Source organism: Streptomyces sp. NPDC002845 (genome assembly GCF_053591955.1).
Window position 1 is genome coordinate 1 of sequence record NZ_JBSFUU010000063.1, and the last position, 57,671, is coordinate 57,671.

Below are 57,671 nucleotides of genomic sequence, written 5' to 3' on the forward strand. Positions count from 1 at the left end.
GACGACCTCGCGCACCGCCCCCGCGGAGGTGCTCGTCAGGTCGGAGCGACCGATGGTCGCGGTGGTCTTCAGCTGCGGCTTGCCCGCGGGCACCGCGAGGCTTGCGGCCGGGTCGTCGGCGAAGCAGCTGGCCGCGGTGAGCAGCCACTCGGCGTCGACCAGGACACCGGAGCAGCCGCGGTCGTGGCCGCCGACGATGAGCTGCGCGGTGTAGGCGTAGGTGGTGTCGGCGTCGGCGACCGGGGTGCCGGTGACACCGAAAGCGGGGGCGGCACCCAGGGCGAACGAGCTCGCTGCCAGGGACGCGGCCAGCGCAGCACGGCTGATGGCCCAGGCCGACCCGGCGGTGGCGGGGCGCGCCGCGGCCGCGGTCTGACCACGCTTGTCGGATATACGCACGGAAGGTCCTTTACTTGCTGGAGCGGATCTCGACCAGCAGGTGGTCGCGCTTTTCGGGGTCGGCGGTCTCACCGACAGAGGTCCAAGAGTTCTTGGTGATGTCGAACGACTTCTTCTCGCTGTCGACCGTCATGTCGACCTCGGTGTCGTAGTCGTTGCCGCGGATGCCGTAGACCGCCTTCATCTCCAGCGTGAGGAAGCCGCCCTTGCCGGTGACGAGGAAGCACGTCGGGTCCGCGTTGGACCGCGACAGCACCTGCAGTTCACCCGCGGCCCCGGTGCAGTCCGCGAGTGTGATATGCCCGTCGCCGCGCTTGAGGAGGATCCCCGTCTCCTCGAAGATCTTGTCGGCCTGCGGGTAGGCGAAGTCCTCCACGGCGTAGCCGGGGGTCCCCTCCGCGGCCGGCGTGAGCTCGTCCGCCCCGCTCGCCCCCGAGCTCGACCAGATTGCTGCCGTTGCTGCGAAGGCGGCGGCACAGGTCGTCGCTATGGCGCGCCTGCTTATCTTCATGCCATTGCTCCGTCTCATAGATGAACTGCCACCGGTCTGAAACGGCGTGCGCCGCAGAATGCAATCAACAGAAGCGCTCGCCCGACGTGAATTAACACGGCCCGACGTGAGTGAACACGGGAATAGGGAATCGAGTGCCCGGGGACTCCCCTGATCCCTCCACAGACTCCCGGTGGTAAGCACATTAGAAGGCGCCTGGCGCACAGTTGTCCAACGTAAAAGTCCGGCATAACGTCACACAAGACCCCTCCTGTCTGTGATGCACGTCACTTCGCGGAATGGTTGTACGCGGCCGGATAACGGGTCGATAAGCGATCGGGAATTATATCGACCTGAAACCCTCGCGGGCGGTGCGTTCGACCGAAAACGAATAATTCGGACAGGCCGCCTCTGCCGCTGGATTAGTTTCTTATGCCTGTGCGAAACTCCTGTGCGACGCAGCGCGCGGAAAATGTCATAACAACTCCAGGGAGCGGGCTAAAGACCATGCAGGTGAAAAAACAATGGGACCGCAGGACCTTTCTTCGCGTGCTCGCCGGGGGGAGTGTCGCCGCGGCCGCAGGATCCCTGATAACCGCCCCGTCCGCGCACGCCGCAGGGACGGCGGACGGGGTGCCCACCACCGACCGCGGCAAGGTGCTTGAAGCCCTGCGGACCGGCGGGCGCGGCACCCGGGAAGCCGCCGCCCGCGCACTGGTCGGCACCGACGCCGACGTGGCCGACTTCCTGGCCAACCAGCTCGACCAACTGCTGGTGGAGGACGCGCGGGTCGCGGTCCTCACGATGCTCCCGTTCGCGGGCAAGGGCGTCTACAACGCCGCACAGACCGCGTTGTCCGGCACGGGAGCGGAGGTCCGTACGTTCCTGGCCTCCGGTTACCAGACGTCGCTGGCGGAGGACCGCCGGGTCGCTGTGCTGACCTTGATGAACAACGGCGGGCGGGCCATGAAGACCGCCGGCCAGAAGGCCCTGGACGACGGCAGCGCCAAGGCCCTTGACGACTTCCTGACCACCGGTCAGCACACCGCCCGGGCCGAGGACAACCGGGTGGACACCCTGACGATCATGTTCGCGGGCGGGCCCGAGGTCCAGAAGCAGGCGAACCGCGCACTGGACGCCGGCGCCGCGAACGTCGCCTGGTTCCTCGAGACCGGCCAGCACATCGCGCGCGCCCGCGACGAGGAGATGCTCTCCATCGCCGAGCTGGTGTGGCTGGTGGAGAAGGAGAGCAAGCGGGCCAAGGCCGAGACCGACGCCGCGAAGGAGGCCTCCGCGCAGGCCAAGGAGGCCGCGCGGCTGGCCAAGGAGGCCGCGCTCAAAGCACAGCAGGAGACCGAGGCCGCCCAGGGCGATGCGGCCAAGGCCAGCGCTGCCGCAGGCCGTGCGGCCTCCGCCGCGACCGGTGCCGCGCAGGCCGCACGGACCGCCATCGGCGCCTCCGTCACCGCGGTGTCCGCCTCCCGGCGGGCCGCGTCCGCCGCGAGCGCCGCCGCGTCGGCCGCCGCCGCTGCGGGGCGCGCCGCCGCCCGCGCCAACGGTGCCGCGACCGCCGCTTCGAAGGACGCCGGCCAGGCGCAGGCCGCGCGCGACGCCGCCGAGGCCGCTCTCGCCGCGGCGAACAACGCCCGTACGGCCGCCGCCGCCGCCGACCACGCGGCGACCGCCTCCGACGAGGCCGGCAACTCCGCCATCGCGGCCGCCTCCGCCGGGCAGAACGCCGCTGCGGCCGCCGCGGCCGCCGCCGCGGCGGCCGAGTACTCGGGTGTTTCCGCCGCCAAGGCGCAGGAAGCCCGTCAGGCCGCCGCCGTGGCGCAGCGGGCCGCGGACACCGCGACCGCGGCGGCCGGCCGGGCCACCACCCTCGCCGGCCGGGCGGCAACGGCCGCCCGCGCTGCCCGGGATGCCGCCAACAGAGCTGCGGTCCACGCCGAGAAGGCCGCCAGCTACGCCAACGCCGCAGCCGACCACGCCGGCGAGGCGCTCGACTACGCGAACCAGTCGACGACGCACGCCAACGCCGCCACCGAAGCGGCCGACAACGCCACCGACGCCGTACTGCAGGCGCAGTCGATCGAGCAGCTCACCCGGGACGCCGAAGCGGAGCAGCTGGCGGCCGAGGCCGAGCGCGCGGTGCTGGAGGCCCGGGAGCTCAAGGCGGCCGATGACGCCGCCCGGGCACGGGCCGAGAAAGTGCAGACCGAGCAGGCGGCGCTGGCGAAGGAGGCCACCGACCTCCTCGCGCAGGCGGACGCGGAGACCGACCAGGCCAAGAAGGTCACCCTCGGCCGGCAGGCCGCGGTGGCGATCCAGCGGCAGGACACCGGCGTGTGGACCGGGGAGGCCGCGGCACAGGCCCTCTCCGGCGCCGACGCCGACATGCTCGAGTGGCTGGAGACCGCACGGGTCAAGGCCGCGCAGATGGACGACCGGGACAAGGTCGTCGCTCTGGCCGAGTCCGGCAACGTCCACCTGGCCACGGCATCGCAGAACGTCCTGGCGGCGAACGACGCCGCTCAGGTCGAGCAGTTCCTGACGACCGGCGCTTACGAGGCGCAGGCCGAGGACTACCGCGTGCAGATCCTCGGTCTGATGAACGGGGCCAGCAAGGCCGTGACCGCGGCCGGCAACGCGGCCCTGGACGACGGCAGCCCGAAAGCCCTGCACGACTTCCTCATCAGCGGCTACGCCGCCGCGCAGGCGGAGGACGACCGCGTCACCATCCTCGCCACACTGGACCAGGGCGGCGACTGGTACAAGGCCACCGCCCAGGCCGCCCTCGAAGGCCCCGCGTGGATGGTCCGCTCGTTCGTGGAACGCGTCGGCATCCGGGCCACGCTGCTCGACCAGGACACGGCAACGCATGTCAATGCCGTACGGACGCTGATCGCGCAGGCCTCCCAGGTCGCCCAGGAGGCACAGCAGAACGCCGCCGAAGCGCAGAAGGCCGCCGCCGAAGCCCGCGATGCGGCCGCTGACGCCCAGGCCTGGGCCGACAAGGCCAATGCGTATGCGCTCAAGGCCTCGGACTATGCCAAGGACGCGCTGGCCTCGGCGAACCAGGCTCAGCAGTCCGCGGACGCGGCCTTCAACTCCGCCAAGAAGGCCAACGACGCGGCTGCCACCGCCCGCCAGGCCGGACGCCGCGCCAACTACTACGCGAACCAGGCGCTCGCCTCCGCCACCCGCGCCGCCGAAGCCGCCGCCAGCGCCCAGGCCGCCGCGGACCAGGCCTACGCCGACAAGATCGCTGCCGGAGAGTCCGCCGACGCTGCCAGGGCGGCCTCGGACGAGGCGAAGCGGGTCGCGGAGGACAAGTACCGCCAGGAACAGGCGCAGAAGGCGGCCGAGGCCAAGGCGAAGGCCGAAGCGGACGCCGAGAACGGCACGGACCCGTCCGCCAGCTCGACCCAGTGGCGCGATGTCCAGCCCTCCTTGGCCCAGGCCGAGAGCACGGACGACGCGATCAAGTACCTCAACATCGCCAGTGGTGTGTTCGGCATTGCCGCGGGCGTGGCCGCCTTCATCCCGGGCGGTCAAGTGGCGGTTCCGGTTCTCACCGCGCTCTCCTGGGGCTCCGGAATCCTGGCCGCTGGGCTGACCGGCGCCAAGTACGGCTGGACCAGCGACAAGTTCATCTCCGCCGTCGGCGGGCTCGCGGTCGCCGGTATCCTCGCCGGCCAGGGCTCCGTGGCGAAGTGGGGCCTGAGCTATGTCGACGACGGGATCTCCGCCGCGGCCCAGTCGGTCGGCAATGTGACCAAGCAGGTCACCGACTCGCTCGGTGGCGTAGCCGCAGGCGCCGCGTCGATCGTCGGCAGCCTGTTCGGATAGGTTCGCCCTACGGTGGCGGGGTGAGCCGTCGTCTCACCCCGCCACCGCATCAGATCTCTCGCATGGAGCACAGCGTGTCGAGCATTCCCTACGCCCCGGATCTCCCCCTGGCGCTCTGGTGGGTAATCGCCATCGCCGTATCAGTAGGATTCACCACCCTGTACTGGTCGGTTGCTGCAAACCGTGCGCAGCGCATCATGGCCATTACCGGCCTTCTGGTCGGGGTCTTTGGCACAGTCCTTTTCGGTGCCGCCAACGAATTCCATATCGGCCAGCTTCTGCCGATGTACAGCGGCATCATTACTGGACTCTGGCTCGGCGGGATCGGGCACCCGAGTGAACTCCGCGAGCTGAACCGCATCACTGCCGAGAAGGGGCCCGAGCATGCGCGCTGGTCTGGGCCGCTGGCTGCTCAGATGATAGCTAGCTTGACGATTTTCTTGGGGCTGGGAATCTGGTTCGCCGCCAGCGCCTGATCCAGCGGCCGTCAGGCATCACGGCCCAGCGCGGCCTCGAGCGCCGCGACCACCCAGGCGAACTCCTCGTGGTACTGCCGAGTGCGGCTACGTCCAGAGGTGGCGGGCGAGCGGGGTCGCTCTTGATCTCCGGCGGCAGTTCCTTGGGCGTTGCCTCGGCGGAGAACCCGGCCTGGATCTTGGGCACGCCGTAGACGTGGTGGGTGAGCCCGTCCAGGGACCAGTGCGCGTCGAGCCCGTCGAGCAGCAGCCGCAGGGACCCCTGCCCCTGCTCGTCGAGGGACTTCAGCAGCTCGACGTCGGGCTCGTCGCGCACGATGGTGCGCTGGTCGGCGGGCACGTGGGTGTTGATCCAGGCCTCGGCCTTGTCGAGCCGCGGCCGCACCTCGTCGAGGGAGGTCAGCGGCTTGTCGGGGTCGAGCTCGCTGAGGATGCGCAGCGCCTGGTCCTGGTGGCCGGCGGTGATGTCAGCGACGGACGCGAGGGTCCGGTACGGCAGCGGCCGCGGGGTGCGCGGCAACTCACGGGTGGCGGTCCGCACGGCACGCGAGTGCGCGGCGACATCGGCGGGCAGGGCGACTCCCTCGGCGACCTTGGCGTCGAGCTTGTCCCACTCGTCGTACAGGCGCTGGATCTCCTGGTCGAAGGCGATCTTGAAGGACTGGTTGGGCCGCCGGCGGGCGTAGAGCCAGCGCAGCAGCTGCGGCTCCATGATCTTCCGCGCGTCGGCCGGGGTCGGTACCCCGCCCCGCGACGAGGACATCTTCGCCATACCGCTGATGCCGACGAACGCGTACATCGGCCCGATGGGCTGCTTCCCGCCGAAGATCCCGACGATCTGCCCGGCGGTTAATTGTACGAGGGCTGCGCACCATGGCCCGCCGGACGCTCAGCATGGCGGAGCCATACGGGCAGTGCCGAATGGTGGCCGACGACCGCGGCGCGGTCACCACCGGCGAGCGGGCGTCCTTCAGCATGGACTGGACGGTGTTCCGGGAGTATCTGGAGACGCCTGGACTCTTCGTGCTCCTTGGCGGTGACCGTGCGGCCGCAGTCGTGCTACTGCCCAAGCGGGGTGCTCAGGACCCTGCGGACGTTGACCGGATCCGGGCGATCCTGGACCGGAACCTGAAGCGGCTCCAGAGGATCGGGTAGCCCAGCTCACGGGGCGCCTTCGCGGGCCGACGTCGACCGTTCGCCACGACCTCTCGCTGCGCCGGGCGCGGAGCGTCGTCCGGGTACTCGATGGCCCGCCCTTCGACGCGGCTATGATCAGGCGCATCAGATCACAGCAACACGGTTCCGATTCTCGACAAATACCACTACACGCACATTTCCCACACTTTCGGTCGGATTTTGTGTGACCTGGGCAAATGCTTCACGATCACTTCCGGAGCGCTCCCGGTTCAGAGCGGCTCCTCCCTCGCTCCGCACGTTCATTTTCCCGCGGTGATTCCGGCGGTGAAAAGATCCATGGGAGTCGCGGCTGCACCAGAGGCCGGGTAATTTTACGCACCGGGCGCGACGCCATCAGCGCGGCAGACAGCACCGCACCCACAAAGACGGTCATTGCGTCGAACATTCCCCCCAGCCCCTCATAGAAGTCAAACCAGTAGAGCTGCCGCAGTACCAAGGGGTGAATCAGGTACATATACAGTCCGCCGGCGCCCAGATAGGTGATGACCGGGATTTTTTTGGGCGGGATGATCCGGATCAGACTCACGGCGCCGATAACACCCCACGCGAGGGCCATGAACCGGAACGGTACGGCCCACATGAGATCCAGGTTTTTCTCGCTATAGTAAGGGCGGCTCATCGAAAGCCACGACCTCTCAATGTGTTCCTTGAGATACCACATTCCAACAAACGGAGCCACGGTCAAGGACACGCAAAGAGACTTCGGCGCAGATTCGATAAAATATTTCAGCCAGCCGCCCTGGGATATCTTCCAGCCGACAAGGAAGAAGGGGAAGAACGTCACGGTCTGCGACGCCGAATAGCTGAAGTCGATTCCCTCGACAAAGCCGACCAGCAGGGCGGCCAGGGCGGAGATGGTGAACGGGAAGCGCAGCTGTACTACATAGGGAAGCGCAGCCCGCCAGAATATCAGGGAAAGCAGGAACCACAGTGTGGGTACCGGGTCCACTATAAAGAAATGCCACCCACCTCGGAGGACCCTCACCTGCAAGGTGTGCAGCAGGGAAAAAATAATGTAGGGCACGAGGACCGACTCGACGAGTCGGCGAGCCTGTCTGGCGCTCAACGGGGTCGCAGGACTGAAGTAGCCGGCGATCATTGCGAAGGCAGGCAAACGCATGGCCCAGGTGGCAATGTAGATCCAGAGAATGCCGTCCAGGTTCATGAAGGGGGTGACCGCATGTCCCACGACCACAAGGGTGCCGGCCAGGTATCTCACGTTGTCCCAACGTGGTTCCCTCGCCCCGCTGCCCTGCGAGTTCGCTGGTGACACCTCACGACGCACGCGGAACACTTATTTTCCATCCTGCCGGTGATGGGCCCTGCCGGGCCCAAACCGTTGCGCCCGCAGCACGGGCGCAGAGCGACAGTCGGAGGGTCGGACGGCCAAGTCGATCACTATCCCAATCGAACACTATCCCACAGGGTCATGGTTCCCAGAACCCTGCCCCCAGGTGAATGAGCGGCGAACCTCAATCCTTCAGGCGTGATCGCTGCCAGTCGAGATGATCGGTTCATCCCGTTTGTCCCGGCTGGTGCCGGGTGGGATCGTTCGTGTGTCGCTGCGGCTGCGCCGGGCTTCCACGGTTCCCGGGAGTCTGTTCCTTCCTGGTCTTCATCGCGAGCCGTCGGCCCGCCCGTGTGATCACTATCCGTTCGCCGCGCTCCGCGGCGTCCAGTACAGCCGCGAAGTTCCGCGAAGCTTCGGTGGCGGTCATCAGTTTCATGGAGTATCTGATTTCGCCAGGCGGGGGCCTTTGCTTCGGGTGGGTGTTCCGGTGGTGCAGTCCCGGCAGGCGTACTCCGTCCATCCCGGACCGGTGGCCCCGTGCACGACACGCAGCGGTACGGGCTTGGTGACGGGCAGTTGGCAGCGGACGCAGATGCGGGTCCGGCGCAGGCACTCGGCGCACATTCGCCCGGTCCGTTCCACCGTGCCGTAACGCAGGAACGGTGCCCGACCGGTGCCGCAGATATCGCAGATGTCGCATGGGGCCTCGCCTGTCGCGTTCGCCTCCGCCATGGCTCACGCCACCTCGATTCCGTGGATGACGTACGGGCCGGGCCCGTCCTGCCCGAGCGCCGCGAGTACCAACTCGCGGCGCCGCATGTGCTGTTCGTGCGCGATGAGATAGGGGCGCACGAGCGGACTTGGGCTGTCGACGAGGGGCGGGTCGTACGGTCTCGGCCCGTGTGTGGGGTGCGAGGAGGGCCGGGGGTGCGGCGGTGGGGGCGCCGTGTTGCCCGGAGATGCCGTGTTCCGCCGGGCCGCTCGGCGGAGGCGCTGGGAGAGGCGGCGGAGCAAGCTCTTCACGACTCCCGCCCACGGGTGACGAGTTCGGTCTCGCCGACGAGCGACTGCCGCTCGGTGTGGTCGGCCAACCGCGTCCAGAGGAACGCGTGCTGGGCGTCGACCTTCGGGTAGCCGGTGCCGACCTGGACGACGACACCCTCGAAGGGCTCGGGGCGCTCACGGTGACGGAGGTCCGGTGGGACGTAGGTGGTGCCTCGGACGCGGTCGCCGACAAAGAAGGGGGCGGCGGTGTGGGGGCGGGGGTTGGAGTTGCGTTGAGTGGTCATGCAATTACGGTCCAGCTCGATCCATAGGCGTGGCAATCGAACGTAGAAATTCTGCGAGAACTGGCAAATGCCGGAAGGTCGGCATTGTCCTGTGCGAGGAGGGCACGAGGTGTCACACTCTGGGCACGGGCCGTCACTTGCCGGGCACGAGGAGTCAAGTGACGGGTACCTACGTACGATTGGCGGGCATGACCGCAGAAAGGGCGGGCACAGTGGCGACGAAGACGGGGCCGACGATCCGGCGTATGCAGCTCGGTCAGGAGCTGAGGCGCCTGCGCCAGAACGCACCGCGTGACGACGGCGATGGCAACGGTCTGACGCTGGCGCAGGCGGTGAAGGGGCTGGGCTTCACGGAGTCGAAGCTGTACCGCGTCGAGAACGGGCTGAGCGGCCTGCCCAAGGTTCAGGATCTGAAGGACTTGCTCGACCGGTACGGGGTCGCGGACCCGGATGACGTGGACTTCCTGTTGGAGGTCCACAAGAACTCGTTGCAGCGGGGTTGGTGGTCGCCGTACCGGAGCATGATGCCGTCCGGGTTCGGCATGAGCGTGGGGCTGGAGGGAGACGCCAAGATCCTCCGCGTCTACCAACCGGACGTGATGTGGGGCCTGTTCCAGACGGAGGCGTACACCCGCGCGCAGTTCGAGATGGCCAAGCCGATCGACGAGCGCACCACTGAGTTCGTGGAACGCAACATCGAGATCCGCATGCGGCGCAAGGAAACGATCACTCGGGGTGAACGCCCGGTCGAGGTCCACGCCATCCTCGAAGAGGCCGTTCTCCGAAGGGTTTTCGGCAGCCCGGCGGTGATGTGCGAGCAGTACGCTCACTTGGCCGAACTCGCCGCCTTGGAGCATGTGACCGTACAGGTCCTGCCGATGGCCGTGCCGGTCTACCGTGCCCGGGACAACTTCGTCCTCATGGAGTTCGAGCCGCCCCTGCCGCGAGTGGTCAGCGTGGACATCCAGGACACGGTGAGCCTGACGGACAAGGACACGGACATCTGGCGGTACACCCGTCGTTTCGACGCCATGCGGGCAGGTGCCCCCGCGCCTCGGGAAACGCCTGGGGTCCTTGAACGAATCGCACGAGAGATGGAACAACTATGAGCACCCACCGCGATGCCCATGAACGGATGCCAGAAACGGCCTGGTTCAAGTCCTCCTACAGCAGTGAGGCGGGCGGCAACTGCGTCGAGGTAGCCAACCTCATCCCCACCCACACCCGCGTCGCCGTCCGCGACTCCAAGATCCCGAACGGCCCCGCCCTCCTCCTCCCCCCGGAGGCGTTCTCCTCCTTCGTCGCCCACGTGCACCGCGATTGACCGGGTCGGTCACCTCGACGGAGTTTCATCGGCACCACGGTCACCTGAAAACGCCGGGTGGGCGGGGCGACGTGAATGAGACGTTCGGTGCTTGCGGCGGCGCGTTCCGTGGCCCGGCGGCAGGCTTACGACAGGGCGGTCCCGCCCGGCCCCGTTGCCGAACCCGCGGCAACCGTGACGCACCGCCGCTCCAGCCTGTCCCGTGCGGCGATTCCCGAGGGATATGCCGGGGTCGTGATCCGGGAGGAAAGCCATCGATCGGGATGAGTCGGGCCTCTGTCGCATCTCCGCCTCCCGCGACGGCGTGATCGATTCCGCGCACGGCTGGTCTGACGGGTGGCCTGAGCCCGCCGGTCGTGGAACTCGACATGACGGTCTCGGGAACGGCGGAGGCGATCGCGCCCTCTTCCAGGCGAAGGCCAGTGATGTCCCGGTCCGGCGGAGAACGCCAAGTGCTCTGCATCACAAAATTACTACGACCCAACATCTCCAAGAAATTCATCTGATTATCATGATGCTGGAGGGGTAAGGTCGGCCTTCTGTGCTCAAAATGCCCCTGCCCTCACTTATCTGGACAAGGACTGCTAAGTCTATGCGCGTCGCTGTATTCGTCGAGAACCGCAACGGAGTCGGTCTCGCGTCGAGGATCATGAGCGCTCCCGGAGCGGACGCGCACTCTTTCCACCTGGTCACCGCAGACCGGGACGGCGACGTCGCCCGGTGGATCGAGGAGGAGGCGGCGGCCCGCCTCGGCGGTCTCGAAGTGCTCAACCTCTTCACCGTGGACGAGGCGCTGGCCCACCACGAGTTCCTGGAGGAGCTGGGGAAGCGGATCTCGGCGTTCGCGGAGCGCGAGGGCATCGACCGGCTGGTTTTCTTCAACGACCGGTCGCAGCGCGGACGCCGGGTGGCGGAGGCACTGGGGCACCGGCTGCCCCTGGTGCTCGTGCAGGACGGGCATCTCGACTTCCACTACAAGAGGACCAAGGCAGGACCTCAGCGGGACCAGAACTGGTACTACGGCTCGTCGTCCTCCGCCGCCGTCTGCGTCTGGGGACCGACGACGGCGAACCACCTGACCTTCCGCAAGGCGGACGGGAATCCGCCCGTCCACATCACCGGCGCGCTCGGCCACAGCGACGACCCCGCGCTGCTGAGGGCCGCGCGCTCCGCGACCCACCAGCATGCCAAAGCGGCCGGTGAACCGCTGCGTATCGTGATCCTCGACCAGCCGCTGGCCGACCAGCGCAAGCTCCCCCGTGCGAAGCACCGCGGGCAGCTGAAGGAGATGTGCCAGGCGCTTTCGGAGTTCGGCGAGATCGAGATCAAGCCGCATCCGTCCACGCACACGGATCACCTCGACTGGCTGCGCAACAAGCTGCCCGACGTCACCGTCCTCGATGAGAAGGCCCTGCTGGACGCGGAGGGACTCGACGGGTACGACCTCGCGGTCACCTTCTTCTCCACGACCTACCTGCAGACGCTCAGGGCGGGCACCCCGCTGGTCCTGTTCAACCCGCCGCCGCTCAACATCGTGTTCCCGACGATCAACCACCCGCTGCTGCGCAACGCCGGTACTGTCGCCGAACTCGTCGAAATCACCGCGGATCTCCAGCGCACGGGCAAGTTCCCCGCCAACACCCACGGCCAGCCCGTCGAGCACTTCATCACCTTCAACGAGGACGTCGCCGAGCGCGTGCTGCGCATCGTCGAGGATGCCTCCGTACCCGCGGAACGGCCGACGCCGGAGGTCGGGACGGTGCTCCCGATGGCCGGCGGGTCGCGGGCGGAGCTTGCCCTGCGTGCCGTGGAGGAGCGGCTGGACCGGCCGCGGTCGGTGGCCGTCCTCGGCCTCGGCTTCTCGTACGTGACCGGTGTGGCGATACCCGTGCTCACGTACACGCAGGCACTCCTGGCGCACAGCCCGGTCGAGGTCCGGTATTTCGACCTTGGCGTCTACTCCGGGACGGAGGAGATCCTCGCGGACCTGAAGCATGCCGATGTCGTCCTCGTCAACAGCCTCGCCCCGTTCTGGCGCTCCCCCATCGCGAACGAACTGACCGAGGAACTCCTCGCCTCCGGCCGCCCCGTGGCGCTCTACGCGCACGAGACGGAGTACGTCATGAACTTCGAGGGCGAGCACCACACGCTCCGGCACAAGGAGATGCTCGCCCTCCTGCCGAAGCTGAAGGTGCTGTGCGTCTCCACCGCGCAGGCGGACATGTTCCGGCAGCACGGGGTCGTCGATCCGATCGTCGTCTACAACACGGTGCCGCAGGACAAGCACCGCCCGCTGGCCAGACGCACGCCGGGCGAGCGGCCACGCATCGTGATGGTCGGGTCGATGCAGGACCGCAAGGGGCTCGACCTCTTCTCCCGCGTCGCGGAACTCGCGCACACGCAGGGCCTGCCCTGGCGCTTCGCCTGGATCGGCCACAGGACGTGGCGCATCGGCAAGTCGACACTCTTGTCGGACCGCGTCGAGTGGATGGGGACCCTGTCGCGTGACCGGGTGCGCGAGGAACTCGCCGCCTCGGACGTCTTCTTCCTGTCCAGCGTCGACGATCCGATGCCGCTGTCGGTGGTCGAGGCGGTGCAGCAGCGCCTGCGGACCGTCACCTACCACCGTGTCGGTTCGCGGGAGGTGCTCGACGGAGTACCCGGCTACCGTTCCTTCGCCGAGTACACACCCGAGGCCGCACTCGACGCGCTGCGCCAGGTGCTCGACGAGGAGGTGTCGGAGGACGAGTACCGCGACGTGGAGGAGCTGTTCGAAATCCCCGCCTTCACCGCACGGATGACGACGGCGCTCGGGCTGCCCGGGCCCGGCGACGGCGTACTGCGCGAGGAGGACGAGGAGGAACGGTTCCCCCCGGCGACCTCCCGGCCGTCCGAGTACCTCGCCGAGGACTTCAACCGCCACTTCAAGGCCGGCAACCACGACGACGCCCTGCGGGTGGGCACGGAGATTCTGCGGCGAAGACAGCCCGCGGGCATCCTGCTCGGCATGGCGGAGATAGCGGCCCTGCGTGGTGATGTCGACAAGGCGTGCGAACTGCTCGCCGCGGCCGCGCTCTCCGGGGGCGAACGGGCCCGGGTGTGGTCGGAGATCGGACGCTTGGCGGCACTTCTGGGCACCCGCGGCCGCGCCATACGGCAACTGGCTCGCAGGGAGTCGCTCAGGATCCAGCTCAGCAACCACTCCTCCCGCCTCCTGAAGTCCGACTGACCCCCGGCCGCCCGCACGGCGACCTGCGGGCGGCCGACGGCGGTCGGTAATGGGCAGTCTTGGATCACCGTGGGCCGGGAAACCCCAGGTCGGGTAGGCCCGGAAGTGAGTCGAACCTTCCCATCGCTGCCTGGAGTCGGGCGGCGGGGCTCGTGTGCCGAGCGGCGCGGCGTCGGTGGGGCGGCTTAGGGTTGGGGCATGCCTCCGGTCGGTCGCACCACCAGCCGTAAGTCGCGCGTTCGTTCGTACGACCCCGCCAAGATCCGCGCGGCGGTGCTCGCCCAGTTCGGGCATGTACGGGATGCCGTGCGTACCCTCACGCCCGAGCAGCTCGCCCTGCCCACCCGCCTCGGCGACTGGACCGTACGTGACCTGGCCGCGCACATCACCATGGCCGTCGGGAGCGTGAGCCGGGGGCTGGAGCGGGAGGAGCCGGTGAAGGCGGAGCTGACGTCGCTGGACTATCCGTCCGCGACCGCCGCGTTCGCCGACGCCATCGCCGAGGGCTCGCAGCAGCTGGCGGAGGCCACGCCCGACCTCGACGAACTGTACGCGCGCATCGAGGCGGAGTTCGCCGAGCACCTCGCCAAGGTGCCGGAGACCCGGCTGCTCGCCACCCGGGCCGGTGGCATGTCCCTCACCGACTACCTGGTCACCCGGACCATCGAACTCGTCGTCCACACCGACGACCTGAACGACGCCGTGCCCGGCCTCGGCATCCCGTACGACCGTCAGGCGCTCGCCGCCTGCACCCGCCTCCTCGCCGACATGCTCGCCGCGAAGGCGCCGGGCGCGTCCACCGAGGTGCGGGTGCCGCCGTACGCCGTCGTGCAGTGCGTGGAAGGGCCGAGGCATACGCGCGGTACGCCGCCGAACGTGGTCGAGACCGACGCGCTGACCTGGGTCCGGCTCGCGACCGGCCGCCTGGAGTGGGCCGCCGCCCTGGACGGGGCCAGGCTCAGCGCGAGCGGTGAACGGGCCGACCTCGGCGGGCTGCTGCCCCTCATGAGGTGAACCGCAGGTGATCTGCACAGATGCGGAACCGGCCATCCGTCCCGCCCGTCACACCGGCATGGACAAGATGCGACTGACCCTCACCGCACTCGCCGTGTTCCCGCTCCTCGCGGCCTGCGGCTCCGAAACGGGCAACGGCGGCGGCAGCGGCAGCGGCAGTGGTTCCGTCGGCTCGGGCGGCGTGCCGGCGTCCGTCGCCGGCGTCCACTGGACCGTCGACAGCCTCACCGTCGACGGGACGACCAGCAAGGCGCCGGGCAGCGCGTATCTGAAGATCGCCGAGGACGGCACGGTCGACGGCAACCTCGGCTGCAACGGCTTCGGCGGGACCGCCACCATGGAGGGCGAGCGCGTCGAGTTCGGCGAGTACTTCTCCACCGGCATGGCCTGCGAGGACGTTTCCATGGAGTTCGAGGAGTCCCTCAGTGACACCCTCACCGGTGCCGCGCTCAAGGCCGAGACGGCCGACGGCAGGCTCACGCTCACCTCCGACGACGGCAACACGGTCGAGCTGAGCGAGGAGAAGCCCGCCGAGCTGTACGGCACCACGTGGCAGGTCAACTCGCTGGTCAGCGGCGACACCGTCCAGTCGCTGCCCGACGGCTCCGACGGCAAGGCCTGGCTGACCTTCGACAAGCAGGCCGGCACCGTCAGCGGCAGCCTCGGCTGCAACCGGGTCACCGCCCGGGCGACCGTCAGCGACGGCACCATCACCCTCGGCCCCGCCGGTGCCACCCGCAGGATGTGCGACGGCTCACTCATGGAGACCGAGCGAGCCCTGCTGAAGCTCTTCAACGGCACGGTGAGTTACGAAATCGATCATCGTGCCATCACGCTGACCAGCGAAAAGGGCCTGGGTATCGGCGCGGTCGCCGGCAAGTGAGGCGGGCTGGTCGGGATCCCCGCCCACAGGGAGACCGAGATCACCGGATTCGGACCAGTGCGCGATCTCGCTTACACTCGGTGGCGTGCCACGTGGTGACGGTCGACTCAATCACGATCTGCTCCCCGGCGAGAAAGGCCCCCAGGACGCTTGCGGCGTCTTCGGTGTCTGGGCTCCGGGTGAAGAGGTCGCAAAACTGACGTACTTCGGGCTCTACGCCCTCCAGCATCGGGGCCAGGAATCCGCGGGTATCGCGGTCAGCAACGGCTCCAAGATCCTCGTCTTCAAGGACATGGGTCTCGTCTCCCAGGTCTTCGACGAGGCCTCGCTCGGTTCGCTCCAGGGTCACATCGCGGTCGGTCACGCCCGCTACTCGACCACCGGCGCCTCGGTCTGGGAGAACGCCCAGCCCACCTTCCGCGCCACGGCCCAGGGCTCCATCGCGCTCGGCCACAACGGCAACCTGGTCAACACGGCCCAGCTCGCCGAGATGGTCGCCGACCTCCCCAAGCAGGAGGGCGGCCGCACCCCGCGCGTGGCGGCCACCAACGACACCGACCTGCTCACCGCGCTCCTCGCGGCCCAGGTCGACGACGACGGCAAGCCGCTGACCATCGAGGAGGCCTCCGCCAGGATCCTCCCGCAGGTCAAGGGTGCCTTCTCGCTCGTCTTCATGGACGAGCACACCCTCTACGCGGCCCGCGACCCGCAGGGCATCCGCCCGCTGGTCCTCGGCCGTCTGGAGCGCGGCTGGGTGGTCGCCTCCGAGTCCGCCGCCCTCGACATCTGCGGCGCCAGCTACGTCCGCGAGATCGAGCCGGGCGAGTTCGTGGCGATCGACGAGAACGGTCTGCGTACATCGCGATTCGCGGACGCGAAGCCCAAGGGCTGTGTCTTCGAGTACGTGTACCTCGCCCGGCCCGACACCGACATCGCCGGCCGGAACGTGTATCTGTCCCGGGTCGAGATGGGCCGCCGGCTGGCGAAGGAAGCCCCCGTCGAGGCCGACCTCGTCATAGCGACCCCGGAGTCCGGCACCCCGGCCGCCATCGGCTACGCGGAGGCGTCCGGCATCCCGTTCGGCGCGGGCCTGGTCAAGAACGCGTATGTCGGCCGTACGTTCATCCAGCCCTCCCAGACGATCCGCCAGCTCGGCATCCGCCTGAAGCTGAACCCGCTGAAGGAAGTCATCAAGGGCAAGCGCCTGATCGTCGTGGACGACTCGATCGTCCGCGGCAACACCCAGCGCGCGCTGGTGCGCATGCTGCGGGAAGCGGGCGCGGCCGAGGTCCACATCCGGATCTCCTCCCCGCCCGTGAAGTGGCCCTGCTTCTTCGGCATCGACTTCGCCACCCGCGCCGAGCTCATCGCCAACGGCATGACCATCGACGAGATCGGCACCTCGCTGGGCGCCGACTCCCTGTCGTACATCTCCATCGACGGCATGATCGAGGCGACCACCATCGCCAAGCCGGATCTGTGCCGCGCCTGCTTCGACGGCGAGTACCCGATGGAGCTCCCGGACCCCGAACTGCTCGGCAAGCAGCTCCTGGAGACCGAGCTGGCCGCCGGGCCCGCCGCCACGGCCGCGGCCGACGCGATCCGTCGCCCGTAGGCAGCCCGTCCCACCTGCAGTACGAGCAGCCTGCAGTACGAGCAGTACGACACGAAAGTTCTCACCGTCATGTCTGAGACAACTGGTGCCAGCTACGCAGCGGCGGGCGTCGACATCGAAGCGGGCGACCGCGCCGTCGAGCTGATGAAGGAATGGGTGAAGAAGACGCGGCGCCCCGAGGTCCTCGGCGGCCTCGGCGGTTTCGCCGGCCTCTTCGACGCCTCCGCCCTCAAGCGCTACGAGCGCCCGCTGCTCGCCTCCGCCACCGACGGCGTCGGCACGAAGGTGGACCTCGCCCGGCAGCTCGGCGTCTACGACACCATCGGCCACGACCTGGTCGCGATGGTCATGGACGACATCGTGGTGTGCGGCGCCGAACCGCTGTTCATGACCGACTACATCTGCGTCGGCAAGGTCCACCCCGAGCGGGTCGCCGCCATCGTGAAGGGCATCGCCGAGGGCTGTGTGCTCGCGGGCTGCGCCCTGGTGGGCGGCGAGACCGCCGAGCACCCCGGTCTGCTGGGCCCGGACGACTTCGACGTCGCCGGCGCCGGTACCGGGGTCGTGGAGGCCGACCGGCTGCTGGGCGCGGATCGTATCCGTAAGGGTGACGCCGTGATCGCCATGGCGTCCTCGGGGCTTCACTCCAACGGGTACTCGCTGGTCCGGCACGTCCTGCTGAACCGGGCGGGCCTGGCCCTGGACGCCCCGGTCGAGGAATTCGGCCGCACCCTCGGCGAGGAGCTCCTGGAGCCCACCAAGATCTACTCGCTTGACTGCCTGGCGCTGACCCGCACCACCGGGGTCCACGCCTACAGCCACATCACCGGCGGCGGACTCGCGGCCAACCTCGCCCGGGTGATCCCCGACGGCCTGCACGCGATCGTCGACCGTGGCACCTGGACCCCGGCCCCGGTCTTCGACCTCGTCGGCCGCACCGGTCAGGTCGAGCGCCTGGAGCTGGAGAAGACCCTCAACATGGGTGTCGGCATGATCGCCATCGTCCCCGGGGAGTCCGCCGACGCGGCCCTCGCGACCCTCGCCGACCGTGGGGTCGAGGCATGGGTCGCCGGCGAGATCACCGACCGTGGTGACCACGAGGCGGGTGCCGCGCTCGTCGGTGACTACGCCGGCTGACGGCCCGCCGCGGGCAGCACAGAGCACAGTGCGGGCACCTCTGGTGCAGGCAGCACAGAACCCGGTCCGTGGCCTGGGCCACGGACCGGGTGAAAGCTCAGTGCAAGGTCAAGCGCCGCGACGCTGCGAGGACGGGTCGCCCTCGTCCTCCTCGTCGTCGTCCTCGTAGAGGTCGGCGTACCGTGAATACAGCTCTTCGTCCTGCTCATCGTCCTCGAAGCGGTCGCCGTTCGGCGACTGGTTCGACGTCGATGCGCCCAGCTCCTCGGCCAGGCGTGAGAGATCCGTCCCACCGCTGTTGTACTTCAGCTGGCGGGCGACCTTCGTCTGCTTGGCCTTGGCCCGGCCGCGCCCCATGGCTCGACCCCCTCAACGACGGGGCTCGACGGCCCCAGAGTCTTGACACGCGTTCATGTTCTAGAACGGACTCTCCATTGAGAGACCGTCCGTAGGGCTCCCACGGTACCTGAGCCCGCGCCCATACGGTACGTCGCCCGCAGGACGCGCCACTGCCCAGAACCTGCGGGGCGCCCTGTCCCCGCTGGTCAACCGCGATTTTAACCACTTCTTGGCGGGCGACCCGCCGACGGAAGTGAGAGTTCTCTCTAACGGTTCTCTCTAACGGTTCTCTCTACCTGCCACCGACGGGCACCTGCCAAACATGCGCGAGTGGGCGCGATCGGGCGTGATCGATCGGGATCGCGCGAGTGACCCGTGCGGGATCAGGCCCGGCGGGCCGCGGCGGCCTCGTGCATCCGCTGCTCGGCGATCCGGTCGGCCGCGGCGGCCGGCGGAATACCGTCTTCCTTCGCGCGTGCGAATATGGCCAGCGTGGTGTCGTAGATCTTCGCGGCCTTCGCCTTGCACCGCTCGAAGTCGAAGCCGTGCAGCTCGTCGGCGACCTGGATGACACCGCCGGCGTTCACGACGTAGTCCGGCGCGTAGAGGACGCCGCGGTCGGCGAGGTCCTTCTCGACGCCCAGGTGCGCGAGCTGGTTGTTGGCCGCGCCGCAGACCACCTTGGCGGTGAGGACCGGGACGGTGTCGTCGTCCAGGGCTCCGCCCAGCGCGCAGGGGGCGTAGATGTCGAGGCCCTCGACCTGGATCAGGGCGTCGGTGTCGGCGACGGCGGTGACCCCGGTCGGGTGCTTGGCCAGAACACGGCGTACGGACTTCTCGCGCACGTCGGTGATCACGACCTCGGCGCCGTCGTCCAGCAGGTGCTCCACGAGGTGGTGTCCGACCTTGCCGACGCCCGCGACGCCGACCCGGCGGCCGTGCAGCGAGGAGTCGCCCCACAGGTGCTGGGCGGAGGCGCGCATGCCCTGGTAGACGCCGTAGGCGGTGAGGACGGAGGAGTCGCCGGCGCCGCCGTTCTCGGGCGAGCGGCCGGTCGTCCAGCGGCACTCGCGGGCCACGACGTCCATGTCGGCGACATAGGTGCCGACGTCGCAGGCGGTGACGTACCGGCCGCCGAGCGAGGCCACGAAGCGGCCGTAGGCGAGGAGCAGCTCCTCTGTCTTGATCTTTTCGGGGTCGCCGATGATCACGGCCTTGCCGCCGCCGTGGCCGAGCCCGGCCATGGCGTTCTTGTACGACATCCCGCGCGCGAGGTTCAGTGCGTCGGCGACGGCCTCGGTCTCGTTCGCGTACGGGTAGAAGCGGGTGCCGCCGAGCGCGGGGCCCAGAGCGGTGGAGTGGATGGCGATGACGGCCTTGAGGCCGCTGGCGCGGTCCTGACAGAGCACGACTTGCTCATGACCCCCCTGGTCCGAGTGGAACAGGGTGTGCAGGACGCCGTCGGTTACGTCGGTCACGGTGGTGACTCCTGGGTAAGTAGCGGCGGGTGGAGACAAGGCTCCCGTGCGGGTGGCGGGGGCTCTGAGCATGAGACTAGAGCCTGGGCGAACCCGCCATCCGCGCAGTGCCGAGGATCACCCTCCCCCGGAGTACACCAGAGCGGGGCCGTGGGACGATTTGCAGTGGTTTCCCGCTCGTTCGTACGCGGGTCGAGCAGGTTTTGTGTCAGGTCCGCTGGGGAGGGAGCAGGCGTGCCCAAGGTGTCCTCGGTGATCGTTCCGTACGCGTCCTACCTCCGCGTGTACGAACCGCTGGCCGCCTTCCCCGAGCCGGAGCGCGGCCACTGGGCGCGGTACGCCAAGCGGGCCGAGCGTCCGTCGTACCAGGACGAGCTGCGGCGCTCGCTGGCCGATCTGCTGCCCACCCCGCCGATCCCGGTGCCGGTGCACGAGAGTGGTGACGCCTTCGTGCTGGAGGTCGACGGCGTGCTCTGCGTCTGCCCCTGGCGCACCCGGCTGCGCGGCTGGCAGGCGCTCGGCGACCTGGCCGAGGAGCTGCCCGCGCCGGTCCTGGACGCGGTCCTGCCGCCGCTCGTACGGCGCCAGGCGACCCAGGACTACGAGCGCTGGATGGCCCGGAACCCGGATGCCCGGCCGTGGATCCGTACGTCGACCTGGCAGGTGCCGCTGAACTGGTTCGTGCTCGTCGCGGACGAGGAGCGGGCGTACGAGAAGGGCTCGGGCGAGGTGCCGCCGGTGCTGCGGTACCGGACGCCGATGGTGCAGGCGCGGCGGCGGGTGGCGCGGGGGCTGCGGACCCTGCGGGACACCATCGACGAGGGGCCGCTGATCGACGGTCTGGTGGACGTGGGGCGCTGGCTGGAGGAGTTCCACCCGCGCTCGCTCGTCGAGCTGGACTACGGCGGGCTCGTGCACACCCTGCCGGCCGCGCAGCTCGACGGGGACCACTCGGCGGCCGATGTCGCCGAGGGCATCGAGGCGCTGCGCAAGGGCGACGGGGCTGCGGCCGGGGAGGCGTACGGGCGGCTCGTGGAGCGGTGGCGGGCGGTACGGGACCGGCGGTCGGCGAACTGAGGGAACTGGGGGAACTGGGGGAACTGAGGTTCGCGTCTGCAAGATGTGAACTGAGGGTTCATGGTGGCGAGTTGGTGGCCGGGGTGGCGGCTGGGTCGCAGATGTGTCGGTGACTGTGGTGGCTTCTGTGCCGGAAAAGGCTTTCCGCGAAGCCTGTGTCATGGTGAACTAGCGATCCTTGGCCCAAGGTTGACGCATCGATGCCCGATCGGTGGGACGTACCCCTCGATCCGGGCTTTTGTGTCAAGCGTGACGGACTGCACTTACGCGGGCCTTGCCTCTTACGCCACTCCTCATGCCAAAATAGGACAAGGAGTTCGGGGGAGGCTCCTTCTGCCCGCGTATGGGTGGAATCTCGGCATTGCATGCTTTTGGGGGGGTCTTGATGACTCCTGCACGCCACTGTGACTGATCGTCACAGTGGCGTGACTGTCCGCTATGGCATGGTCCATCGGCATCCGTCACTGATGAACACCTGGGAGGGCAATTCCATCGGTTTGGCCGACGCGGCTGGACGGATGGTGTAGTTGTAGTGCCGAGGACAAGCCGTTCGTCCTATAACCGACTCGACTCGCGTCCGCCATTTCGGGCAACGCGGGTCAAGGTGCAGAATTTAGAGGAAAGAACCGAGAAGGTTCGGTTCTCCCGAGGAGGCCGCTCATGACCGCTCGCACCCCTGATGCCGAGCCGCTGCTGACCCCGGCTGAGGTTGCCACGATGTTCCGCGTCGACCCGAAGACGGTGACGCGCTGGGCCAAGGCTGGCAAGCTCACGTCGATTCGTACGCTCGGCGGGCACCGCCGCTACCGCGAGGCGGAGGTCCGTGCTCTGCTCGCGGGCATTCCGCAGCAGCGCAGCGAGGCCTGAACCCGCCTGACAACTCCATAGCCGGGCAATTCGGTAGGTCCCCCAACGTGCCGAGGTGCCCGAACCCATAGCGCCAAGCGACGCGGGTTCTGCCCCAACAGGGCCCACGCCCAAGCTATCCAGGCAAGCGACAAGGGTGCGTCGTCGATCACGCTGGACTCCGCCGGGTCCAGCGTGATCTTTTTTGTGCGTGGGGTGTCTCCGGTTGGCGGCTCCGTGAGTGGGGTTTGGCGGCTCTGTGAGCGGACTTGGCGGAGTCTGAGGAGGGGTGTCGGATCTGCTGTGGATACCCTCGGGAGACTGGTGCAATTGCACATATTAAATTGACCAGTTGTAGGTGGGCTGTAAGTTCCGCCCCACTGAAAACTTATGCGGTGACACCTGTCACACGCCAGGGCACTTGTTGCCTGTGGCACATGTGCGGTAGGGGGGGCGGGAGTTGGGCTCCGTTCCTGATGCGGCTCTGCTGGGTGAGTATCCCGGATGAGCGCGGCTCACGCCTGTGAAGGGCTGTCGTCCTCCGAGGGGCTCCCCGGGGTCTCCTTGATCTCCTTGGTCCTCCATGCCGGCCGTGAGGGCTGTGCGGGTTCCATGGCCAGGCGGAGCAGCTGGTGGCAGATCGGGCAGTGCCGTGTCAGGTGGCGGTACGAGGAGGCGGCCGACAGGTGGGCACGGAGCAGAGCGCGTGTTTCGTGCCTGGCGGACGCCGTCATACGCCACCTCCGGAGTCGGAGCTCTTCAGTTCTGGGTACCGAGGGAATGTGACGGCGTCAAGATGCGGGGGCCTCCGGCGGTTGGGCGGGGGCGTCTGCGGGTGGTTGGGCGGGGGCGCCTGCCGCTGGGAGGTGGGTCGGGGCCGTGCCGGTGTGTCCGCCCGTCGCGTGTGGACATACGGCTCGGGGGTTGTAGGAGACGGCCTTGTCGAGCCCTCTGTATGCGACGGGCGTTGACACACCGGCACGGCCCCTTCCGCGCGTGGGCGGCTTTCCCGTCGTGGGGGAGGAGGCTGTGTGAGAACGCCGGCTCGCAGCTTTCCCGCTGTGGGGGTGGGGTGCGAAACGGCTGTCCCGCCGTGAGGGTGTGCGGCGTGGGCGGCTTTCTCGCCCGGGGGTGCGGCATGACATGAGAAGAGGCCCGCGCCTTGGGGTGTGGCATGAAGGAGAGGCCCGCGCCTTGGGAGCGTGGGTGCTTTGCCGCGGTCCTGACGGGATTTGCTGGGCCCGATTGCGGCTGCGCCGCGGGCGCGGCCTCCACCTTGACGGGGTGGCGAGCGGGGTCTGGTGTGGGGTGATGGCATGAGTGAGGCCCGCGCTCCTTGTTGGAGGCGGGCCTCACTTCTTCACTGCGGTCCTGACGGGATTTGAACCCGCGGCCTCCACCTTGACAGGGTGGCGAGCACTCCAAACTGCTCCACAGGACCAGGTTCGCGGCGCCCACGCGACGGAGTCCCATATTGGATACTGCGGTGCGTTGCGCTGCGAGAAGAGACTGTACAGGAGGGGTGGGGCGGTGGTCGAACTCACCGAATGTGCAGGGGTGGTTACGGGGCTGCCGCGTCGATGGCCTTGACGATGCGCTTGTCGGAGACGGGGTAGGCCGTGCCGAGGGCGTGGGCGAAGTAGCTGACGCGGAGTTCCTCGATCATCCAGCGGATGTCGAGGACGGAGGAGGGGGTCGGGCGGCCCTGCGGCATTTGTTCCAGGAGCCAGGCGTACTCGTCCTGCATCTCGTGGACCTTTTCCATGCGGCTGGTGTCCCGCTGGACGTTCGTCGGCATCTGCTGGAGGCGGCGGTCGGCGGCGACGAGGTAGCGCATCAGGTGCGGGAGGCGGCCGAGGCCCGTCTCGGTGACGAAGCCGGGTCTCACGAGGGCGTCCAGCTGCCCCCGTACGTCCTGGAGGTTGGGGAGGAGGGCAGGGCTGCGGGTGGCCTTCAGGCGGCGTTCGCAGGACTGCCAGGCGGCGAGGACCTGCTGGACCCGGTCGACCGTGCGGACGGTCGTGTCGACGATTTCGGCGCGGACCTTGTCGTAGAGCTTCCGGTACGACTCCTCGTCCCACGCCGGGCCGCCGAAGTCGCCGATCAGCTTGTCCGCGGCCGCCATCGCGCAGTCGTCGAAGAGGGCCTGGATCGAGCCGTGGGGGTTCGCGGACAGGGCGAGCTTTTGTTGGTTCGTCAGCTTTTCGGATGCGAACTTCGCCGGGTTCACCGGGATGTTGCGGAGGATCAGGCGCCGGGTGCCCTTCCACATCGCCTGCTGCTGCTCGGCCTCCGTGTCGAAGAGGCGTACGGAGACCGTGTCGCCGTCGTCGACGAGGGCCGGGTACGCCTTCACCGGGTGGCCGGCGCGGCGGGTCTCGAAGACGCGGGTGAGGGAGCCGATGGTCCAGTCGGTCAGGCCCTTGCGTTCGAGGGACTCGCCGCCCTGGCGCTCCGCGGTGGCCGCCGCTGCCTGGGAGAGGGCCTTGCGGGCCTTCGGCTTCAGGCGGAGGCGGAGGGCCTCCAGGTCCTTGTCCTCGGCCAGTTTGCGGCGCCGCTCGTCGATGATCCGGAAGGTGATCTTCAGATGGTCGGGGATCTTGGCCCAGTCGAAGTCGTCGGGCGTGAACGGCACGCCGACCATGCGCTTCAGTTCGCGGGCGAGGGTGGTGGTGAGGGGTTCCTGCAGGGGGACCGCCCGTTCCAGGAACGCCTTCGCGTAGTTGGGGGCGGGGACGTAATTGCGGCGGATGGGCTTGGGCAGGGAGCGGATCAGTTCGGTGACCACCTCTTCGCGCAGGCCCGGGATCTGCCAGTCGAAGCCCTCGTCCGTGACCTGGTTGAGGACCTGGAGCGGGATGTGGACCGTCACGCCGTCGGCGTCCGTGCCCGGTTCGAACTGGTACGTGACCTTGAATTTGAGATTGCCCTGACGCCAGGAGTCCGGGTAGTCCGCCTTGGTGACCGCCTCCGCCGACTCCCGGATGAGCATCTCCCGCTCGAAGTCGAGGAAGTCGGGCTGCTCGTGGCGCTTGCGCTTCCACCAGGAGTCGAAGTGGGCGCCGGAGACGACGTGTTCGGGGACGCGCTGGTCGTAGAAGTCGAAGAGGGTCTCGTCGTCCACGAGGATGTTGCGGCGGCGGGCGCGGTGTTCCAGTTCCTCGACCTCGGTGAGGAGTCTGCGGTTGTCCGCGAAGAACTTGTGGTGCGTACGCCAGTCACCCTCGACGAGGGCGTTGCGGATGAAGAGCTCGCGGCTCGCCTCCGGGTCGACGCGGCCGTAGTTGACCTTGCGCTGGGCGACGATCGGTACGCCGTAGAGGGTGACCTTCTCGTACGCCATCACGGCCGCCTGGTCCTTCTCCCAGTGCGGTTCGCTGTAGGTGCGCTTGAGAAGGTGCCCGGCGAGGGGCTCGATCCACTCGGGCTCGATCCTGGCGTTGACGCGGGCCCAGAGACGGGAGGTCTCGACTAGCTCGGCCGACATCACGAAGCGCGGGGGCTTCTTGAAGAGGGCCGAGCCGGGGAAGATCGCGAACTTGGCGTTGCGGGCGCCGAGGTACTCGTTCCGCTCCCTGCGGGGGCCGGCGTCCTTGGACTCCTTCACGTCCTTCATCCCGATGTGGGAGAGGAGACCGGCGAGGAGCGAGACATGGATACGGTCGGCGGGGGCGTCCTCCTCGTCGAGGTGGATGCCCATCTGCTTGGCGACCGTTCTCAACTGCGTGTAAATGTCCTGCCACTCGCGGATGCGCAGGAAGTTCAGGTACTCCTGCTTGCACATCCGGCGGAAGGACGAGGAGCCGCGTTCGCGCTGCTGCTCGCGGACGTACCGCCAGAGGTTGAGGTAGGCGAGGAAGTCGCTCGTCTCGTCCTTGAAGCGGGCGTGCTGCTGGTCCGCCTGGGCCTGTTTCTCGGCGGGGCGCTCGCGCGGGTCCTGGATGGACAGGGCGGCGGCGATGACCATGACCTCGCGTACGCAGCCGTTGCGGTCCGCCTCCAGGACCATCCGGGCCAGGCGCGGGTCGACGGGGAGCTGGGCGAGCTTGCGGCCGGTGTCCGTGAGGCGCTTGCGGGTGTCTTTCTGCTGAGGGTCCAACGCGCCCAGTTCTTGGAGGAGCTGGACGCCGTCGCGGATGTTGCGGTGGTCCGGCGGGTCGATGAACGGGAACTTCTCGATGTCGCCGAGGCCGGCCGCGGTCATCTGCAGGATGACGGAGGCGAGATTCGTACGGAGGATCTCCGCGTCCGTGAACTCCGGGCGGGCGAGGAAGTCGTCCTCGGTGTAGAGGCGGATGCAGATGCCGTCGCTGGTCCGGCCGCAGCGGCCCTTGCGCTGGTTGGCGCTGGCCTGGGAGACCGGCTCGATGGGGAGCCGCTGGACCTTGGTGCGGTGGCTGTACCGGCTGATCCGGGCGGAGCCGGGGTCGATGACGTACTTGATGCCCGGGACGGTGAGGGAGGTCTCGGCCACGTTGGTGGCGAGAACGATCCTGCGGCCCGTGTGCGGCTGGAACACGCGGTGCTGCTCGGCGTGCGAGAGGCGGGCGTAGAGGGGCAGGACTTCGGTGAACCTGTACTGCTTCTTGTTGAGCGCGTCGGCCGTGTCGCGGATCTCCCGCTCGCCGGAGAGGAAGACGAGGATGTCGCCCTTGCCTTCGGTCTGGAGTTCCTCCACGGCATCGCAGATCGCGGTGATCTGGTCGCGGTCGGAGTCGTCGCCGTCTTCTTCGAGGAGGGGGCGGTAGCGCACCTCGACGGGATACGTCCGGCCGCTGACCTCGACGATCGGGGCGTCGCCGAAGTGCCGGGAGAAGCGCTCGGGGTCGATGGTCGCGGAGGTGATGACGACCTTGAGGTCCGGGCGGCGGGGGAGCAGCTGGGCGAGGTAGCCGAGCAGGAAGTCGATGTTCAGGGACCGCTCGTGGGCCTCGTCGATGATGATCGTGTCGTACGCGCGCAGCTCGCGGTCCGTCTGGATCTCGGCGAGGAGGATGCCGTCGGTCATCAACTTGATGAAGGTCGCGTCCGGGTTCACCTGGTCGGTGAAGCGCACCTTCCAGCCGACGGCTTCACCGAGGGGCGTGTCCAGCTCCTCCGCGACCCGCTCGGCGACCGTACGGGCGGCGATACGGCGGGGCTGGGTGTGCCCGATCATGCCGCGCACGCCACGGCCGAGCTCAAGGCAGATCTTGGGGATCTGGGTCGTCTTCCCGGACCCGGTCTCACCGGCGACGATCACGACCTGGTGGTCGCGGATCGCCGCCGCGATGTCGTCCTTCTTCTGGCTGACCGGGAGCGTTTCGGGGTACGTGACGGCGGGCACGCGCGCGTGCCGCCCGGCCATCCGTTCCTCGGCCTTCCCGACCTCCGCCTCGATCTCGGCCAGCACGGCGGCGCGCGTCTCCGGCTTACGGATCTTGCGCGCACCTTCGAGCCTGCGCCCGAGCCGGTGCGCGTCGCGCAGTGACAGCTCGGCCAGGCGGGGGGCGAGGGCGCCGAGGGCGGGGGCAGGGTGTGTAGACATACGCGGTCCAGGATCTCACCCCTCCGAAACCCCTGGCGAACGCTTTTGCGCTCCGCGGAACTGGGGGTGGTGTTGGCCGGGGTTCACATGGGGTGGGGCCGTATGCCTCACCCGTATGCCTCACCGACCCAGGGGACCCTACGCCGCCTCCCCCGCCCGTGGCGCCGGCTCGCGTTCCGTCAGCTGTGCTCCCTGTTCGGGCGCGGAGGAGGACGGCTCCGGCGTGCTGGGCTCGGGTGACGGGGACTCCGTCGGCGTCGGCGGCGCGGGCTCCTCCGTCGTCCTCGTGGGGGTCGGCTCGATCACCGGAGGCTCCGGCTTGGCCGGCTTGTCGTCGTTGTCGTCGGGGGTGTCCTTGTCGTCCTTGGTGTCCTTGTCACCCTTGGGGTTCTTCGCGGTCGGCTTGGGGGAGGGGGCGTCGGCGGCGGAGGCCGAGGCGGACGGGGAGGCCGAGGCGGACACGGACTCGTCGGGCTCGACGGCGGACTTGTCCTTCTTGCCACGCTCGCCGTAGGAGCCCGTATCGCCGCCGTCCGACATCGCCGACCCTCCGTCGGGCGCGGCGGCACCGCGCTGTCCCGCCGAGTGCGAGGGCCCGGGCCTGGCCCCGTCGTCCTCCACGCTCATACAGCCGGTGGCCGCGGCGACGGCCATGACCGTGGCGGCCAGACGGACGGGTACGTTCAAGGCGCGCACGGGCGGCCACCTCCGAGGGCGGGTGATAAGTCCCCCTGCCCAACTCCCGCCGCCCGCAAGAGGACACGCGCACTCGACGAGCGAGCCTCAGCCGTAACCGAGCGCGTGCAGCCGGGCGTCGTCGATTCCGAAGTGGTGCGCGATCTCGTGGACCACGGTCACTTCGGTCTCGGTCACCACGTCCTCCCGCGACTCACACATCCGCAGCGTCGGCCCCCGGTAGATCGTGATCCGGTCCGGCAGCACCCCCGCGTACCACTCGCCGCGATCCGTCAGCGGAGTCCCCTCGTACAGCCCGAGCAGCTCGGGATCGTCGGCGGGCGGCTCGTCCTCGACGAACACCGCCACGTTGTCCATCAGCCGCGTCAGCTCCGGCGGAATCCGGTCCAGGGCCTCGGCGACCAGTTCCTCGAACTCCTCGCGCGTCATCTCCAGCACACGGCCATTGTCGGGTACGGCACCGGCGTAAGGATGCCGGAAGTCGTCATAGGAGAGTTCAGAGAGCGTCAGAGGGAGTCGGAGAGAGTCGGAGAGAGTCGGGGATTGCCGTACGACCGGTCTATGCGGTCGTACGGCCGTTCGGAGGTATCCCTGCATACCACCACCAGATTTGGGCATACGGGACCAATGGCCCGCGTCCCCGCCGCCGCAGCCGCCGCCATGCGCCGCGTACGACAAGCCCCCGGCGCACTGGTCGGCCACTACCGCGCACGTCACCCGCACCCCACCGTCGAGCTGATCCGCCCGCCGCACCCCTATGCCCGCACCCTCGGCCTGATCGCCGTCGTGCTGCTCGGGGCCTGGCTCGGGCTGCTGATCGTGGGCAATGTGCGTGTGCCGGTCGGCCCCATGGACACGACCATGACCCTGCGTCCCTCCCTCGACGGCGGCACGAAGATCAACGTGTCCCCGCTCGGCGCCCTGGAGCTGCGGAGTCACCGGGCCCCCGTACGCCTGGACGTGAACGTCGATCAGCTCGACCCGGTGCGCGCCCGGGCCCTCGTCGACCATCCTGAGCGGATCTCCGGGCTCCAGGACGACATAGCGGCCGACGTGCAGCGCGGGACGCTCGACCTGGCCGTACGGTCGTCCGTGGCCGTCGTCTCCGGGGCCACCGCCCTCGGCCTCGCCGTCTACCGCCGTCCCCGCCGCGCCCTCGCCGCCGGCGGCCTGGCTCTCGGCCTCCTCGCCGCGTCCGGCGGCAGCGCCTACGCCACCTGGAACCCGAACTCCGTTCTGGAGCCGAAGTTCTCCGGGCTGCTCTCCTCCGCCCCGTCCCTCGTCGGCGACGCGCGCAGCATAGTCACCGAATTCGACGTCTACCAGAAGGAGCTGGCCCGCCTGGTGACGAACGTGACCAAGCTGTACGACGCCACGTCCACCCTCCCCGTCTTCGCGCCGGACCCGACCACCATCCGGGTCCTGCACGTCTCCGACATCCACCTCAACCCCGCGAGCTGGAAGATCATCGCCTCGCTCGTGGAGCAGTACGAGATCAACGTCATCGTCGACTCCGGCGACACCATGGACCACGGCACCGCCGCCGAGAACGGCTTCCTCGACCCGGTCGAGACGCTCGGGGCGCCGTACGTCTGGGTGCGGGGCAACCACGACTCGGCGGTCACCCAGCGGTACCTGGAGGGCATGAAGAACGTGCACGTCCTCGACGAGGGGCGGGCCGTGAACGTGGCCGGTCTGCGCTTCGCGGGCATGGGCGACCCGCAGTTCACCCCCGACCGCTCGGGGAAGCCGGGGCTGGAGGAGTCGGAGGAGCTGGCGGGCCGGCGCCTGGCGTCCGAGCTCCGCGAGCACACGGTGGCGGGCGCGCCCGTGGACGTCGCCGTCGTCCACAACCCGGACGCCGCGCGCGAGGTGGACGGCGAGGTGCCGCTGGTCCTCGCCGGGCATCTGCACCACCCGGAGATGGAGGTCCTGAAGAGCGGCACCCGGCTGCGCATCGAGGGCTCGACGGGCGGGAGCGGCCTGCGTGCCCTGGAGCAGCAGTACCCCGACCCGATCGAGGTGTCCGTCCTCTACTTCGACCGCGACATCCGCCGCCTCCAGGCCTGGGACGAGATCAAACTCGGCGGTCTGGGGCTGACGACGGCCGAGGTCAGCCGCCATCTTCCGGACGAGAACCAGCCGGGGGCGACACCGCCACCGAGCCCTACTCCGAGTCCGAACGGCAGCCCGGACGAGAGCCCGAACGGGAGTCCGAGTCCGACCCCGGGGGCGAACGGAGGGCCGGTCGGGAGTCCCACCCCGGGGGCCACCGGGAGTGGTCCTGGCGGGAGTCCCACGGGGAGTCCGGCGCCGAGTCCGACGGGGGCGGGGCAGTGAGTCCGGGAGGGGGAGGGGCGTGTCCTGCGGTGGAGGGGCGGTGAATCCTGCGGGGTGGTCCGTCGTGCCTCGCAGGGGGCGCCCAGTAAACCGTTTTGGCGATACCTCTCGTCATCCCATATGCTGCTGACGTCCCCGACGCGCTGACAAGCGCCCAGGCGGGCCCGTTTAGCCCTCATCGTCTAGCGGCCTAGGACGCCGCCCTTTCAAGGCGGTAGCACGGGTTCGAATCCCGTTGGGGGCACCATCTGATCTTGTAGTGCCGCAGGTCACCTCGGGCGAACGCCACGGGTCCACCCGCCTTGCGCTCCCCTGCGCCACCCGCTTCCCCGCGCCACCTGCTTCCGTCTCCGGCGGTGTTGCCGTATCCCCCGACGGCAGCCGGGTGCTCGTTCACTTCCGCCCTGGTTCCGGTCGGTCGATGCCCCTCTGGGGAGCCGCAAACCGCCTTAAGATGGAACAAATTCTCCACGGTATCGAGGGCAACGTGTCGGCCAACGGCGTGGGATCGAGTTCGTACCCGTTCGGGGCCACGGGTGTCGGCGAAGCGCCCGAACTCGACGACGCACTGGTCAGTGCCGTCATGAGTGCCGTGGAGATGACCGGAGCGCATGCCGGAAGCGTGTTCCTGCTCTCGGGCGACCATCGCTCGCTCGTCCTGACCGCGGCATGCGGGACGCCGCCCTCCCTCCTCGGCGGGTTGCGCCGGATCCCGGTGAACAGCGGTATCCCGGTGGCTGAGGCGTACCGCTCCGGGCGCATCGTCCACCTTGCCGATGCGGAGGAGACGATGCGGCGCTTCCCCAAGTTCTCGGTCGCCGTGCCTTACCCGTTCGGCTCCGCGTCGGTGCCCGTGAGAGTGGGCGAGCAGACCTTCGGAGCGATGGCCGTGCTGTGGACGCCCAAGCCCGACGGGGCAGGTCTGTCGAGGGCGCAGCGCCGGCGTCTGCGCTCCGCGGCCGACCGTCTGGGCACCGCCCTCGCCGGGCTGAGCGCCCGCCGGGCACTCGGCGAGTGCGTCGAGCGCCGGGCTCCGGTGGTGGCCCCGCTGCCGTCCGCCCCGGTGATACGGGTGGGCCTGTTCGACTGGGACCTCGGCACCGGAGCCCTCACGGCCGACGACGAGCTGTGCGCGATCGTCGGAATCCCGCCCGGCGAGTTCGACGGACGGGAGGCCACGCTGGCGGCCAGGATCGAGCCCTCGGATCTGCCCGGCTTCCGGTCCGCCGCCCGTGCCGCGATCGAGGAACGTCATGTGCTCGCGCACTGCCTGCGCGTCCGGGACCGCGGTGGCGGGCACCGCACGGTCGAGCTGTGGGGCCGGGTGCCCGAGAACCCGGACGACCTGCGGGCGTCGTCCCATCTGGTCGGCGCCGTGCTCGACTCCGGGAGCTGTATGGCTGCCGTGGCGGCGATCGAGCGGCTCGCGGACGGCTTCTTCGCGCTCTCCCCGGACGGACGTATCGCCTATGCCAATCACAGCCTGGAGCATCTGCTGCGGGTCCGCCAGGACCAACTGCTCGACAGGCGTCCGTGGGACGTCCTGCCCTGGCTGGCCGATCCCGTCTACGAGGACCGCTACCGGGCCGCCATGATCTCTCAGCGACCGGTCTCCTTCCTGGTCCGCCGCCCGCCCGACGAGTGGCTCGTCTTCTCCCTGCACCCGGGCGCACAGGGCATGACGGGATGGGCGGCACTCGTCAGGCAGCCGGTGCCGGCCGGCACCGGACCCGGGACGTCCGTCGCGGAGGAGGGTTCCCCCGTCTCCTCGCCGCCTCCGCCGGCGGCCCCACGCCTGGGTGCCCTCTACCGCGTGCTCCACCTGGGCAGCGCCCTCACCGAGGCGGTCACCGCGAACGAGGTGTGCGATGCCGTCGCCGAGCAGCTGCTCCCGGCTTTCGGCGGCCAGAAGCTGGCGATCTGCGTGGTGGAGGAGCGGCGCCTGCGCCTGTTCGCGCAGCGCGGCTGTTCGCAGAGCGTTCTCGCCCGGTTCGAAGGCACCCCGCTGCATGCCCGGCTGCCCGTGACGGACGCGCTGACCTCCGGGGCCCCGCTGTTCGTCGAGTCCCGGGCGGAGCTCCTGGAGACGTATCCCGGGATCCCGGCCGGCGACTCCAGCTCCTGGGCGTTCCTGCCGTTGATCGCCTCCAACCGCCCGGTCGGCGCCTGCATGCTCGGCTTCGACGACGTCCATCGGTTCCCCGACGAGGAGCGCGGCGTCCTCACCGCGCTGGGCGGCCTGATCGCCCAGGCCCTCGAACGCGCCAGGCTCTACGACGCCGAGTTCGCTCTCGCCCGCGGCCTGCAGAACGCGCTGCTGCCGCACCGGCTGCCCACCGTGCCGGGCCTCGGCGTCACCGCGCGCTATCTTCCCGGCACCAGGGGGATGGACATCGGCGGCGACTGGTACGACGTCATCCCCACCGGCGAGGAGGTCGCACTGATCGTCGGGGACGTCGAGGGGCACAATGTCGCCGCCGCGGCCGCCATGGGCCAGTTGCGCAGCGCGGTGCGGGCCTTCGTGACCGCCGGCCACCAGCCGGGCGACGTCGTCGCCAGCACCAACCAGCTCCTTCTGGACCTCGACCCCGCGCTGCTCGCCAGCTGCTGCTACGCCCGCATCCACCCCCGCACGGGGTGCGTGCGCATCGTCCGCGCGGGCCACTGCCCGCCCCTGCTGCGCCTGCCCGACGGACGCACCGAAATCCTGGATGTGCCCGGCGGCCCGCTGCTCGGTGTCGAGGCGGCGGCCGACTATCCGGAGTCGGAGCTGCGCCTGGTGCCCGGATCGGTCCTGGCCCTGTACACGGACGGGCTGGTCGAGAGGCGCGGCTCGGACATCGGTTCCGGCATCGACCGGCTCCGGGCCGCACTGGCCCACACGGGCAGGGACCACTTGGAGGAGCTGGCCGACGAGCTGCTGCGGGATGCCAGCCGGTCCCCCGACAGGGCGGACGACATCGCGCTCCTCCTCACCGAGTACGCCCCGCCCCCGCAGAGGGCCACGGAGCCACCGTCGGCACGCGCCGCCTTCCGCCCGTCGCCATGAGTCACGGCGGCCCAGCCGTGCCCGACGCCTCTGTCACCTGCCCCAGATCTTCTGTCACTTGCCCCAGATCTTCCGGTACGCCTCCCGATAGCCCGACGGGTCCCAGGCCGTGACCCCGCCGCTGTTGGCGGCCGTGGTGATGTGGACGGGGGCGACATATCCGCTGGCGGGCCGGCCGGAGAAGGCGCGGTTGAACTCGTCGATGATCTGCCAGCCCTGGAGGTACAGCGGCTCGGGGACGGTGGCGGCCTGGTACTGCCCGCTGTTGATGCGGTGGAAGGCGGAAGGGGAGCCGTCGCCGGCGCCGATGTTGAAGGGCGGGCCGGAGCCGTCTTTGCCGGCCGCGCGGAGGGCGGGGGCGGCGTCGGCGAAGTACAGGTCGTTGATGGCGACGGAGTGGGTCCACCTGCTCTGGAAGCGGGAGAGGAGGGAGGCGACCTCCCGGGGGGTGCGGCTGCTCGCGTCCGAGATGGGGATGTTCTCGTACGCCAGCAGCTGCACGCCCGAGCAGGTGGCGAGTTCCTTCCTGATCAGCTCCGACTTGTTCTGGGCGAAGGGGATCGAGGCGTCGGTGAAGAGCACGACCCCGGCCTTGCCGTTGGAGCGCGAGATCACCCAGTCCGCGCTGATTTTGGCCACGTCCTCGACCTTGGTGGTGACGTTGGTGAAGAGCTGGGGTTGCCGGCTGGGTCCGGGGGAGGCGACCGCGTGCCAGCCGATGAGCGGGATACCGGCCGCGTTGGCCTGTGCGACCTGCCGTGAGGTCGCGTTGGGGTCGAAACCGCCGATGACGATGCCTGCGGGCCTCAGGGCCACGGCCTGGCCGAGTGCCGCCTGAATGCCGGCCGGGGTGCCCCCGCCGTCGATCACCCGGACCTTCCAGCCGATGACCCTCGCGGCTTCCTTTACGCCCTCCGCGGCGCCCGCGACGCCAGGATTGATCATGGTCTGGGCGACGTAGACGATGGTCCTGCCGGACACCGCCCTGGGGCCGCTGGTGGGGCCGTTCCAGGGGGCGTCGGTCCGCTCCGCCTGTCTGACGGCGGCCTCGGCCCTGGCGTGGGCGGCGGGGCAGCCGCTCGGGCCCGTGGCGGATTCCCCCGGGCCGTTCGACGAGCCGCGTTCGCAGCCGGCCAGGACGGCTGCCGCCGCCACCAGGGCGGTGGCAGCGAGCCGCGCCTTGAGGACGGTGCGGGTGGTCATGGACCGGCCCCCGGTGTGCCCCCGTCCCGCGTGGGAGCGGACGACGAGCCCGGCGGCGGCGTGGCGGGCGCGTTACCCGGGTTTGCCTCGCGATGTCCGCGCCGGTCATCCCGGCCGACCTGCTTTTCTGCTGGGGGTCCGGGGGTCGTCCCCCGGGAAGACGCAGTACCGGCCGCGGCGGCGCCGGAACGCAGCCGGCGGCGGGCGGAGTAGCCGGCCAGGCCCACGGCGAGGAGCAGCGTGGCACCGTTGAACAGCGGGGTCGCCCAGAAGTCGGCGCCCAGCTGGCCGATGCCCGCGAGGCCGACGGCGAGGACGGTGACGGCGACGACGGTACCCAGGGCGTTGGGGCGGCCGGGTTTGATCGCGGTGGAGCCGAGGAGCGCGGCGACGAAGGCGGGCAGCAGATAGTCGAGGCCGATGCTCGGGTTGCCGATCCGCTGCTGGGCCGCGAGCAGCACACCCGCGAAGCCGACGATCAGCCCCGATGCGGCGAAGGCGTAGACGGAGTACCTGCGGGTGGGGATGCCGACGAGGTCCGCGGCGCGGGGGTTGGAGCCGACGACGTACAGGTACCGGCCGAGCGGCAGCCGCTCAAGCAGCAGCCAGAGGGCGGCCGCGAGGGCGAGCACGTAGAACGCGGGGACCGGAAGGCCGAGGAACGTGGAGTCGTGGAGGTCGGTGAGGGCGGCCGGCAGGCCCTGCGGGCCCGGGACGATCCGGCCGCCGTCGGTGATCCAGCCGGTGACGGCGAACAGCATGCTGCCGGTCCCGAGCGTGGCGATGAACGAGTTGATCTGGCCGAACTCGACGACGACACCGTTGAGGACGCCCACGACCGCCCCACCGACGATCACCGTGAGGCAGGCGAGCGGCCAGGGCCAGCCTTGGGCGACGACGAGCTGCATCACCATGACGTGCGCCAGGCCGAGACCGTAGCCGATGGAGAGGTCGAATTTGCCGGTCACGATGGGGACCATGGCGCCGAGCGCGAGGAGGGCCGGGATCGACTGCTGGAACAGGATCGAGTCGACGTTGTCCAGGGTGGGGAACGTACGCGGCAGGGTGAGGGAGAAGATCAGGAAGAGCAGGGCGGCCAGGGCCAGGAGGCCGTAGCTGCCGATGACGTGCCCGCCCCGCTCCCGCAGTCCTCCCGGCGTGCCCGGCCCGCCGAGTCGGCCCAGCGGGCCCGGTCGGCGTGGCGGCCGGGACCGGGGCGAGGAGGAGGGGGAGCGGGACGCGGTCATCGGTTCGTCGCGGTTCCGGACGGGGGCATGCCGGAAGGGGACGTGGCCGAGGCTGCCCGGGTGAGCCCGGCGACCGTGAGGGCCGCGCCGCTCAGCTCGGCCGTCACGGTCCCGCGGACGAAGACCAGGGCGCGCCGGCACACGCCCGCCACCTCCTCGAAGTCGGTGGAGATGAGCAGCACCGCGAGGCCGGCGGCCAGCGCCTCGTCGAGCAGGCGGTAGACAGCGGCCTTGGCGCCGATGTCCACGCTCGCGGTCGGCTCCTCCAGGATCAGCAGGCGCAGGCCCACCCGGAGCCACCGGCCGATCATGACCTTCTGCTGGTTGCCGCCGGACAGGGTGGCGATGGGCGCCTCGCTGTCGCGCGGGCGCACCGAGAACCGTTCCATCAGGGCGGCGGCCTCGGCGCGTTCGCGGCGGGGGCTGATCCAGCGCAGCGCCGGCAGGCCTCCCGCGCGGGGGTTGGCCAGGAGGTTCTCCCGTACGGTCAGCTCGGCGGCGCAGCCCTCCTGCTGTCTGTTGCCGGTCACGAAGCCGACGCCGAGGCCGACGGCGTCGGCGACCGTACGGGGACGGTACGGCCGGCCGCCGAGAAGTGCCCGCCCGTCGAGGAGGGGCCGGGCGCCGGCGAGGGCCCGGCCCAGGCTCATGTGCCCGGCGCCCGTGAGGCCGACCAGGCCGAGGACCTCTCCGGCCTGGACTTCCAGGCTGACCGGTCCGGTCCCGGGGGTCCGTACGCCGTCGAGGGTCAGGGCGGCCGGTCCGGTGGCGGGGACGGTGGCGGGGCGGTAGCCGGTCGGTTCCTCGCCGGTGATGTCGTGCACCAGGCGGGCGGGGCTGTGGTCCGCCAGCGGGCCGTGGCTGACGAGGCGGCCGTCGCGCAGGACGGCGAAGGTGTCGGCGACCTCGTACACCTCGTCCAGGCGGTGGCTGACGTAGAGGATGCCGTGGCCCCGGTCGCGCAGGGTGTGCAGTACGTCGAAGAGCCGGGCGCAGTCCGCGGCGGGGAGGCTGGCGGTCGGCTCGTCGAGGACGGTGAGCTTCGCCCGTGTCGCCAGGGCCCGCGCGATGGCGACCAGCGACCGCTCGGCGAGGGCGAGGTCGGCGATGCGCGCGTCGGGGTCGAGATGTCCGGCGACGATCCGCAGGACCTCGGTGCAGCGCCGCCGGGTCCGCCGCCAGGAGATCAGTCCGGCGCGGCGCGGATACCCGGTGCCCAGGGCGATGTTCTCGGCGACCGTCATCCACTCCACGAGACCGAGGTCCTGGTGGATGAAGGACATGCCGCGGGAGGCGGCATGGCTCCCGAGCGGATGCCCGGCCACCGTGATCTCTCCCGCGTCGGCATGGTGGACGCCGGCGAGCACCTTGATGAGCGTCGACTTTCCGGCGCCGTTGGGGCCGAGGAGGGCGAGGACACGGCCGGCGTGGACGTCGAGATCGACCCCGGACAGCGCGAGAGTCCCGCCGAACCGCTTGCCGAGTCCGCGGATGCGGACCAGAGGTTCCGCTCCGAAGGGCGGGGGCGCTGTCGCACGGGGCTCGGGAGTGTCGTGCACGGACTCTCCCCTCAGGCGGCGTCGAGGGTGCATTCGGCCCAGATGACCTTGCCCTCCGGGGTGTAGCGCGTGCCCCAGGTCTGGGCCAGCTGCGCGACCAGGAACAGGCCACGGCCGCCCTCGTCGGTGGTGGCCGCCCGGCGCAGGTGCGGGGCCGTGTTGCTGCCGTCGAAGACCTCGCAGATCAGGGTGCGGTCGCGGAGCAGCCGTACCTTGATGGGTCCGGCACCGTGGCGGATGGCGTTGGTGACCAGCTCGCTGAGCATCAGTTCCGCGGCGAACGCGGCCTCGTCCAGTCCCCACTCGGCCAGCTGCCGGGTGGCGGCGGCACGGACCTCGCTGACGTGGGCCGGGTCGGCGGGCACGTCCCAGGTGGCGATGCGCTGGGGTGCCAGGGCATGGGTGCGGGCGACGAGCACCGCTATGTCGTCGCAGGGGTGGGCGGGCGCCACGGTGTCCAGGACCGCGTCGCAGGTGTCCTCGGGGGCGCGGTCCGGGTGGGCCGCCAGGGCTCCGCGCAGACGGTCGAGGGCCACGTCGATGTCGCGGTGCCGGTCCTCGATGAGTCCGTCGGTGTAGAGGACCAGCTGGCTGGAGTCGGGGATGTGGATCTCGGCGGTTTCGAAGGGCAGACCGCCCAGGCCCAGCGGGGGCCCGGCGGGCAGGTCGGGGAACGACACGGTGCCGTCGGGGCGGACCAGCGCGGGCGGGGGGTGGCCGGCGCGGGCCATGGTGCACTGCTGGGAGGCCGGGTCGTAGACGGCGTACAGGCAGGTCGCGCCGATGATGCCGGCCCCGTCGGCGGCGGGGTCGTCCCTGCCCTCCTCCCGGTCCAGGCGCATCACGGCGTTGTCGAGGTGGGTGAGGACCTCGTCCGGGGCGAAGTCGAGTTCGGCGAAGCTGCGTGCGGCGGTGCGGAGCCGGCCCATGGTGGCGGCGGAGTGCATCCCGTGGCCGACGACATCGCCGACGAAAAGGCCGACACGGGTGCCGGAGAGGGGGATGACGTCGTACCAGTCTCCGCCCACACCGGATTCGGCGGGCAGATAGCGATGAGCGACGTCGACGGCGTCCTGATCGGGCACGCCGCGCGGCAGCAGGCTGCGCTGCAGGGCCAGGACCATGGTGTGTTCGTGCGTGTAGCGGCGGGCGTTGTCCATGGACAGGGCGGCGCGGGTGGCGAGCTCCTGGGCCATCGAACGGTCGTCGTCCCCGAAGGGGGCAGCGTCCTGCGAGCGGTAGAAGCTCGCGATGCCCAGGACGACGCCGCGGGCGACCAGGGGGACCGCGATGAGGGAGTGGACCTGCGAGAGCAGCCCCTCGGTGTGCTCGGGGTCCTGGTCGAACCAGCCCGCGGCAGCCTTCAGGTCCGGTTCCAGCACGGCCTTCCCGCTGGTCAGGCAACGCATCTGGGGCGTGGTCGGGCGGAAGTCGCCCCGCTTGCCGACCGGAGTGAAGGGACAGTCGTCGTGGATGCCGTGGACCACCGTACGGAGCAGGTCACTGCGGGGGTCGGCGGCCTCCTCGCCGCGCAGTACCGCCTCGGGCAGGTCGATCGTGACGAAGTCGGCCAGGTGCGGGACGGCCGTCTCGGCGAGTTCCTGGGCGGTCCGGCGTACGTCCAGGGTGGTGCCTATGCGGGTGCCGGCCTCGGACAGCAGCTCCAGACGGCGTCGTGCGGCCAGGGCGTACTTCCCCACTTCCGGCTCACCCACCAGCACCAGCCCTCTGGCCAGGGTCGGGGAGCCTGCGGGGGCGCCCGTCGGGCCGTCGCCGGGGGCCGTGCGGCCGTCGCCGGATGCGGTGCCGGAAGAGTGCCCGGACGGTGGGCTCGCGGAGAGATGCTGCCCGGGCGGCGGAATGTCGGGAACGCCCCCGGACGGCGGGGTGACGGGGAGAGCGGCGCGCTCGGCGCGGTCGGTGCGGTCCGCACGCTCGGTGCGGGAGCCGATCGGCTCGTGCGCCGGGCGCGGGACGGCGCGCGGTGCGGGGCCGGGGAGGATGGCCTCGATGGCGATGCCCTCCACCCCGCAGGCGCTGGTCATCGGACGGCTCACGAGCGTGACCCGCCGGCCGTCGGACAGGGACACGTCGACGGGCGCCCGCTGCGCGGAGGAGATCAGCTCGGCGGCCCTCTCCTTGAGGAGCGCCCCGTCACGGTGGTGCAGCCCCCGGGCCAGTTCATCCACCCCGATGGTGCGGTCCGGGCCGATGGTGCGGTCCACCCCGATGGTGCGGTCCGGGCCGGCGGCGGCATCGGTGCCGGTATCCAGATACGCCCGCAGCAGAGCGCGCTCTCGCGCGGAACTCTGCTCCAGCAGCCGGCGTTCGATGGCTTCGGCCGCCTTGCGTATCACGGTGGCCAGCGCCGGGTCCTCGGTGCCGCGCGGATAGCCGAAGCACAGGACACCCTCGATGCGCCCGCTGAGCGGATCGCGGACGGGAAGCGCGCGGCAGGCGCTCGACTGGGAGCGCTGGGCGAAGTGCTCGGCGCCGTAGACCTGGATGAGTTGCCGTTCCGCGAGTGCGAGACCGATGCCGTTGGTGCCGGCGACCTGCTCGGTGAACACGAATCCCGGGACGACCTGGAACGCCGGGAGTCGTCTGGCCAGGGACTCCTCTCCGAAGCGGCGCAGCAGAACCGTCCCGTCCGCATCGGCGACGCAGATGTTCATCTGGCTACCCGCAAACCTCGACTGCAGCCGGTCGAGCACCGGAGTCGCCGCGCGGACCAGTCGGCCGTCCGGATCGAAATCCTCCCGGAAGGGAAGCTCGGCCTGGTCGGGTGAGAGACCCAGGGACCGGCAGCGCTGCCATGAATCCAGGATCGGGGTTCGCACGCCTCCCTCGATCGGCTCCCCCTGCAGGAACCGCTCACGGGACCGTGTGGGCCCGGTGCCGCCCACTGGACGTCCCGCCCGAATCGGCCCCTCGGCGAACCGAACCATGCTTTTCCCCGCCATCCCGATAACTAGTCCCTCATCGCCATAGGCATCGTCATAACTGGACATTGACGATGATACGGGCAATAAGGGCGTGCTCCAGGATTCGTTAGGTTCGTCACACCGGTGACCGGGCGGGGCGGCGTCAGGTGACCGGGCGGGGCCGGGGTCAAAGGATCGCGACCGGGTTGACCGGGGAGCCCGTCCCGCCCGGAACGTTCAGCGGCGCCACGACCAGCAGGAACTCATGACATCCCGCCTCGGCGGTGGCGGCGGAGAGTGCTTCCAGATCGAGGTTGTCCAGCAGCGGCACCCCCATCGCGGCCACGGCGAGTGCGTGGACCGGCGAGTGCACGCCGTCGACGGGCGAGGGCCGGACATCACTGTCGCCGTCACCGCCGAGCAGGGCGATGCCGCGCTCGGCCAGCAGCGGTACGGCGTCCACGTGGAAGCCCGCGCTCGCCGTGCCGGGGTCCCAGGCACCCAGTTCCCGGCGACGCCGGACGTGTCCGGAGCGCAGCAGCACCGCGTCGCCCTCGCCGATCGTCACATGGAGCGCCTTCTCCGCCGCGATGACGTCCGTCGCGTGAACTGCTTGCCCCGGCTCCAGCCAGCTGATTCCCCGGACGGTGGGGAGGTCGAGGAGTACGCCCCTGGTGACGAGGGGCCCGAGCGCCGACACCGCGCCGAAGCGGGCGCCCGCGGCGTCGACGGCCTCGCGTGCGGTCCGGCCGTCGTAGAGCTGCCCCCGGTAGGCGATGTGGCAGAGCGCGTCGAGATGGGTGACGCCCTTGCCGTGGTAGTCGACGGCGAGGAAGTCCTTGTGGGTGGACGGTTCGGGGGCCTCCACGTCGCCGAGGTCGGTCATGTGGTGCAGGGCGGGCCTGGGGTTGTCGGGGCCGGGCCGGGTGTTCCACGGCAGCGCCATCGGGACGACCGTCCCGGACCGCACCAAAGCCGTGGCCCGCCGCACATGGTCCGGGCTCACACGGTTCCAGGCACCACGGTCGGCCGGGGCCCAGCGACCCCACGTGCGGACCGCCTCGAAGAGTGCGTCGAACTCCTGACGGGAGACGGCCGGCTCGTTGCCGGTACCGGCCGACGGGGGAGCCGGAACGTGGACGGGGCCGCCGCTCATCTGTACTCACCGCTCCGAGTTCCGCAAGCGGCTCCGGCGGACGGACGTCGCGCCGGAGGGTTGCCTCCCCAGTGTGGGCGAGCGAGGGCGCTCCTGCATCCCGTGCGATGTGCGTGACCGGCGACCGCCCACCATGAGGTGGACCCCGCATCACGCAGACGCCAGGTGGGCGCGGTCGCCGGTCCATGCCCTGAACTTGCCGGCACCCAGGGCGCGTACAACTTATCCGGTGCCGCGCTGCACGCTACGTCGGTCAGGGCCGCGCGCAGGACGGCCTCGCGGTCGTCGGACTACAGCTCCCGGAACGCGACCCGGCCGTCGGCGTCCATCAGGTAGGCGGCGTTCGGCTTCGGGTCGAGCAGACGGTGCCAAGTCCCGTCTATGTCGTCGACGGCGACGGGCCAGGGCAGCGCGTCGTGCTCCTTCAGCGCGTGGGCGTGGGCGATCTTGGTTCGAGCTGGTCCGGCTGCGGGTGGCGCTCACCGGGATGGGCCTCGCGCACGTAGACCGTGAGGAACGCGACCCGCTCCCCGAACCGCGCGTAGAGCCGTTTCAGGGCCCGGTCGGCGGCCGGATGCCTTCCCTCATCAGCCGGGTGCCGAAGTGCGGATTGCGGTAGGTCATGGCACCTGGGTTGCCCTCCCGGCACGGTGCGAACGAAACCGACGGAACGGCCGTGACGCGGCATGCCGTCCTGCTGCTGAGGTCTCTGCCGGGCCGGGCCGGGCCGCCCCGGGTGCGGGGGCTACTGGCTGCTCTGCGGCTGCTCGGGACGCTGCTACTGCTACTGCTGCTGCTGGTTCTGGTCCGGCTGATCGGGTTGGTCGGGCTGATCAGGTTGGTCCGGCTGGTCCGGCACGTCGGGTTGGTCCGGCACGTCGGGCTGATCGGGCTGGTCCGGCACATCGGGCTGGTCCGGCACATCGGGCTGGTCCGGCTCATCGGGTTGGTCCGGCTGGTCCGGCACGTCGGGCTGATCGGGCTGGTCCGGCACATCGGGCTGGTCGGGCTGATCGGGAGGCGTCTGCTGCTGGTCCGGTTGGTCGGGCTGGCCGGTCTCTGCGTAGTTCGTGAGCACGTCGACCCGGTTCGAGGCGGCGGAGGTGTTGCCCGCTTCATCGACCGCCCTGACCGTGAAGCCGTACTCGGTTCCGGGCTCAAGGTTGGAGATGCGTGCTCCCCGGCTGTCCGGGGTGAGTTCCTGGACCGGTTTGGCCTTGCCCGCCTGGAAGATTCGGTATCCGGCGACCTCGACGTCGCCCTTGGCCGCCTTCCAGGTCAGTTCCACCGTGGTGGATCCGTTGACCTGGGCCTGAAGCCCGGTCGGCGGAGCCGGAACGACCTTGTCCTTGCTGTTCCTGCCGCTCTTCTTGTTGACCGGACGCTCGATCCAGGTGTCCTTGGCCTCGTCGACGACGAGGATCTTCGTCATGGGACGGGACGCCGGGGCGACGACGACGGCGCGCTCCGGGACGTAGCCCTGCCACGCGCGGCCCGTATGGCGTGCGGCACCCTTCAGTGGCGTCGCCGCTGTCAGGGGGTTGCCGCAGGCGCAGCGCACCCGGGGTACTCCCTGGTCATCGATCAGAACCGCGGTGCCGGACTGCAGGACCGCGGGAAAGCTCTTGGCCCGGCCGTCCACGAAGCCGTAACCGGTCATCCGGGTGTCTTTGCGCAGCACCACCGAGGTCAGGGAGCGCAGGTAGTCCGGGAGGAGAGGCACTCCCATGCCGATCGCCCCGGCGAAGGCCCGCTCCGCCTCCTTGTCCCCTTTGAGGAACCGGATCTGTTTCTCCACATCGCAGCTGTCGGCTCCTCTCGACCCGCCGTAGAGCCCCTCGGCCGAGCCCTTGGCGGACCGGTGGCCGGACGGCTTGGCAGGGGGGCGCTCTCTGGGGGTCGGAGAGTTGGCCGGGGAGGGCAGCCGGACGGGAGCAGCCGCCGTCGAGTCGGTGAAGGGGTCCGGTCCCGGGTCCGCGACGGACATCAGCACCAGTTCCGTCGAGCCGTCCGCCGCCGACTGCTCCTGGGGGTCGTCCCCACCACCACAGGCCGCAGCGGAGAGCAGGACCGCGAAGGCCACGACGGCGGCGGCCTTGTGCACCGAGTGAGCCATATATGTGCGCGCCACCAGACCGCCTCCTGGGATATTCGGTGACTTCCACCCTGATTGTCGGCTCCACCGAAGGGGTGTCCGCAAACGGAGAGCACCCATACGACTACAGCGCGACCACGTCGACGCCGGTCGGTCACCCCAAAAGTCCGGCGGCGGACGGGTTCCCCCCAACAGGCAAAGGTCGACAGGCGGTTCCGTGCGGGAGAGGCCCGCTCCGTGGTGATCCACGAGTCGGTCACGGCCACACAGGACGGCCGCGCCGGAACAGAGGGCGAACGGGTTGCCTGCGTGAACGTACCGTTCGAGTGAACGCACCGCCGATGATCACCAACTGGATCTGTCTGCATCTGTCTGCATCCGTCCGCGCGACCCGGACCGGCGCGTGCCCCCGCGTCACGCACGAGGACACGCGCCGGTGCCGCGGGAGCGCTGCAGAGCCACTCACCGCACAGTCCTACGCCGTACGTCCTACGCCGCGTCGACTGGTGCTCCCCAGCCGACGGTCCGTCCGGCCATGCCTCCGCCGCCGGCGCTCACTCCGTCGCGCGGGATCTGCGCGCTGTCGCCCTTGGTCGTGAACCGACCGCCCCGCAGCTCGAAGCGCTCGGTGGGCGAGCAGCCGATCGACGGGGTGATCAGCAGGCTCACGGCGACGGGTGCGGGGTCGGTGCTGGCCGTGGAGAACTCGCAGATCGCGCCCCCTCCGGTGACCGGGAACCAGAACCAGCCGTCCACGCCGCCGACCCGCACCGAATCCGTCAGCACGAACCGGCCGTCCTTCCGGGCAAAGGCCTTCAGGCGGACGGAGGCTGCCAGCGGGTCGGTGGTGGACCGGATCGCGGTCAGGGTGAACTTGACGTTCTCGTCCGCGTCCAGGACCGAGGACGCGATCTGCCTGGTCTCAGCCTCCTGCCCACCCGCCGTCCGCCCGCCCTCGGCTTCGGCGGTCGCGATGGGGGTGGTCAGCATGGCGACGGTCGCCGCGGCGGCGGCCAGCGCCGCGCCGCCGCGCACGAGCGAACTCCCTTGTATCGACATATTTCCTCCTTGTTTTCCTGTTCATCCTTTTTGTTCGTAAACGGCAATCTCTCCATTCCACCGAACAACACAAGAACCACCAGAATCACCCGTTCGCGCAGAGTGTCGCCGCCGGGCGGACTGTCACTGTCCGCGGTATGCCACCGGGGAAGGCAGCCCTCCGGGGCGAGTCGCCGGATACCGATCGGGACGGCTCCCGCCTGGCGGGGCCGCACTCGACAAGAGCCTTCTCGCCGACGTCAGCTTCGAGGGGGCTCGGCTCGGAGGCGCGAATCCGAGTTCCGGGTCCTTGACCCGCGTCGACTTCGCCGACGCGGACCTGCGTGGCGCGGATCTGTCGGGGGCCACGCTGTCCGGTACCACTCTGCGCGGTGTGAGGACGGAAGGGGCCGGTCTGCCGGGGGACGAGCCGGGAGAACGTCGTGTGCCCGGACGGGTCCGAATCCGTCGGCACGCGTTCCTGCGCCGGACACCTCACGCCGGGGTCTTGAACCGGCCGACCCGAGCCCGGCTCAAGATGCCCGAGGCCTCGGGCGGACGACGGCGTGTTCCGCCGATGGTGATCTCGGGATACAACTCGCCGATGCGGGTACCGGGGAGCAGAAGCGTGAACAAGGAGACGAAAGGGACGACCGTGGCCTTCGACGCGCCGCCCGCCGTCGCGTCCGTAAACCCCTTTGGAGAAGTTCCCATGGCCAGGCACGCAATCGTCACCCACCGTAAACGCCTCATGGCCGGCGCCGGTGCCGCCGTGCTTGCCACCGTCCTCGGCGCGGCCTCCGCAACAGGAACCACCGCGCCAGGCGCTCAGCTCCCGTCGCCGACACCTACGCCGTCGAAACCGTCGTCAATGATGATGGTCGTCGTCAAGGCGGAGTTCGAGCCGGCGAGCGCGGCGCCCGAGGCGGAGGCGGTGACCTACGACACGGACCTGGTGCCGGAGGGGAGCGAGGTCTGGGTCAAGGGGATGGCGCACGACAAGATGATGGCGCACGACAACGAAGTCACCCGCGTCCACCTGCGGGTGAAGGAACTCGTCGCGGACCACACCTACGGCGTCCACGTCCACACCGATCCGTGCGGCGTGCGGCCCACCTCCTCGGGTCCGCACTACCAGCACAGGCAGGACCCGGAGGAGCCCTCGGTCGACTCGAAGTTCGCCAATACGAAGAACGAGGTATGGCTGGACTTCACCACCGACGAGAACGGCACCGGGAAGGCCACGGCCAAGGTCGACTGGCAGTTCCGTGCGGGAGAGGCCCAATCCGTGGTGATCCACGAGTCGGACACCGAGACGCGGGACGGTCGCGCCGGAACGGCGGGCGATCGGGTTGCCTGCGTGAACGTACCGTTTGGGTAAGTGCGTCACGCGGCCGCACCGCCCTGGGCCCGCCCGAGGCGTTGCCGGTGACCCTTCGGGCATCTTTCGGTGCCGCAGCGCGGTCAGGCGCGGCCGTGTGCCTCCTGGGAGCGGTGCGACAGCGCGTCGATGACCACGGCAGCGAACAGCACCCCGCCGGTGATCATGAACTGGATGGCCATGGGTGTGCCGGTGAGTGCCATGCCCGAGGCGACCGACTGGATGACCAGCACGCCGAACACCGCGGACCATGTCCTGCCGCGTCCCCCGAACAGGCTGGTGCCGCCGATGACCGCCGCCGCGATGGCGTTCAGCAACAGGACGCCCGAGCCCGAGTCCTGGCTCACCGAGGTGATCCGCGAGGCCAGGAACAGACCGCCGACCGCGGCCATCGTGCCCGAGACCGCGAGCACCGAGGTCCGTACCCACACCACTCCGAGGCCGGCGCGGCGGGCAGCCTCGATACCGCCGCCGAGTGCGTAGACCTGCCGTCCGTAGTGCGTGCGGCGCAGGAAGACGTCCAGGCCGACGACCACGACGAGGAAGATCAGGAGGGCGAGCGGCAGGCCCTGGAACTGGTTGAGCACATAGGCGGCGGTGAACGCGATCACCGTGAGGACTCCCGTGCGCACCCCGATCTCCCGGAGCGGCCGGCACGGCATGCCGACGGCCCGGCGGCGTCGCCTGTCCCGGCAGGACGTGAGGAAGACCAGGCCGACACTGAGTGCCGCCACCCCGTAGGCGGCGATTTCGTTGGTGAAGTAGTAGCTGGTCAGCTTGGCGACGAGGCCGTTGTCGTCGAGGTTGATGGTGCCGCTGGTGCCGAGGATGTAGAGCATGAGGCCGTTCCAGGCCAGCAGCCCCGCCAGGGTGACGACGAACGCGGGCACACCGGTCTTCGCGAAGGAGAACCCCTGGATGGCCCCCACCGCGGTACCGGCGAGCACGGCGGTGATGAGGGCGAGCCATTCCGGCACGCCGTTGTGCACGTTCAGCACGGCGAAGAGAGCAGCCGCCAGACCGCTGATCGAGCCGACCGACAGGTCGATCTCGCCGATCAGCAGTACGAAGACGATGCCGACCGCGATCAGGCCCGTACCCACGATGTCCACACTCAGATTGGACAGGTTCCGCGGTGAGAGGAAGTTCTCGTCGAGGATCTGGAAGACGATCCAGATTGCCACGAGGAAGAGGACGACCGGGAAGAAGCCCAGTTCGCCACTGCTCAGCCTGCGCCGGAACACAGTGGCCCAGCCCTTCAGGCCCTTCAGGCCCTTCAGGCCCTTCAGGCCCTTCAGGCCCTTCAGGCCCTTCAGGCCCTTCAGGACATGGCCGGGTTCCTGCCCGCGACGTGGCTGACGCGGCTCGGCAGCGGGGCCGGCACGCGTGTGCTCCGTCGTCTTGCGGGTGTCCTTCACCACTCTGCCTCCAGGTGCGTCACGTGGCGGGGCACCGTGCTTTCCGTGGCGCCGGTGATGCAGGAGATGATCTGTTCCTGAGACGTGGTGTTCACGTCGAAGAAGCCGTTGTTGCGGCCGAGCCGCAGCACCGCGGCCCGGTCCGCGAGAGCCTTGACGTCGCCCATGTTGTGGCTGATGAGCAGGACCCCCAGACCGCGGTCGCGCAGCCGGTCGACGAGATCCAGGACCCGTCTGGTCTGCTCGACGCCCAGGGATGCGGTGGGTTCGTCCAGGAGGAGGACCTGCGGTTCGCCGAGGAGCGAGCGGGCGATGGCAACCATCTGCCGCTGGCCGGTGGAGAGGGAGACGACGGGGCTGCGCAGCCCGGGGAGGCCGGTCCACAGAAGCTCCAGCAGCTCCCGGGTACGGCGTTCCATCTCCACCTCGTCGAGGAACCCGAACCTGCGGACCTCCCGCCCGAGGAACAGGTTGCCGACGACGTCGAGGTTCCCGCACAGCGCGAGGTCCTGGTAGACGGTGGCGATGCCGAGATCCTGGGCGTCGTGGGGACGCCTGATCTGGACCGTCCTGCCCTCCCACTCGATGACACCCGTGTCCGCCGGTGCGACGCCCGCGATCACCTTCACCAGAGTGGACTTGCCGGCCCCGTTGTCCCCCAGAAGGGCGACGACCTGGCCGGCGTGGAGTTCCAGATCGATGTCCGCGAGGACCTGGACGGCGCCGAAGCGCTTGGACACGCCGTGCAACGCCAGCAGGGGTGGAGTCGGCACGGAAACCATCTCCTTCCCGGGGCCCCGGACCGGTGAGGGCCGGTCGGTCCATCCGGTTATCCGGTGAGTCCGGCCTTGTCGCAGGCCGCTCTGAACTGCGAGGTACAGATCTGGTCGACCGTGTACACACCGTCCTTCACGAGGGTGTCCTCGATGGTGTCGACGGTCACGGGCACCGGGGTGAGCAGCACGGCCGGAATCGCCGTCTCCGTGCGGTTGCGCACCGTGTCCGTGGCCAGGCGCTCCAGGCTTTCACCGCGGGCCGCGGCCACGGCCATCTCGGCGCCGGCGGTGGCCTCGGCCGAGAAGGGCTTGTAGACGGTCATGTACTGGTCGCCGCTGACGATGCGTCGCACAGCCCCGAGGTCGGCGTCCTGACCGGTGACCGGGGGAAGCGACTTGATCTTGTTGGCCTTGAGGGCGGAGATACTGCCGGCGGCGAGGCCGTCGTTGGCGGCGTAGACGCCGTCGATGTTGCCGGCACCGAGGGCGGAGATGGCCCCGGACATGTTCTTGTGCGCGATCTCCACTCGCCACGTGTGCGTGTCGTACGTCTTGCTGATCTTCACCCTGCCCTCGAGCACGGACAGCGCACCCTTCTTGAACGCGACCGCGTTGGGATCGGTCTGGTCGCCGTTCATCATGACGATCTGACTGCTGTCCGCCCCGTCACCCATGGCCCGCAGGAGCGCCCGGGCCTGGAGCCTGCCGACCTCCTCACCGTCGAAGGACGCGAAACCCGCTATCGGGCCCTCCGCGAGACGGTCGTAGGCGATGACCGGGATGTTCGCCGCGTCCGCCTTCTTGACGGCGGCGCTGATCGACCTTGCGTCGACAGCCGCGAGGACGATCGCATCGAACCCCTTGGTGATCATGGACTCCAGCTGTTGCTGCTGGGCAGCCACCTGGCCCCGGGCATTGGCGTGCTCCACCGTGCAGTCGCGGCACAGCTCCTTGATGCGCTCCTCCAGCAGGCGCCTGTCGCGCGTCTCCCAGCGAGCCGTGGTGGCGTCCGGCATCAGCAGGCCGATCTTCGGGCCGCTCCCCCCGTCGGCGCCGTTCCCGCCGGCCTGCCCACAGGCCGCGAGAGCGACGGCCGCCGACACCGCGGCCACGGCGACGACCGTCTCCCTCACGTGGTTCCTCATGGCTTAGGACACCTCTCCTGTCGGTCCTCCCGTGGACACGGCGATCTCGCTCCACACCTGCTTGCCTCCGCTCACCGGCACGGTTCCCCAGGACGCCGACATGGCCTCCACGAGGAAGAGGCCCCGGCCACCGGTCGCCTCCCAGTCCACGATCACCGGCTTGGCGGGGGTGCGCGGCGACGCGTCGCGCACGGCGACCCGCAACCGGTCTCCGGTGAGCGTGAGGTCCAGGTGCACTGCGCCGTCCGTGTGCACCAGGGCGTTGGTGACCAGTTCGGAGACGACCAGCAGAACCACGTCGGCCGCTTCCGTCGCGTTCCAGGAGCGCAGCGTGCGCGCGGTGAAACGGCGCGCGTGCAGGACCGCGTCGGGCAGTCGCCACACCGACCAGCCGGAACGTATGGGCCGGACCTTCAGGCCGTCGTAGCGCAGGAGGAGCAGCGCCACGTCGTCCTCGTACTGGCCACGGTCGCCGAGCAGTTCGTCGGCCACGTGGTCGGCGTTGGCGGCGTCGGTCGCGGAGAGCACCGTGCGCATGCGCCGCAGGCCCTCGTCCATGTCCAGACTCTTGGACTCGATCAGACCGTCCGTCGTCAGGACGAGCGTCGCGCCCGGCGTGAGTACGACGGCGGTCATGGGGAAGTCCGCCTCCGCCAGGACACCCATCGGGGGCCCGCCCTCGACCGTCACCTCCTCGGTGCCGCCGTCCGGGTGGCGCAGCAACGGCGGCGGATGGCCCGCCCGGACGCACCAGGCGTGTCCCTCCTCCAAGTCCAGATCGGCATAGCAGCAGGTGGCGAAGAGGTCGGTCTCCATGTCGACGAGCAGGCGGTTGGCGTGCGAGACGACCACGTCGGGCGGGTGGCCCTCCACGGCGTAGGCCCTGATCGCCGTACGTATCTGCCCCATGATCGTCGCAGCGGCTGCGCTGTGCCCCTGTACGTCCCCGATGACCAGTGCCACATGGTTCCGGGAGAGCGCGATGACGTCGTACCAGTCGCCGCCGACCTGCAGTCCCCGCTGCGCGGGCAGATAGCGGGCGACGGCGACGCCTCCGGGCAGCGCCGGAAGGCTGCGGGGCAGCAGGCTGCGCTGGAGCATGGTGGCCAGTTCCTGCTCGGCGTCGTACGCCTGCGCGCGCGTCAGGGCCTGTCCGACCAGCCCCGACATCGCGGTCAGCAGGGACCGTTCCTCGGGACTGAACTTGTGCGGTGTGTCCCAGCCGACGAGGCAGGCGCCGACAACCCGGCCGCGCGCCAGGAGCGGCACCACGGCCAGCCCGCCGGGACCGATCGCTGCCAGGTCTGCTTCGAGGGCGGTACCCGCGGGCCACACACTTGTACGACACCCGCGCAGCGCGGCCCGGAGTGTGGGCAGGGCGTCCAGCGGTGCGTCGGTCCACCCGGAAGACCATTCGGAATGCCAGGCCTCGGGCCAGACGGTGGGCTGCGGCGGATCCAGGACGGTGACCACCAGCCGCTCCGCCTCGAACTGCGCGAGCGCCAGCCGCTGGGCTCCGAGCGGCCCGCGCAGGGCGTCGACCGCCGCCCGGCTGACCTCCCGGACACTCGTCGCGTCCGCGAGCGCGGCGGCCATCCGCCGTACGCGGGAGACCTCGTCGACCCCGGGCCGCAGGGCCGAGGAGTCGGTGACCATGCCCAGTACCTGCTTCGGCGTCCGCCCCGGCTCCCGGTCGCCGCCGGCCGATACGCGGCAGCTCAGGCGCAGCCAGCACAACTCGTCGGGGGGCCGGCGGACGCGGAACTCCAGCTGCCGGCCGGTGGGGGTCGCCTGACGCGCATCCACGACGGACATGAGGGCCGGCACGTCGTCGGGGACCGCACGCGCCAGGAGCGTCTCCACCTCGCCGTCGAAGTCGTCCGGAGCGATGCCGAACAATTCGAGCATCCGGGCGTCCGCATCGATACGGCCCGTGCCGGGCGTGAGCGTGAACGAGCCGGCGCCGAGCCGGCCCAGAGCCGCCATCAGGGCCGATCCCGACTCGACCGGGCCGACGACCGCCGGTCCGACGACCGCGGTTCGTTCCGCGCCGTCCGGTGTGCCGCCCTCCTGGAGCCAGGCGGCCACCTCGTCGGCGTACAGCTCCAGCAGGCCGCGCTGTTCGGTGGTGAAGCCGTCCGCGTCGCCGACGACGACCAGACAGCCCAGCCGTTTGCCGTCGACCGCGAGGGGCAGTGCGCCCAGTGGGGCGTCGGCCGGGATCGCTCCCGGGACGCTCGTGGGGGAGGCGGCGAGTTCGCCGGAGTCCCACCACAGCGGTCGCCCGGCACGGAGGGCATCGGCAAGGGGGGTACGGCCGGACAGAGCACAGCTCTCCGGTAGTCCGAACGGTCCATACCGGTCCGTGGCACCTGCGCCGACCGTCACGAGATCGACCAGCCGCAGTTTGTCGTCGTTGTCGGCCGTTGCATAGAGGGCGGTGAGCACCGCCCCGGCGAACACCAGGACCTGCTCCCTCACGCCTGGCCGCGGCGCCGGGGGCGGTGGACTGGCGTCATCTGCGCCGGCGAGGTCCGCCCTCGGCCGCGGCAGCCCGGGGCCGACGCCTCCCTCATGGCGCATGGTTCACGAGACCTCCTCACCATGCCACGCGTACCGGCAGACAGAGGCCCTGCAGACAGCCATGACGCGGGGCGCCGGACGTAGGAATGTGAACATATGCCCTAAAGCCACAAAATTCCCATGCGTTCAGTGTGGCACCGGCCGTGATGACCGGCGAGCGCCGCAGAGCCGGCTCCGCCACCAGCACCGGCCCCGCCACCGGGCTACTGTGACCGCGGTGCCCGCACTGGCAACTCGGTTCGCCGGCTCCCGCCAACGCGCCATCGGCACCAGCGACCTCGACCGCCCTGGGCTCAGCCATGCCCGGTGGCCGGACGGCTTGGCAGGAGGGCGCTGCCTGGGAGTCGGCGATCGGCACCGGGTGCAGGCGACGAGTGTGCGCCGCCCGAAGGCGCGTCCGCGTGCTGGTCCGCGTGTACACCGGGCGACCGCGTCTCCGGGCTGAGTCATTGATCACGTCGTTTGTCGTCTGCTCGCGCTCATCTGCTCGTGCTCGCGCGCACTGGCGTTGATGCGCCAGGGATGGCTGGTGAACATGCGTGTGTCTCGTCCGCGGCTGTGCGTGACCGTGATCGCTCTGTCCGTGGTCCTCGTCGTCGGCTGCAGGGAGGACGAGCAGGGCCGGAGTTGTCCTGACGGGGCGGGCACAGACCTCTCCGGTCACACCGTTGCGGGGTCCGAGCTGTGGCAGAAGAGGTTCCGCTGCATCAACTTCGACGGCTCGACGCTCACCGGCTCGGTCTCCGAAGCGAACCTGAGCCGGGGCAACCTCTTCCGAGCGCGGCTGCCCGATGTGCTGCTGGAGAGTGTCGACCTTCGTCACGCGGACCTTCGCTGCGCCGTGCTCACCTTCGCCGCCCTCGCGGAAGTCGACCTGCGCGGCGCGGATCTCGGCGGGGCCGCACTCGACAAGAGCCTTTTCGCCGACGTCAGCTTCGAGGGGGCTCGGCTCGGAGGCGCGAATCCGAGTTCCGGGTCCTTGACCCGCGTCGACTTCGCCGACGCGGACCTGCGTGGCGCGGATCTGTCGGGGGCCACGCTGTCCGGTACCACTCTGCGCGGTGTGAGGACGGAAGGGGCCGGTCTGCCGGGGGACGAGCCGGGAGAACGTCGTGTGCCCGGACGGGTCCGAATCCGTCGGCACGCGTTCCTGCGCCGGACACCTCACGCCGGCGTCCTGAGCCTCGCGCCGACGCCCGGGCCGTCCATGTGAGCTTCGGCATCGCCGCTCTCTGCGTCGCCGTGGTCGCCCTGCGCCCCACCGGCGCCGCCCCGGGGCACCGGCGGTGACGACGACTGCTTGTTTTCAGGGCACCACGCATCCTCTGATACGCTGCTCCAGCGACGTCACCCCAGCTGATGAGCACCTCCGACACCCACCGGGACCATCTCCCGGAGTCGAAAGCAATTCCGTTGGGGGCACGCCAAATGGTGTGAGAGACTTGTTCGCGCACAACAGCTTGGTCCTGTGGAGCAGTTTGGAGTGCTCGCCACCCTGTCAAGGTGGAGGCCGCGGGTTCAAATCCCGTCAGGACCGCTGAGGTTTCACGTGAAACCTCGTGGCTGGGTAGCTCAGTTGGTACGAGCGTCCGCCTGAAAAGCGGAAGGTCGCCGGTTCGACCCCGGCCCCAGCCACAACCTCGAAGGTCCCGTTCGATCGGACGGGACCTTCGTCGTTACCACCGCGTGCACCTTCGCCGCTCTCTGTCGTTGCCTGCCGTTCCCCGCTGTTCCTCGCCTTTTTCCGGCGTGATCAGCGTCTCATGGGCACGGTTTGCCACGGGGGGTGGGGGGTGCGTATGGTGGTAGATCGTTTGATCCCATTTGCCCGGCGCCAAAAAGACGCGCCGCGTGTGGCGCGTACTCTCCCTTGCCGTGGCCGGATCGCATAGAGGCGGTCGATTGCGACTTCACGGAGTTTGGGCGCGTGCCGAGAACTCCGGAAGGTTCGCATTTCGCATGTCTGCTGTCAGTACTGATTACGTCGTCCTGCCCGAGAACGACGCCGACGAGTCCACCGCCCCCGAGGTCACCTTCGCGGACCTGGGGCTGCCCGAGGCCGTCGTCCGCAAGCTCGCGCAGAACGGGGTGACCGTCCCGTTCCCGATCCAGGCCGCGACCATCCCGGACGCGCTGGCGGGCAGGGACATCCTCGGCCGTGGCCGCACCGGCTCCGGCAAGACCCTCTCCTTCGGCCTGCCGGCCCTGGCCACGCTGGCCGGCGGCTACACCGAGAAGAAGAAGCCGCGGGCCGTCATCCTCACGCCGACCCGTGAGCTCGCCATGCAGGTCGCCGACGCGCTCCAGCCGTACGGCGACGTCCTCGGCCTGAAGATGAAGGTCGTCTGCGGCGGTACGTCGATGGGCAACCAGATCTACGCCCTGGAGCGCGGCGTCGACATCCTCGTCGCCACCCCGGGCCGCCTCCGCGACATCATCAACCGCGGTGCCTGCTCCCTCGAGAACGTGCAGATCGCCGTCCTCGACGAGGCCGACCAGATGTCCGACCTGGGCTTCCTGCCCGAGGTCACCGAACTGCTCGACCAGGTGCCGGCCGGCGGTCAGCGAATGCTCTTCTCCGCGACCATGGAGAACGAGATCGCCACCCTCGTCAAGCGGTACCTCGACAACCCGGCCCTGCACGAGGTCGACGCCGCTCAGGGTGCCGTGACGACCATGTCGCACCACATCCTGATCGTGAAGCCCAAGGACAAGGCGCCGGTCACCGCCGCCATCGCCTCCCGCAAGGGCCGCACCATCATCTTCGTCCGTACGCAGCTGGGCGCCGACCGCGTCGCCGAGCAGCTCCGCGACGCCGGTGTGAAGTCCGACGCCCTGCACGGCGGCATGACCCAGGGCGCGCGGACCCGGACGCTGGCCGACTTCAAGGACGGGTACGTGAACGTGCTCGTCGCGACGGATGTCGCCGCACGCGGCATCCACGTGGACGGCATCGACCTCGTCCTGAACGTCGACCCCGCCGGCGACCACAAGGACTACCTGCACCGGGCCGGCCGTACGGCTCGTGCGGGCCGTACCGGGACCGTGGTCTCCCTCTCCCTCCCGCACCAGCGGCGCCAGATCTTCCGCCTGATGGAGGACGCGGGCGTCGACGCCTCGCGTCACATCATCCAGGGCGGCGCCGCCTTCGAGCCCGAGGTCGCCGACATCACCGGCGCCCGGTCCATGACCGAGGTCCAGGCCGAGTCCGCCGGTAACGCCGCCCAGCAGGCCGAGCGCGAAGTCGCCCACCTCACCAAGCAGTTGGAGCGGGCCACGCGCCGCGCGACCGAACTGCGCGAGGAGGCCGACCGCCTCGTGGCCCGTGTCGCGCGCGAGCGGGGCGAGGACCCGGCGGCGGCGGTCGAGGCCGCGTCGGCTGCCGCAGAGGTGTCCGTACCGGAGCAGGCGGTCGCCCAGGGCGCCGCCGAGCGGGTCGAGCGTGCCGAGCGCGAGGAGCGCCCGGAGGCGTCTTCCTCGTCCACCTCGTCCTCCTCTTCCTCGTACGAGCGCCGTGAGCGGCGTGACGGTGACCGTGGTGGTTTCCGTCGGGACAACGACCGTCGTGACGACCGTGGCGGGCGTTCCTTCGAGCGCCGCGATGACCGTGGTGGTTTCCGTCGGGACGAGCGGCGTGACGGTGACCGTGGTGGTTTCCGTCGGGACAACGAGCGTCGTGACGACCGCGGCGGGCGCTCCTTCGACCGTCGTGACGATCGTGGCGGCCGTTCCTTCGAGCGCCGTGACGACCGTGGTGGTTTCCGTCGGGACGAGCGGCGTGACGGTGACCGTGGTGGTTTCCGTCGGGACAACGACCGTCGTGACGACCGCGGCGGGCGCTCCTTCGAGCGCCGTGACGACCGGGGCGGCTTCAACCGTGACCGTGACCGCGGGTTCGACCGTGGCGGCCGTTCCTTCGACCGTCGTGACGACCGCGGCGGCCACCGTGGCAGCGACCGCCCGTTCAACCGCGACCGCCAGGGCGACCGCCCGTCGAGCGGCTACCGCTCCGGCAGCCACGACCGCCCCTCCGGCCGCCGCGACGACCACCGCGGCACCGGCGCCGGCAGCTCCTTCAACCGCCGCGAGGACAAGCCGCGTTGGAAGCGCAACGGCTGACGACGTCTGCAGAACATCTAGGGCCCGTACGGCTTCCGCCGTACGGGCCCTTCCCGTTGCCCCCGACAGCCCCGGCGGCCCCACCAGGACACGTTGATACGCTGCCTTCGCCCATTTAGGGCATGCACATTTCATCCACGGATATCGTGGGTCGAGGGCCGGGGGTTCCATGGGGGGGCGCGTGTTCCGAGGTCGTCGTGTGGTCGGGCGTGGGGGCGCGGCGGCGGCCGTCGCTCTCGCGGTCGCCGCGAGTTCGCTCGGAGTCGCACCGATAGGGACGGCCGTGGCCGTCGGCGCAGGGGACGAGCTCGTCCTGCTCGCCGCGGACAGGACCGCACCGCGCCATGCCGGCGTGCGGGGTTACGGAGACACCGGTCTGGTCTCACAGCCGGAGGGCGCCACCCACGCGCAGTGGACCGACTACGCGACGGGACAGTCACGGGACCTCACCGAGTTCCCCGAGTGGGACGAGCGGCAGGGGTCGTACGGGCTCGCCCAGTCCGATACGGCGTTCGCATCGTCGACCGACGCGGAGGGGCGACGCGTCGTCGAGTTCCGTGCTCGCGTCGTCGGCCGTCGTCGCCGTGCCGTGGACGGCCGCGGCGGCGCAGGACCGGGCGGCGCGGAACCAGCCGCCGTCGCAGCCGGAGCCGTCGGAGCTCACGACGGGGAGCAAGGCATGCGTGAGGGGAGCCGAGCGGCCGTACGTCCGTTCCCTGCCGACGCTGGCCGCGGTGCTCCGCGACCCGGACGGCGGCAGCGTCAGCGCGGAGTTCGAGGTGTCCTGGACGGACGGTGCCGGGGACCAGCAGGTGCGGACCCTGACGACCACGGCCAAGTCCAGCGGGTCGGCGTTCAGCGTGGGCGCGCCGAGCGATGTGCCGGCGTTCACCGAGGTGAGCCGGCGGGTGCGGGCGCACGACGGGACGGGCCCGGGGCCCTGGAGCTCCGACGGTGGCAGCGGCGCCTGCGAGTTCGTGTACGACACCGGGGCACCGGCCAGGCCGTCGGTCACGTCCGCCGAGTACCCCGACGACAACGAGCAGTGGCACGACGGCGTCGGCGTGCACGGCACCTTCACCGTCGACTCGGCGTCGGACGACACGGTGTCGTACGTCTACGAGTTCACAGGCGAGGCGCCGCTGACGGCTGCCCCGGACAAGCGCGGCGGGCCGGTCGAGCTGCGGTGGATGCCGAAGAGGTCCGGGCGGGCGACGCTGAGCGTGCGGGCGGTCGACCGGGCGGGCAACGTGAGCGGGCCGACGACGTACTCGTTCCGCGTGGCGAGCGGTCGTACGCCCGTTGCCGCCTGGACGCCGGCCGACCCGGCCGGCTCGGGTGAGGCCGCGGCCGAGGCGGGGGCCGGTCCGCGACGGCGGGAGGCGGCGTCGCCTTCGGCACGCAGGGACCCCCGCGGACCACGGTGACGGCTGCGGTCGAGCTCGACGGCTCGGGCGACGCCTATCTGACGACCGGTGC

General features: G+C 70.0%; 44 protein-coding genes, 4 tRNA genes and 3 pseudogenes (1 of these 51 running past the window's edge). 23 read left to right on the forward strand and 28 right to left on the reverse strand.

The window, feature by feature from the left end:
- Both ACWD3C_RS34360 and ACWD3C_RS34365 read right to left on the reverse strand, forming a co-directional pair.
- A partial coding sequence (locus ACWD3C_RS34360; protein ID WP_451150181.1) for a trypsin-like serine protease occupies nt 1–327 on the reverse strand: 327 nt, incomplete at its 3' end.
- Between the two features lie 82 nt (nt 328–409).
- Complete coding sequence (locus ACWD3C_RS34365; RefSeq protein ID WP_451150097.1) at nt 410–910, reverse strand: hypothetical protein; 501 nt, start codon at nt 908–910, stop codon at nt 410–412.
- Nucleotides 911–1,522: 612 nt separating this feature from the next.
- Here ACWD3C_RS34365 and ACWD3C_RS34370 point away from each other — a divergent pair.
- Both ACWD3C_RS34370 and ACWD3C_RS34375 read left to right on the forward strand, forming a co-directional pair.
- Nucleotides 1,523–4,741: an ALF repeat-containing protein gene (locus tag ACWD3C_RS34370; protein ID WP_451150099.1), complete on the forward strand. Its 3,219-nt coding sequence runs from the start codon at nt 1,523–1,525 to the stop codon at nt 4,739–4,741.
- Between the two features lie 62 nt (nt 4,742–4,803).
- On the forward strand, nt 4,804–5,217 hold the full coding sequence (locus ACWD3C_RS34375; RefSeq protein WP_451150101.1) for a hypothetical protein: 414 nt from the start codon (nt 4,804–4,806) through the stop codon (nt 5,215–5,217).
- Nucleotides 5,218–5,335: 118 nt separating this feature from the next.
- On the opposite strand, the pseudogene ACWD3C_RS34380 reads toward ACWD3C_RS34375, so the two are convergent.
- Nucleotides 5,336–6,061, reverse strand: a pseudogene (locus ACWD3C_RS34380) (lysine--tRNA ligase); the annotation flags it as partial.
- 77 nt (nt 6,062–6,138) lie between these two features.
- Here ACWD3C_RS34380 and ACWD3C_RS34385 point away from each other — a divergent pair.
- Complete coding sequence (locus ACWD3C_RS34385; protein ID WP_451150103.1) at nt 6,139–6,372, forward strand: YcxB family protein; 234 nt, start codon at nt 6,139–6,141, stop codon at nt 6,370–6,372.
- Here ACWD3C_RS34385 and ACWD3C_RS34390 read toward each other — a convergent pair.
- The 5 genes and pseudogenes from ACWD3C_RS34390 to ACWD3C_RS34410 form a co-directional block, all read right to left on the reverse strand.
- A pseudogene (locus tag ACWD3C_RS34390) lies at nt 6,372–6,470 on the reverse strand (protein kinase); the annotation flags it as partial. The gene ACWD3C_RS34385 and the pseudogene ACWD3C_RS34390 sit on opposite strands and share 1 nt — an antisense overlap.
- Nucleotides 6,471–6,601: 131 nt before the next feature.
- Nucleotides 6,602–7,633: an acyltransferase family protein gene (locus tag ACWD3C_RS34395; protein ID WP_451150105.1), complete on the reverse strand. Its 1,032-nt coding sequence runs from the start codon at nt 7,631–7,633 to the stop codon at nt 6,602–6,604.
- 295 nt (nt 7,634–7,928) lie between these two features.
- The gene (locus ACWD3C_RS34400) at nt 7,929–8,405 is read right to left on the reverse strand and encodes a type II toxin-antitoxin system Phd/YefM family antitoxin (RefSeq protein WP_451150107.1); all 477 of its coding nucleotides are present in this window, start codon (nt 8,403–8,405) and stop codon (nt 7,929–7,931) included.
- Nucleotides 8,406–8,440: 35 nt separating this feature from the next.
- The gene (locus ACWD3C_RS34405) at nt 8,441–8,728 is read right to left on the reverse strand and encodes a hypothetical protein (RefSeq protein ID WP_451150109.1); all 288 of its coding nucleotides are present in this window, start codon (nt 8,726–8,728) and stop codon (nt 8,441–8,443) included.
- Nucleotides 8,725–8,994 carry a hypothetical protein gene (locus tag ACWD3C_RS34410; protein ID WP_451150111.1) on the reverse strand — a complete coding sequence of 90 codons (270 nt, stop codon included), beginning with the start codon at nt 8,992–8,994 and terminating at the stop codon, nt 8,725–8,727. Before ACWD3C_RS34410 ends, ACWD3C_RS34405 begins: the two co-directional genes overlap by 4 nt.
- A gap of 188 nt (nt 8,995–9,182) precedes the next feature.
- Between ACWD3C_RS34410 and ACWD3C_RS34415 the strand changes: the two genes are divergently transcribed.
- The 7 genes from ACWD3C_RS34415 (at nt 9,183) to purM (ending at nt 18,196) form a co-directional block, all read left to right on the forward strand.
- On the forward strand, nt 9,183–10,103 hold the full coding sequence (locus ACWD3C_RS34415) for a helix-turn-helix domain-containing protein (protein WP_451150113.1): 921 nt from the start codon (nt 9,183–9,185) through the stop codon (nt 10,101–10,103).
- Complete coding sequence (locus ACWD3C_RS34420) at nt 10,100–10,318, forward strand: DUF397 domain-containing protein (protein ID WP_451150115.1); 219 nt, start codon at nt 10,100–10,102, stop codon at nt 10,316–10,318. Before ACWD3C_RS34415 ends, ACWD3C_RS34420 begins: the two co-directional genes overlap by 4 nt.
- A 592-nt stretch (nt 10,319–10,910) precedes the next feature.
- Nucleotides 10,911–13,547 carry a glycosyltransferase family 4 protein gene (locus ACWD3C_RS34425; protein ID WP_451150117.1) on the forward strand — a complete coding sequence of 879 codons (2,637 nt, stop codon included), beginning with the start codon at nt 10,911–10,913 and terminating at the stop codon, nt 13,545–13,547.
- Nucleotides 13,548–13,745: 198 nt separating this feature from the next.
- Nucleotides 13,746–14,561, forward strand: coding sequence for a sterol carrier family protein (locus tag ACWD3C_RS34430; protein WP_451150119.1), 816 nt, complete (start codon nt 13,746–13,748; stop codon nt 14,559–14,561).
- A gap of 7 nt (nt 14,562–14,568) precedes the next feature.
- Nucleotides 14,569–15,444: an META domain-containing protein gene (locus ACWD3C_RS34435; RefSeq protein ID WP_451150121.1), complete on the forward strand. Its 876-nt coding sequence runs from the start codon at nt 14,569–14,571 to the stop codon at nt 15,442–15,444.
- An 85-nt stretch (nt 15,445–15,529) separates the two neighbouring features.
- Complete coding sequence (gene purF, locus ACWD3C_RS34440; RefSeq protein WP_451150123.1) at nt 15,530–17,059, forward strand: amidophosphoribosyltransferase; 1,530 nt, start codon at nt 15,530–15,532, stop codon at nt 17,057–17,059.
- Between the two features lie 69 nt (nt 17,060–17,128).
- Nucleotides 17,129–18,196: a phosphoribosylformylglycinamidine cyclo-ligase gene (gene purM / locus ACWD3C_RS34445; RefSeq protein WP_451150125.1), complete on the forward strand. Its 1,068-nt coding sequence runs from the start codon at nt 17,129–17,131 to the stop codon at nt 18,194–18,196.
- 108 nt (nt 18,197–18,304) lie between these two features.
- Here the strand turns inward: purM and ACWD3C_RS34450 are convergent, their stop codons facing one another.
- Nucleotides 18,305–18,553 (reverse strand): DUF3073 domain-containing protein, encoded by a 249-nt coding sequence (locus tag ACWD3C_RS34450; protein ID WP_451150127.1) that lies wholly within the window; start codon nt 18,551–18,553, stop codon nt 18,305–18,307.
- Between the two features lie 365 nt (nt 18,554–18,918).
- A complete protein-coding gene (locus ACWD3C_RS34455; protein WP_451150129.1) occupies nt 18,919–20,013 on the reverse strand; it encodes a Leu/Phe/Val dehydrogenase in 1,095 nt (364 codons plus the stop codon).
- A gap of 234 nt (nt 20,014–20,247) precedes the next feature.
- Between ACWD3C_RS34455 and ACWD3C_RS34460 the strand changes: the two genes are divergently transcribed.
- Both ACWD3C_RS34460 and bldC read left to right on the forward strand, forming a co-directional pair.
- Entirely contained in the window at nt 20,248–21,090 is an 843-nt protein-coding gene (locus tag ACWD3C_RS34460; protein ID WP_451150131.1) for a hypothetical protein, read from the forward strand.
- A 660-nt stretch (nt 21,091–21,750) separates the two neighbouring features.
- The gene (gene bldC / locus ACWD3C_RS34465) at nt 21,751–21,957 is read left to right on the forward strand and encodes a developmental transcriptional regulator BldC (RefSeq protein WP_003949541.1); all 207 of its coding nucleotides are present in this window, start codon (nt 21,751–21,753) and stop codon (nt 21,955–21,957) included.
- A gap of 494 nt (nt 21,958–22,451) precedes the next feature.
- Here the strand turns inward: bldC and ACWD3C_RS34470 are convergent, their stop codons facing one another.
- From ACWD3C_RS34470 to ACWD3C_RS34490, 5 genes are all read right to left on the reverse strand, one after another.
- The gene (locus ACWD3C_RS34470) at nt 22,452–22,670 is read right to left on the reverse strand and encodes a DUF6274 family protein (RefSeq protein WP_451150133.1); all 219 of its coding nucleotides are present in this window, start codon (nt 22,668–22,670) and stop codon (nt 22,452–22,454) included.
- Nucleotides 22,671–23,302: 632 nt separating this feature from the next.
- Nucleotides 23,303–23,377, reverse strand: a tRNA-Asp gene (locus ACWD3C_RS34475).
- Nucleotides 23,378–23,497: 120 nt separating this feature from the next.
- Nucleotides 23,498–27,463 carry an ATP-dependent RNA helicase HrpA gene (gene hrpA / locus ACWD3C_RS34480; protein ID WP_451150135.1) on the reverse strand — a complete coding sequence of 1,322 codons (3,966 nt, stop codon included), beginning with the start codon at nt 27,461–27,463 and terminating at the stop codon, nt 23,498–23,500.
- A 138-nt stretch (nt 27,464–27,601) separates the two neighbouring features.
- Entirely contained in the window at nt 27,602–28,159 is a 558-nt protein-coding gene (locus ACWD3C_RS34485; protein WP_451150137.1) for a hypothetical protein, read from the reverse strand.
- Nucleotides 28,160–28,246: 87 nt separating this feature from the next.
- On the reverse strand, nt 28,247–28,597 hold the full coding sequence (locus tag ACWD3C_RS34490) for a metallopeptidase family protein (protein WP_451150139.1): 351 nt from the start codon (nt 28,595–28,597) through the stop codon (nt 28,247–28,249).
- A 189-nt stretch (nt 28,598–28,786) separates the two neighbouring features.
- On the opposite strand from ACWD3C_RS34490, the gene ACWD3C_RS34495 reads away from it, so the two are divergent.
- The 3 genes from ACWD3C_RS34495 (at nt 28,787) to ACWD3C_RS34505 (ending at nt 33,548) form a co-directional block, all read left to right on the forward strand.
- Nucleotides 28,787–30,499 carry a metallophosphoesterase family protein gene (locus ACWD3C_RS34495; RefSeq protein WP_451150141.1) on the forward strand — a complete coding sequence of 571 codons (1,713 nt, stop codon included), beginning with the start codon at nt 28,787–28,789 and terminating at the stop codon, nt 30,497–30,499.
- Nucleotides 30,500–30,670: 171 nt separating this feature from the next.
- A tRNA-Glu gene (locus ACWD3C_RS34500) sits at nt 30,671–30,746 on the forward strand.
- Between the two features lie 207 nt (nt 30,747–30,953).
- On the forward strand, nt 30,954–33,548 hold the full coding sequence (locus tag ACWD3C_RS34505) for a SpoIIE family protein phosphatase (RefSeq protein WP_451150143.1): 2,595 nt from the start codon (nt 30,954–30,956) through the stop codon (nt 33,546–33,548).
- A gap of 54 nt (nt 33,549–33,602) precedes the next feature.
- On the opposite strand, the gene ACWD3C_RS34510 is transcribed toward ACWD3C_RS34505, so the two are convergent.
- The 7 genes from ACWD3C_RS34510 to ACWD3C_RS34540 form a co-directional block, all read right to left on the reverse strand.
- On the reverse strand, nt 33,603–34,751 hold the full coding sequence (locus tag ACWD3C_RS34510) for a substrate-binding domain-containing protein (RefSeq protein ID WP_451150145.1): 1,149 nt from the start codon (nt 34,749–34,751) through the stop codon (nt 33,603–33,605).
- Nucleotides 34,748–35,998 (reverse strand): ABC transporter permease, encoded by a 1,251-nt coding sequence (locus ACWD3C_RS34515; RefSeq protein ID WP_451150147.1) that lies wholly within the window; start codon nt 35,996–35,998, stop codon nt 34,748–34,750. Before ACWD3C_RS34515 ends, ACWD3C_RS34510 begins: the two co-directional genes overlap by 4 nt.
- The gene (locus ACWD3C_RS34520) at nt 35,995–37,557 is read right to left on the reverse strand and encodes a sugar ABC transporter ATP-binding protein (protein ID WP_451150149.1); all 1,563 of its coding nucleotides are present in this window, start codon (nt 37,555–37,557) and stop codon (nt 35,995–35,997) included. Before ACWD3C_RS34520 ends, ACWD3C_RS34515 begins: the two co-directional genes overlap by 4 nt.
- A gap of 11 nt (nt 37,558–37,568) precedes the next feature.
- Nucleotides 37,569–40,505, reverse strand: a complete 2,937-nt coding sequence (locus ACWD3C_RS34525; RefSeq protein WP_451150151.1) for a SpoIIE family protein phosphatase — start codon at nt 40,503–40,505, stop codon at nt 37,569–37,571.
- Nucleotides 40,506–40,668: 163 nt separating this feature from the next.
- A complete protein-coding gene (locus ACWD3C_RS34530; RefSeq protein WP_451150153.1) occupies nt 40,669–41,637 on the reverse strand; it encodes a cyclase family protein in 969 nt (322 codons plus the stop codon).
- 784 nt (nt 41,638–42,421) lie between these two features.
- Nucleotides 42,422–43,768 (reverse strand): DUF6777 domain-containing protein, encoded by a 1,347-nt coding sequence (locus tag ACWD3C_RS34535; protein WP_451150155.1) that lies wholly within the window; start codon nt 43,766–43,768, stop codon nt 42,422–42,424.
- Nucleotides 43,769–44,221: 453 nt separating this feature from the next.
- Nucleotides 44,222–44,791, reverse strand: coding sequence for a hypothetical protein (locus ACWD3C_RS34540; protein WP_451150157.1), 570 nt, complete (start codon nt 44,789–44,791; stop codon nt 44,222–44,224).
- A 46-nt stretch (nt 44,792–44,837) separates the two neighbouring features.
- On the opposite strand from ACWD3C_RS34540, the pseudogene ACWD3C_RS34545 reads away from it, so the two are divergent.
- Nucleotides 44,838–45,152 (forward strand): annotated as a pseudogene (locus ACWD3C_RS34545) (pentapeptide repeat-containing protein); the annotation flags it as partial.
- A 113-nt stretch (nt 45,153–45,265) separates the two neighbouring features.
- Here ACWD3C_RS34545 and ACWD3C_RS34550 read toward each other — a convergent pair.
- Nucleotides 45,266–45,484: a hypothetical protein gene (locus ACWD3C_RS34550; protein ID WP_451150159.1), complete on the reverse strand. Its 219-nt coding sequence runs from the start codon at nt 45,482–45,484 to the stop codon at nt 45,266–45,268.
- Between ACWD3C_RS34550 and ACWD3C_RS34555 the strand changes: the two genes are divergently transcribed.
- Entirely contained in the window at nt 45,483–46,151 is a 669-nt protein-coding gene (locus ACWD3C_RS34555) for a superoxide dismutase family protein (protein ID WP_451150161.1), read from the forward strand. The genes ACWD3C_RS34550 and ACWD3C_RS34555 overlap by 2 nt on opposite strands.
- An 83-nt stretch (nt 46,152–46,234) precedes the next feature.
- Here the strand turns inward: ACWD3C_RS34555 and ACWD3C_RS34560 are convergent, their stop codons facing one another.
- From ACWD3C_RS34560 to ACWD3C_RS34575, 4 genes are all read right to left on the reverse strand, one after another.
- Nucleotides 46,235–47,440 carry a sugar ABC transporter permease gene (locus ACWD3C_RS34560; RefSeq protein WP_451150183.1) on the reverse strand — a complete coding sequence of 402 codons (1,206 nt, stop codon included), beginning with the start codon at nt 47,438–47,440 and terminating at the stop codon, nt 46,235–46,237.
- A gap of 125 nt (nt 47,441–47,565) precedes the next feature.
- Entirely contained in the window at nt 47,566–48,351 is a 786-nt protein-coding gene (locus ACWD3C_RS34565) for an ATP-binding cassette domain-containing protein (RefSeq protein WP_451150163.1), read from the reverse strand.
- A gap of 47 nt (nt 48,352–48,398) precedes the next feature.
- A complete protein-coding gene (locus tag ACWD3C_RS34570) occupies nt 48,399–49,490 on the reverse strand; it encodes a sugar ABC transporter substrate-binding protein (RefSeq protein WP_451150165.1) in 1,092 nt (363 codons plus the stop codon).
- 3 nt (nt 49,491–49,493) lie between these two features.
- Nucleotides 49,494–52,073 (reverse strand): SpoIIE family protein phosphatase, encoded by a 2,580-nt coding sequence (locus tag ACWD3C_RS34575; RefSeq protein ID WP_451150167.1) that lies wholly within the window; start codon nt 52,071–52,073, stop codon nt 49,494–49,496.
- Between the two features lie 535 nt (nt 52,074–52,608).
- Here ACWD3C_RS34575 and ACWD3C_RS34580 point away from each other — a divergent pair.
- The 4 genes from ACWD3C_RS34580 (at nt 52,609) to ACWD3C_RS34595 (ending at nt 56,192) form a co-directional block, all read left to right on the forward strand.
- On the forward strand, nt 52,609–53,286 hold the full coding sequence (locus ACWD3C_RS34580; RefSeq protein ID WP_451150169.1) for a pentapeptide repeat-containing protein: 678 nt from the start codon (nt 52,609–52,611) through the stop codon (nt 53,284–53,286).
- Nucleotides 53,287–53,535: 249 nt separating this feature from the next.
- A tRNA-Asp gene (locus ACWD3C_RS34585) sits at nt 53,536–53,610 on the forward strand.
- A 24-nt stretch (nt 53,611–53,634) separates the two neighbouring features.
- Nucleotides 53,635–53,708: transfer RNA gene (locus ACWD3C_RS34590), tRNA-Phe, on the forward strand.
- 324 nt (nt 53,709–54,032) lie between these two features.
- Nucleotides 54,033–56,192, forward strand: coding sequence for a DEAD/DEAH box helicase (locus ACWD3C_RS34595; RefSeq protein ID WP_451150171.1), 2,160 nt, complete (start codon nt 54,033–54,035; stop codon nt 56,190–56,192).
- A gap of 436 nt (nt 56,193–56,628) precedes the next feature.
- Here ACWD3C_RS34595 and ACWD3C_RS34600 read toward each other — a convergent pair whose 3' ends face one another.
- Nucleotides 56,629–56,856, reverse strand: coding sequence for a hypothetical protein (locus ACWD3C_RS34600; protein WP_451150173.1), 228 nt, complete (start codon nt 56,854–56,856; stop codon nt 56,629–56,631).
- Between the two features lie 19 nt (nt 56,857–56,875).
- Here ACWD3C_RS34600 and ACWD3C_RS34605 point away from each other — a divergent pair, with 19 nt between their 5' ends.
- Both ACWD3C_RS34605 and ACWD3C_RS34610 read left to right on the forward strand, forming a co-directional pair.
- Nucleotides 56,876–57,619, forward strand: a complete 744-nt coding sequence (locus ACWD3C_RS34605; RefSeq protein WP_451150175.1) for a hypothetical protein — start codon at nt 56,876–56,878, stop codon at nt 57,617–57,619.
- Nucleotides 57,616–57,671 carry the 5' end (the start) of a LamG-like jellyroll fold domain-containing protein gene (locus ACWD3C_RS34610; protein WP_451150177.1) on the forward strand. It continues 217 nt past the right edge of the window, so only the first 56 of its 273 coding nucleotides appear in the window; the start codon lies at nt 57,616–57,618; the stop codon falls past the right edge of the window. Before ACWD3C_RS34605 ends, ACWD3C_RS34610 begins: the two co-directional genes overlap by 4 nt.

Excerpts from the sequence above, each read along its gene's own strand:
- ACWD3C_RS34420 (WP_451150115.1), top strand. The coding sequence starts at position 10,100 with ATGAGCACCCACCGCGATGCCCATGAACGGATGCCAGAAACGGCCTGG.
- ACWD3C_RS34495 (WP_451150141.1), top strand. The coding sequence starts at position 28,787 with ATGGCCCGCGTCCCCGCCGCCGCAGCCGCCGCCATGCGCCGCGTACGA.
- bldC (WP_003949541.1), top strand. The coding sequence starts at position 21,751 with ATGACCGCTCGCACCCCTGATGCCGAGCCGCTGCTGACCCCGGCTGAG.
- ACWD3C_RS34595 (WP_451150171.1), top strand. The coding sequence starts at position 54,033 with ATGTCTGCTGTCAGTACTGATTACGTCGTCCTGCCCGAGAACGACGCC.
- ACWD3C_RS34450 (WP_451150127.1), bottom strand. The coding sequence starts at position 18,553 with ATGGGGCGCGGCCGGGCCAAGGCCAAGCAGACGAAGGTCGCCCGCCAG.
- ACWD3C_RS34540 (WP_451150157.1), bottom strand. The coding sequence starts at position 44,791 with ATGTCGATACAAGGGAGTTCGCTCGTGCGCGGCGGCGCGGCGCTGGCC.
- ACWD3C_RS34530 (WP_451150153.1), bottom strand. The coding sequence starts at position 41,637 with ATGAGCGGCGGCCCCGTCCACGTTCCGGCTCCCCCGTCGGCCGGTACC.
- ACWD3C_RS34385 (WP_451150103.1), top strand. The coding sequence starts at position 6,139 with ATGGTGGCCGACGACCGCGGCGCGGTCACCACCGGCGAGCGGGCGTCC.
- purM (WP_451150125.1), top strand. The coding sequence starts at position 17,129 with ATGTCTGAGACAACTGGTGCCAGCTACGCAGCGGCGGGCGTCGACATC.
- ACWD3C_RS34430 (WP_451150119.1), top strand. The coding sequence starts at position 13,746 with ATGCCTCCGGTCGGTCGCACCACCAGCCGTAAGTCGCGCGTTCGTTCG.
- ACWD3C_RS34415 (WP_451150113.1), top strand. The coding sequence starts at position 9,183 with ATGACCGCAGAAAGGGCGGGCACAGTGGCGACGAAGACGGGGCCGACG.
- ACWD3C_RS34570 (WP_451150165.1), bottom strand. The coding sequence starts at position 49,490 with ATGAGGAACCACGTGAGGGAGACGGTCGTCGCCGTGGCCGCGGTGTCG.
- ACWD3C_RS34510 (WP_451150145.1), bottom strand. The coding sequence starts at position 34,751 with ATGACCACCCGCACCGTCCTCAAGGCGCGGCTCGCTGCCACCGCCCTG.
- ACWD3C_RS34525 (WP_451150151.1), bottom strand. The coding sequence starts at position 40,505 with ATGGTTCGGTTCGCCGAGGGGCCGATTCGGGCGGGACGTCCAGTGGGC.
- ACWD3C_RS34410 (WP_451150111.1), bottom strand. The coding sequence starts at position 8,994 with ATGACCACTCAACGCAACTCCAACCCCCGCCCCCACACCGCCGCCCCC.
- ACWD3C_RS34425 (WP_451150117.1), top strand. The coding sequence starts at position 10,911 with ATGCGCGTCGCTGTATTCGTCGAGAACCGCAACGGAGTCGGTCTCGCG.
- ACWD3C_RS34580 (WP_451150169.1), top strand. The coding sequence starts at position 52,609 with ATGCGTGTGTCTCGTCCGCGGCTGTGCGTGACCGTGATCGCTCTGTCC.
- ACWD3C_RS34575 (WP_451150167.1), bottom strand. The coding sequence starts at position 52,073 with ATGCGCCATGAGGGAGGCGTCGGCCCCGGGCTGCCGCGGCCGAGGGCG.
- ACWD3C_RS34400 (WP_451150107.1), bottom strand. The coding sequence starts at position 8,405 with ATGCGACATCTGCGATATCTGCGGCACCGGTCGGGCACCGTTCCTGCG.
- hrpA (WP_451150135.1), bottom strand. The coding sequence starts at position 27,463 with ATGTCTACACACCCTGCCCCCGCCCTCGGCGCCCTCGCCCCCCGCCTG.
- ACWD3C_RS34550 (WP_451150159.1), bottom strand. The coding sequence starts at position 45,484 with ATGGGAACTTCTCCAAAGGGGTTTACGGACGCGACGGCGGGCGGCGCG.
- ACWD3C_RS34555 (WP_451150161.1), top strand. The coding sequence starts at position 45,483 with ATGGCCAGGCACGCAATCGTCACCCACCGTAAACGCCTCATGGCCGGC.
- ACWD3C_RS34505 (WP_451150143.1), top strand. The coding sequence starts at position 30,954 with ATGGAACAAATTCTCCACGGTATCGAGGGCAACGTGTCGGCCAACGGC.
- ACWD3C_RS34515 (WP_451150147.1), bottom strand. The coding sequence starts at position 35,998 with ATGACCGCGTCCCGCTCCCCCTCCTCCTCGCCCCGGTCCCGGCCGCCA.
- ACWD3C_RS34565 (WP_451150163.1), bottom strand. The coding sequence starts at position 48,351 with ATGGTTTCCGTGCCGACTCCACCCCTGCTGGCGTTGCACGGCGTGTCC.
- ACWD3C_RS34375 (WP_451150101.1), top strand. The coding sequence starts at position 4,804 with ATGGAGCACAGCGTGTCGAGCATTCCCTACGCCCCGGATCTCCCCCTG.
- ACWD3C_RS34470 (WP_451150133.1), bottom strand. The coding sequence starts at position 22,670 with ATGACGGCGTCCGCCAGGCACGAAACACGCGCTCTGCTCCGTGCCCAC.
- ACWD3C_RS34365 (WP_451150097.1), bottom strand. The coding sequence starts at position 910 with ATGAAGATAAGCAGGCGCGCCATAGCGACGACCTGTGCCGCCGCCTTC.